General features: G+C 66.8%; 52 protein-coding genes and 1 pseudogene (1 of these 53 only partly in view). 25 read left to right on the plus strand and 28 right to left on the minus strand.

What is annotated here, in order from left to right; all coding sequences use genetic code 11:
• From D0901_RS15700 to D0901_RS15715, 4 genes are all read right to left on the minus strand, one after another.
• Positions 1-257: transposase (locus D0901_RS15700; RefSeq protein WP_162500887.1), on the minus strand; the 257-nt coding region annotated here is incomplete at its 3' end.
• A 245-nt stretch (positions 258-502) separates the two neighbouring features.
• The gene (locus D0901_RS15705; RefSeq protein ID WP_233440447.1) at positions 503-2,734 is read right to left on the minus strand and encodes a S8 family peptidase; all 2,232 of its coding nucleotides are present in this window, start codon (positions 2,732-2,734) and stop codon (positions 503-505) included.
• Between the two features lie 296 nt (positions 2,735-3,030).
• Entirely contained in the window at positions 3,031-4,017 is a 987-nt protein-coding gene (locus tag D0901_RS15710) for an AAA family ATPase (protein WP_129141256.1), read from the minus strand.
• Positions 4,018-4,159: 142 nt separating this feature from the next.
• Positions 4,160-5,023: a YicC/YloC family endoribonuclease gene (locus D0901_RS15715; RefSeq protein WP_129141257.1), complete on the minus strand. Its 864-nt coding sequence runs from the start codon at positions 5,021-5,023 to the stop codon at positions 4,160-4,162.
• 248 nt (positions 5,024-5,271) lie between these two features.
• Between D0901_RS15715 and rph the strand changes: the two genes are divergently transcribed.
• Positions 5,272-6,009: a ribonuclease PH gene (gene rph / locus D0901_RS15720; protein WP_129141258.1), complete on the plus strand. Its 738-nt coding sequence runs from the start codon at positions 5,272-5,274 to the stop codon at positions 6,007-6,009.
• Positions 6,010-6,251: 242 nt separating this feature from the next.
• Here rph and D0901_RS15725 read toward each other — a convergent pair whose 3' ends face one another.
• The gene (locus tag D0901_RS15725; protein ID WP_129141259.1) at positions 6,252-7,019 is read right to left on the minus strand and encodes an exodeoxyribonuclease III; all 768 of its coding nucleotides are present in this window, start codon (positions 7,017-7,019) and stop codon (positions 6,252-6,254) included.
• Between the two features lie 100 nt (positions 7,020-7,119).
• On the opposite strand from D0901_RS15725, the gene pyrE reads away from it, so the two are divergent.
• The 4 genes from pyrE (at position 7,120) to rep (ending at position 11,231) form a co-directional block, all read left to right on the plus strand.
• Positions 7,120-7,803, plus strand: a complete 684-nt coding sequence (pyrE, locus tag D0901_RS15730; RefSeq protein ID WP_129141260.1) for an orotate phosphoribosyltransferase — start codon at positions 7,120-7,122, stop codon at positions 7,801-7,803.
• Positions 7,804-7,889: 86 nt separating this feature from the next.
• Entirely contained in the window at positions 7,890-8,444 is a 555-nt protein-coding gene (locus D0901_RS15735; RefSeq protein ID WP_129141261.1) for a YfaZ family outer membrane protein, read from the plus strand.
• 177 nt (positions 8,445-8,621) lie between these two features.
• Complete coding sequence (gene trmL / locus D0901_RS15740) at positions 8,622-9,185, plus strand: tRNA (uridine(34)/cytosine(34)/5-carboxymethylaminomethyluridine(34)-2'-O)-methyltransferase TrmL (RefSeq protein WP_129141262.1); 564 nt, start codon at positions 8,622-8,624, stop codon at positions 9,183-9,185.
• A gap of 3 nt (positions 9,186-9,188) precedes the next feature.
• Positions 9,189-11,231 carry a DNA helicase Rep gene (gene rep / locus D0901_RS15745; RefSeq protein ID WP_129141263.1) on the plus strand — a complete coding sequence of 681 codons (2,043 nt, stop codon included), beginning with the start codon at positions 9,189-9,191 and terminating at the stop codon, positions 11,229-11,231.
• Between the two features lie 74 nt (positions 11,232-11,305).
• On the opposite strand, the gene sseA is transcribed toward rep, so the two are convergent.
• The 5 genes from sseA to D0901_RS15770 form a co-directional block, all read right to left on the minus strand.
• Complete coding sequence (gene sseA / locus D0901_RS15750; protein WP_129141264.1) at positions 11,306-12,160, minus strand: 3-mercaptopyruvate sulfurtransferase; 855 nt, start codon at positions 12,158-12,160, stop codon at positions 11,306-11,308.
• A gap of 222 nt (positions 12,161-12,382) precedes the next feature.
• The gene (locus tag D0901_RS15755; RefSeq protein ID WP_129141265.1) at positions 12,383-13,171 is read right to left on the minus strand and encodes an HpcH/HpaI aldolase family protein; all 789 of its coding nucleotides are present in this window, start codon (positions 13,169-13,171) and stop codon (positions 12,383-12,385) included.
• Between the two features lie 14 nt (positions 13,172-13,185).
• Complete coding sequence (locus tag D0901_RS15760; protein WP_129141266.1) at positions 13,186-14,685, minus strand: tripartite tricarboxylate transporter permease; 1,500 nt, start codon at positions 14,683-14,685, stop codon at positions 13,186-13,188.
• 4 nt (positions 14,686-14,689) lie between these two features.
• On the minus strand, positions 14,690-15,166 hold the full coding sequence (locus D0901_RS15765; RefSeq protein ID WP_129141267.1) for a tripartite tricarboxylate transporter TctB family protein: 477 nt from the start codon (positions 15,164-15,166) through the stop codon (positions 14,690-14,692).
• 30 nt (positions 15,167-15,196) lie between these two features.
• Positions 15,197-16,201, minus strand: a complete 1,005-nt coding sequence (locus D0901_RS15770) for a tripartite tricarboxylate transporter substrate binding protein (protein ID WP_129141268.1) — start codon at positions 16,199-16,201, stop codon at positions 15,197-15,199.
• Positions 16,202-16,459: 258 nt separating this feature from the next.
• Here D0901_RS15770 and D0901_RS15775 point away from each other — a divergent pair, with 258 nt between their 5' ends.
• Positions 16,460-17,509: a LacI family DNA-binding transcriptional regulator gene (locus tag D0901_RS15775; protein ID WP_129141269.1), complete on the plus strand. Its 1,050-nt coding sequence runs from the start codon at positions 16,460-16,462 to the stop codon at positions 17,507-17,509.
• A gap of 76 nt (positions 17,510-17,585) precedes the next feature.
• On the opposite strand, the gene D0901_RS15780 is transcribed toward D0901_RS15775, so the two are convergent.
• From D0901_RS15780 to D0901_RS15790, 3 genes are all read right to left on the minus strand, one after another.
• Positions 17,586-19,052, minus strand: a complete 1,467-nt coding sequence (locus tag D0901_RS15780) for an NCS1 family nucleobase:cation symporter-1 (RefSeq protein WP_129141270.1) — start codon at positions 19,050-19,052, stop codon at positions 17,586-17,588.
• A gap of 37 nt (positions 19,053-19,089) precedes the next feature.
• Complete coding sequence (locus D0901_RS15785) at positions 19,090-20,454, minus strand: NCS1 family transporter (RefSeq protein WP_129141271.1); 1,365 nt, start codon at positions 20,452-20,454, stop codon at positions 19,090-19,092.
• 112 nt (positions 20,455-20,566) lie between these two features.
• The gene (locus tag D0901_RS15790; RefSeq protein WP_129141272.1) at positions 20,567-21,310 is read right to left on the minus strand and encodes an aspartate/glutamate racemase family protein; all 744 of its coding nucleotides are present in this window, start codon (positions 21,308-21,310) and stop codon (positions 20,567-20,569) included.
• Positions 21,311-21,988: 678 nt separating this feature from the next.
• Here D0901_RS15790 and puuE point away from each other — a divergent pair.
• From puuE to D0901_RS15820, 6 genes and pseudogenes are all read left to right on the plus strand, one after another.
• A complete protein-coding gene (gene puuE, locus D0901_RS15795; protein ID WP_129141273.1) occupies positions 21,989-22,924 on the plus strand; it encodes an allantoinase PuuE in 936 nt (311 codons plus the stop codon).
• A 43-nt stretch (positions 22,925-22,967) separates the two neighbouring features.
• Positions 22,968-23,789, plus strand: coding sequence for a bifunctional allantoicase/(S)-ureidoglycine aminohydrolase (locus tag D0901_RS15800; protein WP_129141274.1), 822 nt, complete (start codon positions 22,968-22,970; stop codon positions 23,787-23,789).
• 187 nt (positions 23,790-23,976) lie between these two features.
• Positions 23,977-24,465 carry an ureidoglycolate lyase gene (locus D0901_RS15805; protein WP_129141314.1) on the plus strand — a complete coding sequence of 163 codons (489 nt, stop codon included), beginning with the start codon at positions 23,977-23,979 and terminating at the stop codon, positions 24,463-24,465.
• A gap of 232 nt (positions 24,466-24,697) precedes the next feature.
• Positions 24,698-26,476, plus strand: a complete 1,779-nt coding sequence (gene gcl, locus D0901_RS15810; protein ID WP_129141275.1) for a glyoxylate carboligase — start codon at positions 24,698-24,700, stop codon at positions 26,474-26,476.
• 58 nt (positions 26,477-26,534) lie between these two features.
• Positions 26,535-27,311 (plus strand): hydroxypyruvate isomerase, encoded by a 777-nt coding sequence (gene hyi, locus D0901_RS15815; RefSeq protein ID WP_129141276.1) that lies wholly within the window; start codon positions 26,535-26,537, stop codon positions 27,309-27,311.
• 162 nt (positions 27,312-27,473) lie between these two features.
• Positions 27,474-28,373, plus strand: a pseudogene (locus D0901_RS15820) (2-hydroxy-3-oxopropionate reductase); the annotation flags it as partial.
• 168 nt (positions 28,374-28,541) lie between these two features.
• On the opposite strand, the gene D0901_RS15825 reads toward D0901_RS15820, so the two are convergent.
• From D0901_RS15825 to D0901_RS15840, 4 genes are all read right to left on the minus strand, one after another.
• The gene (locus tag D0901_RS15825) at positions 28,542-30,032 is read right to left on the minus strand and encodes a sodium:solute symporter family protein (protein ID WP_129141278.1); all 1,491 of its coding nucleotides are present in this window, start codon (positions 30,030-30,032) and stop codon (positions 28,542-28,544) included.
• A 140-nt stretch (positions 30,033-30,172) separates the two neighbouring features.
• Positions 30,173-30,565 carry a RidA family protein gene (locus D0901_RS15830; RefSeq protein WP_129141279.1) on the minus strand — a complete coding sequence of 131 codons (393 nt, stop codon included), beginning with the start codon at positions 30,563-30,565 and terminating at the stop codon, positions 30,173-30,175.
• The gene (locus D0901_RS15835; protein ID WP_129141280.1) at positions 30,562-32,055 is read right to left on the minus strand and encodes an N-acyl-D-amino-acid deacylase family protein; all 1,494 of its coding nucleotides are present in this window, start codon (positions 32,053-32,055) and stop codon (positions 30,562-30,564) included. Before D0901_RS15835 ends, D0901_RS15830 begins: the two co-directional genes overlap by 4 nt.
• 1 nt (position 32,056) lies before the next feature.
• Positions 32,057-32,920 carry a MurR/RpiR family transcriptional regulator gene (locus tag D0901_RS15840; RefSeq protein ID WP_129141281.1) on the minus strand — a complete coding sequence of 288 codons (864 nt, stop codon included), beginning with the start codon at positions 32,918-32,920 and terminating at the stop codon, positions 32,057-32,059.
• Between the two features lie 173 nt (positions 32,921-33,093).
• Between D0901_RS15840 and D0901_RS15845 the strand changes: the two genes are divergently transcribed.
• Both D0901_RS15845 and D0901_RS15850 read left to right on the plus strand, forming a co-directional pair.
• The gene (locus D0901_RS15845; protein ID WP_129141282.1) at positions 33,094-34,314 is read left to right on the plus strand and encodes an amino acid deaminase; all 1,221 of its coding nucleotides are present in this window, start codon (positions 33,094-33,096) and stop codon (positions 34,312-34,314) included.
• A gap of 106 nt (positions 34,315-34,420) precedes the next feature.
• The gene (locus tag D0901_RS15850) at positions 34,421-36,556 is read left to right on the plus strand and encodes a TonB-dependent receptor family protein (protein ID WP_129141283.1); all 2,136 of its coding nucleotides are present in this window, start codon (positions 34,421-34,423) and stop codon (positions 36,554-36,556) included.
• A 25-nt stretch (positions 36,557-36,581) separates the two neighbouring features.
• Here the strand turns inward: D0901_RS15850 and D0901_RS15855 are convergent, their stop codons facing one another.
• From D0901_RS15855 to D0901_RS15880, 6 genes are all read right to left on the minus strand, one after another.
• Positions 36,582-37,199, minus strand: a complete 618-nt coding sequence (locus D0901_RS15855) for a DUF1007 family protein (protein ID WP_162500888.1) — start codon at positions 37,197-37,199, stop codon at positions 36,582-36,584.
• Entirely contained in the window at positions 37,189-37,968 is a 780-nt protein-coding gene (locus tag D0901_RS15860) for a hypothetical protein (RefSeq protein WP_129141285.1), read from the minus strand. Before D0901_RS15860 ends, D0901_RS15855 begins: the two co-directional genes overlap by 11 nt.
• Positions 37,969-38,035: 67 nt before the next feature.
• Positions 38,036-38,632: a HupE/UreJ family protein gene (locus tag D0901_RS15865; RefSeq protein ID WP_129141286.1), complete on the minus strand. Its 597-nt coding sequence runs from the start codon at positions 38,630-38,632 to the stop codon at positions 38,036-38,038.
• 160 nt (positions 38,633-38,792) lie between these two features.
• Positions 38,793-39,815 carry a nickel/cobalt transporter gene (locus tag D0901_RS15870; protein WP_129141287.1) on the minus strand — a complete coding sequence of 341 codons (1,023 nt, stop codon included), beginning with the start codon at positions 39,813-39,815 and terminating at the stop codon, positions 38,793-38,795.
• Positions 39,803-40,495, minus strand: coding sequence for a DUF1007 family protein (locus D0901_RS15875; protein WP_233440448.1), 693 nt, complete (start codon positions 40,493-40,495; stop codon positions 39,803-39,805). The genes D0901_RS15870 and D0901_RS15875 overlap by 13 nt, the downstream gene beginning before the upstream one ends.
• A gap of 172 nt (positions 40,496-40,667) precedes the next feature.
• Positions 40,668-41,345, minus strand: a complete 678-nt coding sequence (locus D0901_RS15880; protein WP_233440449.1) for a DUF1826 domain-containing protein — start codon at positions 41,343-41,345, stop codon at positions 40,668-40,670.
• Between the two features lie 134 nt (positions 41,346-41,479).
• Here D0901_RS15880 and D0901_RS15885 point away from each other — a divergent pair, with 134 nt between their 5' ends.
• From D0901_RS15885 to folE2, 3 genes are all read left to right on the plus strand, one after another.
• Positions 41,480-41,905: a TraR/DksA family transcriptional regulator gene (locus D0901_RS15885; RefSeq protein WP_129141289.1), complete on the plus strand. Its 426-nt coding sequence runs from the start codon at positions 41,480-41,482 to the stop codon at positions 41,903-41,905.
• Positions 41,905-43,137 carry a zinc metallochaperone GTPase ZigA gene (gene zigA, locus D0901_RS15890; RefSeq protein ID WP_129141290.1) on the plus strand — a complete coding sequence of 411 codons (1,233 nt, stop codon included), beginning with the start codon at positions 41,905-41,907 and terminating at the stop codon, positions 43,135-43,137. Before D0901_RS15885 ends, zigA begins: the two co-directional genes overlap by 1 nt.
• 76 nt (positions 43,138-43,213) lie before the next feature.
• Positions 43,214-44,116 carry a GTP cyclohydrolase FolE2 gene (gene folE2, locus D0901_RS15895; protein ID WP_129141291.1) on the plus strand — a complete coding sequence of 301 codons (903 nt, stop codon included), beginning with the start codon at positions 43,214-43,216 and terminating at the stop codon, positions 44,114-44,116.
• A 52-nt stretch (positions 44,117-44,168) separates the two neighbouring features.
• On the opposite strand, the gene D0901_RS15900 is transcribed toward folE2, so the two are convergent.
• Both D0901_RS15900 and D0901_RS15905 read right to left on the minus strand, forming a co-directional pair.
• Positions 44,169-45,005 carry an iron chelate uptake ABC transporter family permease subunit gene (locus D0901_RS15900; RefSeq protein ID WP_129141292.1) on the minus strand — a complete coding sequence of 279 codons (837 nt, stop codon included), beginning with the start codon at positions 45,003-45,005 and terminating at the stop codon, positions 44,169-44,171.
• A complete protein-coding gene (locus D0901_RS15905; protein ID WP_129141293.1) occupies positions 45,005-45,712 on the minus strand; it encodes a metal ABC transporter ATP-binding protein in 708 nt (235 codons plus the stop codon). The genes D0901_RS15900 and D0901_RS15905 overlap by 1 nt, the downstream gene beginning before the upstream one ends.
• Before the next feature lie 127 nt (positions 45,713-45,839).
• Here D0901_RS15905 and D0901_RS15910 point away from each other — a divergent pair, with 127 nt between their 5' ends.
• Entirely contained in the window at positions 45,840-46,811 is a 972-nt protein-coding gene (locus tag D0901_RS15910) for a zinc ABC transporter substrate-binding protein (RefSeq protein ID WP_233440450.1), read from the plus strand.
• 75 nt (positions 46,812-46,886) lie between these two features.
• Here D0901_RS15910 and serA read toward each other — a convergent pair whose 3' ends face one another.
• On the minus strand, positions 46,887-48,137 hold the full coding sequence (serA, locus tag D0901_RS15915) for a phosphoglycerate dehydrogenase (RefSeq protein WP_129141294.1): 1,251 nt from the start codon (positions 48,135-48,137) through the stop codon (positions 46,887-46,889).
• A gap of 355 nt (positions 48,138-48,492) precedes the next feature.
• Here serA and xseB point away from each other — a divergent pair, with 355 nt between their 5' ends.
• The 7 genes from xseB (at position 48,493) to D0901_RS15950 (ending at position 54,580) form a co-directional block, all read left to right on the plus strand.
• The gene (gene xseB, locus D0901_RS15920) at positions 48,493-48,786 is read left to right on the plus strand and encodes an exodeoxyribonuclease VII small subunit (RefSeq protein ID WP_129141295.1); all 294 of its coding nucleotides are present in this window, start codon (positions 48,493-48,495) and stop codon (positions 48,784-48,786) included.
• Positions 48,776-49,666, plus strand: coding sequence for a farnesyl diphosphate synthase (locus tag D0901_RS15925; protein WP_129141296.1), 891 nt, complete (start codon positions 48,776-48,778; stop codon positions 49,664-49,666). The genes xseB and D0901_RS15925 overlap by 11 nt, the downstream gene beginning before the upstream one ends.
• A gap of 9 nt (positions 49,667-49,675) precedes the next feature.
• Complete coding sequence (gene dxs / locus D0901_RS15930) at positions 49,676-51,601, plus strand: 1-deoxy-D-xylulose-5-phosphate synthase (RefSeq protein ID WP_129141297.1); 1,926 nt, start codon at positions 49,676-49,678, stop codon at positions 51,599-51,601.
• A gap of 30 nt (positions 51,602-51,631) precedes the next feature.
• Entirely contained in the window at positions 51,632-52,405 is a 774-nt protein-coding gene (djlA, locus tag D0901_RS15935) for a co-chaperone DjlA (protein ID WP_129141298.1), read from the plus strand.
• 186 nt (positions 52,406-52,591) lie between these two features.
• A complete protein-coding gene (locus D0901_RS15940) occupies positions 52,592-52,897 on the plus strand; it encodes a hypothetical protein (RefSeq protein ID WP_129141299.1) in 306 nt (101 codons plus the stop codon).
• A 246-nt stretch (positions 52,898-53,143) separates the two neighbouring features.
• A complete protein-coding gene (locus tag D0901_RS15945; RefSeq protein WP_129141300.1) occupies positions 53,144-53,884 on the plus strand; it encodes a siderophore-interacting protein in 741 nt (246 codons plus the stop codon).
• 69 nt (positions 53,885-53,953) lie between these two features.
• The gene (locus D0901_RS15950) at positions 53,954-54,580 is read left to right on the plus strand and encodes a glutathione S-transferase family protein (protein WP_129141301.1); all 627 of its coding nucleotides are present in this window, start codon (positions 53,954-53,956) and stop codon (positions 54,578-54,580) included.
• 3 nt (positions 54,581-54,583) lie between these two features.
• Here the strand turns inward: D0901_RS15950 and D0901_RS15955 are convergent, their stop codons facing one another.
• Positions 54,584-56,458: an ABC transporter ATP-binding protein gene (locus D0901_RS15955; RefSeq protein ID WP_129141302.1), complete on the minus strand. Its 1,875-nt coding sequence runs from the start codon at positions 56,456-56,458 to the stop codon at positions 54,584-54,586.
• 50 nt (positions 56,459-56,508) lie between these two features.
• On the minus strand, positions 56,509-56,847 hold the 3' portion of the coding sequence (locus D0901_RS15960; RefSeq protein ID WP_129141303.1) for an NADPH-dependent FMN reductase. The gene runs 258 nt beyond the window's last position; the window shows 339 of its 597 coding nt (coding positions 259-597); the start codon falls outside the window, past its right edge — the gene reads right to left on this strand; the stop codon is at positions 56,509-56,511.

The raw sequence follows: 56,847 nt of genomic DNA on the forward strand, positions 1-56,847 counted from the left end.
CGTTCCCAGACACCCCGTTCCCAGACACCCGCTTCCTGCCAGTCGCGCAGGCGCCGCCAACAGGTCACGCCGGAACCGCAGCCCATCTCTTGAGGCAACATCTCCCAAGGGATACCCGAGCGCAGGACGAACAGGATGCCTGTCAGGGCTGCACGATTGGAAACGGGAGGTCGGCCGCCACGCGGCTTGGGCTGAGGCGGAGGCAGTAGCGGCTCGACGATAGACCAGAGTTCATCGGATACGATCTTCTTAGCCATGCCCAAAATCTAGGAATGGCTAGAGCCGCTTTCAAGGTTTTGAAAGGCGCACTTAGGAGTTAGGCAGCCTGGAGCCAGAACATCGAACAGGTGCTCAACAAGAACCTGGCCTGAAGATTTCATGATCACCGACTGGCTTCTGAATAGTGGGGGCGGTGCCACTCAGTGCCAAATTGGTCGTTTTTTGGTCGATTTTCACGAGTCAAGAAGCTAGGTGTTTGTGGTCGGTTAGTTGAGCGGGGCATTTAGGTCTCTACTGTAACGTTGGCTTCAATCAAGCTCTCAACCTCTGAGTAGATATCTACCTCGCTATCTGGCACATCAATGCTAACGATCAGGCTAAAGCGCACGCGGTTTTGCCAGCGCTCCTCCCCCGCACGGTATTTCCACCAGCCGCCCACGGGGTACACCGCCAGTGTGTGCATATCGGCTAGATCCGCCGCTGAACCTGTCCAGGTGTCTGAATGCAATGAACCTCTGGTTCTAATCTGGTAACCTAATAGCCAGCCACTCCCATCCCCTTCGACACCTTGATAGCCCTCGGTAGCGTCGTTGGCTACACGATTGATGGCCGCACGAAAATTTTCCAATGACTGGCTGGGACGAATGACATTAAAACGTAGTCCGTGGGATTGGTAGCTGTAGCGCTGGCGGTAGCCTCTGCGGCCAGGGTTAGGCTCAATAAAGTACGAGAGCGTCACGCGCAATTTGATATCCAGCTCTGGTGGCAATTTGCGCAATTCTTCAATAGGCCAAGGCAACTGATAAAGCTGCATCTCGTTCAGCTTGGGATCGCTAGAAGCCTTGTCCGCCGATTTAATGAAGGGCTGAAGGGAATCCTGAATGATCAGTGTCAGAGCATGATTGGCGCTATATCTGGCTCGAGCCAGACTCGGCACTCCGTATCCCACGCATCTCAGCATCGTCTTGGCAGCATTCGAGGGCGATTGGGTCTTTCGCAACAACCCAAAGCGTTGCCACATCCTGGGTGTCCATTCCGCTGAATGAGCAACCAATCCGCGTATCGTTTCAGGCCAATAATCAGGGTATTCCGTCGTTAGCATCGCAGATTGCCTGGATATCAGGGCGCAGGCGGCACTGGTATCCTTGGCTGTCTCAAATAACTGACCGCTGGCTCTCCCCGAAGTCGTTAATAGTGATACAACATCAACATCTGATACTTCCGTGCCGTCAGGCGACAGCAATCGATTACCGCCCTCAGCTACTACATCCGGTTTATAAGGTGCTTGCTTTTTCCAGCCCCAATTCACCGATGATCGGCTTGCAGGAGCAACATCTCCGGGGTGGGCAAAGGGTGCCCAGTTTGCAAAGTCTGGATCGTCATTGATTGTTTTTTCTGTGCAGGCACCAACGGTCAAGGCGTTCCAAGCTTGTGCCGGATCTTCGATGTCTGCGAGATGTACCTGATCCCAGTAATCCACCGTCGCGTGTAATGCTTGGTTGTTACCAGCAGAAATTACAAACAGCCTCTGTAGGTCGTCTTCCAGACCGAAGGCAAACTGATCAATTTCGGCAGACCAGGATGAAGGCTGCCCACTGATAGAGTCAGCAGGCGAGGTAACCGCCAGAGAATAAACGCGGGAAAATTCGGGGTTATTGATTTCAAGCTTTGCTGCGGTGCCTACGGTAATAGCCCCGTACAGTTCAGGATCGTTCTGGCCAGCTGGTGGCAGTATGCGACCAGACTCAATTCGGTAAGGGAGCCAAATCTCGTGGATAGCGAGTAACGACTTATCGAGCTCTCCCAATGCTGCCAGCCCCGCTTGCCTGGAGCCATGATCGTTATACGGCGCAAGGGGGGAGGTAGGCTGGTAGTCATCATAGAGAGGCCAGCTGGGTTCCCACGCTTGTGCCAACTGCTGCGTTGTCATCTGGCTTAACAGTGGATGGTAGTAATTGACCCCTGTATCCAGCACCGTGATGACCGTGGTGGTGTTTTCATCTACCCGGATTCTTTCGGCTAACTCATTGGCCCACTCGTGCTGCTCTTTGGCGGGTATGGCGATAAATGCATTCGGGGTCTGCTTCGCGCGGCGCAGCTCTTCAAGGTTGGCAATAAGCTCAGGGGCTGACTCAAGTTGCTCAGCGGACGCTTTGATGAGAATAACGAAACTATCGAAGAAGCTAAGTGAGGTGTTGCTTAGCTCAGCATTGAGTCGTTCGGCAAGCTGCTCGGCCACTTCTTTAGCGGATAGATCTTTCGCCCGCTTTTTTAGCCAAAGTTCCCACCATACGGGCTGATCTGCTGGTTCCGGGAAAAGCTCTTGAGCATCTGTCCAGAAGGAACGCAGGTCTGCCAGCTTGATTTCAGCGATGCTGTCGATAAGGGCTTGATTGGCAGGCTTTCCTTTCGCTCTTTCCTTATTGAGGTACTCGTGAACCTTTTTTGGAAAGCGTCTCTCTTGGCATCGGGAATAAATACCGTTGCTATTTCCCTTCCATCCACTTTGCGACATGATCGAAGCTCAAAAGCACGATTATCAAGCTTGTCGAGAGGAAGCTCGGCATCCGCAAACCCCACAATTTCAACGTAAATGCCCGTTTCGTCAGTAATGGGAATCGGTGGCTCAGAGTGGTGAGCCTGGTGCTCGGCAAGTGCATCGATGTACTGTTGCCTTAAAGCGATACCGTGTTTATGACGATCTCTGAGAGGAACTCCGGAACCTCTGGCTTGATTACGGGACTGAAAATCTTCATTGCGGCCGATACCGCTTAAAAGTAGATGCGGTTTCTGATCCGCCATGAAGTCCCCTTAATGCTTTCCATTTTGTCGCCGCTGCACGGCCTTGATTATCATTTCAGTGGTGATATTGGCATCATGGTGCAGGACCGCTTCTTTGGCAGCATCCTCACAGGCTCGGGTGACGTCCGCCGAGCTTAGTCCGCAGGCAGCCTGAGTGATTTCATCCCAGCTCAGGCGCCCGGTCTCAAATGCTGAGAGACGATTTTCAATCAGCTGCTTGATTTGTGTCTGACCAGGTTTTTCGAACTGGATAATGTCGTCAAAGCGCCGGTAGAGTGCTTTATCCAACAGTTCTGGATGATTGGTTGCCGCCAAAAGGATGCTTTCAGAGGAGTCCTGTTCGACAAACATGAGAAACGAGTTCAGCACGCGGCGTATTTCACCAACGTCATTTGTAGCACCCCGCTGGGTGCCGATCGCGTCAAATTCATCGAACAGATATACCGCTCGCGTTTGCTTGATGTGATCGAAAATCAGCCGAAGCTTGGCGGCGGTCTCGCCCATGAAGCGGGTGATCAAGTTATCCAACACGATGGTGTACAGCGGAAGCTTCAGCTCTGAAGCCAATACAGCTGCCGATAAGGTTTTGCCCGTGCCCGGAGAGCCGGTGAATAACAGTTTGCGTCTTGGGGAAAGGCCAAACTGGGCCAAGCGGCTTTTTTGCCGTTGTTCCAGTAACACCTTATCCAACCGTTCACTCACCTCACTCGACAACACCAACTCATTTTTGCGAGCGGTGGAGTGCGTCAGCTCCAAAAGCCCTTTCAAGTCACCTTTGGGATGCTGGGCGAGGGGGGTTGGCTTAGAAGATGCAACGGTAAGGCTGTTGGATGCCTTCTGTGAGCGCTCAATGGCTTCTTTGAGCTCGTTTGCCAGCTTATGGTGGCCTTTGCGAGCCTCTTTGGCCGCGACTTGCAAAGCAATAGAGTAGAACCGCTGATCATCATGATCAGCGTGGCTCTTCAACAATGCTTTGATTTGCTCTGCCGTCGCCATATGTTACCGGATGCCTTTGTAAAAAAGTGACCTGCCTTGGCAGGGCTTGCTTTTTTCATGAATAGAGTATAGCGCGTTCACTGAGGTGCTTCACAAGCACCTGCTATGAGATTCTGCCACCAGGACGGTAAGCGGCTGGATGCTACTCGATATTCTGAATCTGCTCGCGCATCTGCTCGATCAGCACCTTCAGCTCCACCGCGCAGCGGGTGCTTTCGGCGACCACCGCCTTGGAGGAGAGGGTGTTGGCCTCGCGGTTGAGCTCCTGCATCAGAAAGTCCAGCCGCCGGCCGACCGGCCCCTTCTGCTTGAGCTGGCGCTCGACCTCGGCGACGTGGGTGTCGAGGCGGTCGAGCTCTTCGTCGACATCGGCCTTCTGGGCCAGCAGGGCGACCTCGGTCTCGATGCGCTGCGGGTCGAGCTCGGCCTTGAAGGTTTCCAGGCGTTCCAGCAACTGGTTGCGCTGGCGTTCGAGGATCTCCGGCATCAGGCCGCGAACCTCGGCGACCTGCACGCGCACGCCGTCGAGACGGCTCTGGATCAGCTCGGCGAGGCGCTGCCCTTCGCGCGCGCGTCCGGCGATCAGGTCGTCGAGCGCGGCATTGAACAGGGCCAGTGCCTCCTGCTTGACCCGCTCCAGATCGACGCCGCTGGCTTCCAGCACCCCGGGGTGATCGAGCAGGGCGAGGGCGTCGGGCATCGGCGACTCGGGGAGTTCGGCACGCACTTCGTGCAGGGCGCGGGCGAGCTCGGCGAGCCGGTCGCGGTTGACGCTCAGGCTTTCGCCGCCGGTGGCCGGGTCGAAGCGCAGGCTGCACTCCACCTTGCCGCGCGCCAGGCGTTCGCGCAGCGCCTCGCGGAACGTCGGCTCCAGGTCGCGCAGGGCGTCCGGGAGGCGGAAATGCGGTTCCAGGTAGCGCTGGTTCACCGAGCGCAGTTCCAGTTGCAGGCTTCCCCACTCGGCGGCGAGGGTCTGCCGAGAGAAGGCGGTCATGCTGTACGCCATGCGTGCTCCTTTGACAGGGTCGTCGTTCGTCACCCTGGCCTGCGCGGAAGGCCTCGTCGATCGGGGCTCCGCCCGATTCCACCGGTATGTCCGGTACCGCGCCTGGGTGTCGAGGGCCGCGGGGGCGTCCCCGGCGGCGGATTTGACCCAGTGTAACGGATTCGCCAGCGTCGAGCGTGTAGAATGAGCCTCCCGCGCGGCGGCCATGTCGCCGTGCCCCGATTTCCGTGAACACGACGAGAGGTGTTATGCACTCGGCTTCCATCCGTCCCAGCGGGCGCCAGCCCGAGCAGACGCGCGAGATTCAGCTGACCCGTGACTACACGCGGCACGCCGAGGGCTCGGTGCTGGTGGCGTTCGGCGATACCAAGGTGCTGTGCAACGCCAGCGTCGAGGCCGGCGTGCCCCGCTGGCTGCGCGGCAAGGGCCAGGGCTGGGTCACCGCCGAATACGGCATGCTGCCGCGCGCCACCCATACCCGTGGTGCCCGCGAGGCGGCGCGCGGCAAGCAGGGCGGGCGCACCCTGGAGATCCAGCGGCTGATCGGCCGGGCGTTGCGCGCGGCGGTGAATCTCAAGAAGCTCGGCGAGTTCACCATCACCGTCGACTGCGACGTGATCCAGGCCGACGGCGGCACGCGCACGGCGTCGATCACCGGCGGCTGCGTGGCGCTGGTCGATGCCATTCGTCACCTGCAGCGCGAGAAGCTGATCAAGAGCGATCCCTTCCAGCAGCTGGTCAGCTCGGTGTCGGTGGGCGTGTTCAAGGGCACGCCGGTGGTCGATCTGGACTACCCGGAGGACAGCGGCGCGGACACCGACATGAACGTGGTGATGACCGAAAGCGGCGGGCTGATCGAGGTACAGGGCACCGCCGAGGCGGCGGCGTTCTCGCGGACCGAGCTCGATGCCATGCTCGATCTGGCGCAGCAGGCCGGCAACGAGTTGTTCGCCCGCCAGCGCGAGGCGCTGGATATTCGCGACTGAGCGAGGCCGGCTGGAGACACAGCAGAGACGACGACGCCGGCCCTGGGCCGGCGTCATTCGTTGGGAAGCACTGTATCAATGCCTGTGCTGATCAATCGCGGCGTTGCGCGGTGCTCGTGCGCGAGCCCGGTCGAAACTCGCCTAACGACCTGTTATGTCTCGTTCTCTGCGCTCCGTGCGCCTTGCGCTTGATCATGCTCGGCTATTCCTCCAGTGCATCCCACGGCGACGAAAGACCGGGTTTACAGCGTCAGGTCGTACTCGACGATCAGCGGGGCGAACTCGGAGAAGGTCGCGTCGCGATCGATCCAGGCGTCGACCACGTGGCGGCGGAAGTTGGGGCCCACCACCTGATAGTCGATGCGCCAGCCTTCCTGGCGAGCGCGTGGCACGTCCTGGTCGAGCTTGGGCCACCAGGTGTATTCGCCGGCGTCGCGGTTGACCTCGCGGAAGGTGTCGATGAAGCCGGTGGGCCCGAACACCTGATCCATCCAGGCGCGCTCTTCCGGCTTGAAGCCCGGCGTGGTCTGGTTGTCGGCCCAGTTGGCCAGGTCGACGGTCTTGTGGGCGATGTGCCAGGTGCCGCAGATGATGTACTCGCGGCGCTTGCGGGCCATCTTGGACAGGTATTCCTGGTACTGGGCCATGAACGACTGCTTGGCGGCGTAGTCACTGCCGTCGGGCATCAGGAAGGTGGCGATGCTGAAGCGGTCGTAGTCGGCCTGCAGGAAGCGCGCCTCGTTGTCGCACTGCTCGAAGCCCAGGCCATACATGATCGCCTTGGGGATCTTGCGGCAGTACAGCCCGACGCCGGAGAAACCGTCCTGCTCGGCATCGAGGAAATAGCTTTCGTACCCTTCGGGGTAGAGGATGCTGTCGTCGAGTTCGAAACTCTTGGTCTGAATGTTCTGCACGCAGACGACGTCGGCATCCTGACCGGCCAGCCAGTCGAGAAAACCTCGCTCGACCGCGGCACGGATTCCGTTGACGTTGATGCTGGCGATTTTCATACATGGTCCCTTTTTCGTCGCGCGTGTATGATACCTGAGCTTTCGACGTTTGGGTAAATGACCCGAGCCAATCATTCCGATAAAGGGGAGCCGTTTCACCGTGGCCGCCGAGTTGCAAGACTACCAGCGTGACTTCATCGCCTTCGCCATCGAGCAGGGCGTGCTCAAGTTCGGCGAATTCACGCTCAAGTCCGGCCGCGTCAGCCCCTATTTCTTCAATGCCGGCCTGTTCCGGACCGGCGCCGCCCTGGCGCGGCTGGGGCGTTTCTACGCCCGCGCCATCGCCGACAGCGGCCTCGCCGCCGATGTGCTGTTCGGCCCCGCCTACAAGGGCATCCCGCTGGGCGCCACCACCGCCGTGGCACTGGCCGACCATCACGGCCTCGACCTGCCGTTCGCCTTCAACCGCAAGGAGGCCAAGGCCCACGGTGAGGGGGGGCGGATCGTCGGCGCCGAGCTCGCCGGTCGCGTGCTGATCATCGACGACGTGATCACCGCCGGCACCGCGATCGGCGAGGTGATGCAGCTGATCGACGCTGCCGGGGCGAGCCCGGCCGGCGTGGTCATCGCCCTGGACCGCCAGGAGCGCGGGCAGGCCGAGGGTGAAACGAAGCCCCGCAGCGCCATTCAGGAAGTCGAGGCCCGTTACGGCATGCCGGTGATCAGCATCGTCACCCTCGACGACGTGCTCGCCTATCTCGAGATCCACGCCGGTGCCGCCCTTCAGCCCCATGCCGAGGCGATTCGCGCCTATCGCGACCGCTACGGTGTCGACGCCGATTGAGCGATCCAATGGAAACGGCGTTTGATAACTGACGATACTATGCCATAGTGAAGGCCTTGTCAGGCCATTTTACGAGGCGCTTCGTCATGAAATCGTTATTCGCCCTACCTTTCGCCGCCACCGCCTGCCTGCTGGCCAGCCAACAGGCCCTGGCCCTGAGCGTCGCTGCCAACGCCGGCTCCGATTCCGTCGGCGTCGAGGCCAGCCAGACGATCTTTCCCACCCTGCGTGCCGGCGTCGGTTATCTGTCCACCGACGACAGCGGCGACGACACCGATATCTATTCCGGCTCGCTGATGTTCACGCCCTTCGTGCCGGGCGTCGATGTCGCGGTCGGTGGCCGCTACCAGTATCAGGACACGCCCTACGGCGATGGCGGCGGCCTGGGGCTGGGCGGTTCGGTGTTCGTGCCCACGCCGATCCCGTTGACCTCGATCGGCGGTTACGGCTTCTACACGCCCGAAGGGCTGAGCCACGGCGATCTCGAGAAGAGCGTCGAATACGGTGCCCAGGCACGCGTCAACCTGGTTTCGCACACCTACCTCTACGGCGGTTACCGCTACATTCGCAGCGATTTCACCGACCGGGACGACCACACCCTGGACAGCGGACCGGTGGTCGGGTTGAGTGTCGGCTTCTGAGGGCGCCCGGCTGCGCCGGGAGCTGTAAGCCATAAGCCTTGAGCGGGAAGAAAGGTCAAAAGCCGCATCCGTGGCTTCGAGCGCTGGGTTCGGAGCGCTGTAAAGAGTATCGGCGTCCCTTTCGGGGCGCCGTTTGCGTATCATGGGCGCGGTCGCCGCCATCTTCAGTGTCCCCGCATGCTCGATATCGTTCTCTTCGAACCCGAGATTCCGCCCAACACCGGCAACCTGATCCGGCTGTGCGCCAACACCGGCTTTCGGCTGCATCTGATCGAGCCGCTGGGCTTCACGCTCGACGACAAGCGCCTGCGGCGCGCCGGGCTGGATTATCACGAGTGGGCCCGGGTGCGCGTGCACGCCGACTGGCCGGCATTTCTGCGCGACGTGGCGCCCGAGCGGGTGTTCGCCGTTTCCACGCGCGGGCGCACCGGCTACCATGAGCCGGCCTATCGGCAAGGCGATGCCCTGGTGTTCGGCCCGGAGACTCGCGGTCTGCCGCAGGGGATGCTGGATGCCCTGCCGCCGGGGCAGCGACTGCGCCTGCCGATGCTGCCCGACAGCCGCAGCCTGAATCTTTCCAATGCCTGCGCCATCGTCGTCTACGAGGCCTGGCGTCAGCTCGATTTCGCTGGGTCCGGCCTTCCGGGGGCCGGCCTTCCGGGGGCCGAGGAGCCCGCGACGTCCGCCGGGGTTTCCCGTTCCGTCAACGAGTCCATGGCCGGCGATGCCGGTGACGAGTGATTCATGTCGATCCAACAACGTCTCGCCAAGCTCAACCCGCGCCAGCAGGACGCGGTGCGCTACATCGACGGCCCTTGCCTGGTGCTGGCCGGGGCCGGCTCCGGCAAGACCAGCGTGATCACCACCAAGATCGCCTACCTGGTCCAGGAGTGCGGCATGAGCGCGCGCAAGATCGCCGCGGTGACCTTCACCAACAAGGCGGCCCGCGAGATGAAGGAGCGCGTCGGCCAGTTGCTGAAGGGGCGCGAGGGCCACGGCCTGACGGTGTCGACCTTCCACACCCTGGGGCTCAACATCATTCGCGGCGAGCTCAAGACGCTGGGCTACAAGCCGGGCTTCTCGCTGTTCGATCCCGAGGACGCCAAGGCGCTGCTGCGCGATCTGATGCAGAAGGATGCCCAGATCGACGCCGAGCAGATCAACCGCGTGCAGCATCAGATCTCCACCTGGAAGAACGACCTGGTGCTGCCCGGTCAGGCGCTCTCGCACGCCGCCGATGACGACGAGCAGTACGCCGCGCGGCTCTACGAGGCCTACAACCGTCATCTCAAGGCCTACAATGCGGTCGACTTCGACGACCTGATCCTGCTGCCGGTGGCGCTGCTGCAGAGCGACGCCGAGGCTCTGGCACGCTGGCGGCGCAAGATCCACTACATGCTGGTGGACGAGTACCAGGACACCAACGTCAGCCAGTACCAGCTGGTGCGCCTGCTGATGGCCGAGCGCGCCACCTTCACCGTGGTCGGCGACGACGACCAGTCGATCTATGCCTGGCGCGGGGCGCGCCCCGAGAACCTGGTGACCCTGGGCGAGGACTTCACGCGGTTGCGGGTGATCAAGCTCGAGCAGAACTACCGCTCCACCGGGATCATCCTGCGCGCTGCCAACACGCTGATTGCCAACAACCCCCACGTCTACGAGAAGAGCCTGTGGTCGGACAAGGGCGTCGGCATGCCGATCCGCATCGTCGTCAACCGCCACGAGGAGGCCGAGGCCGAGCGGGTGGCCAGCGAGATCCTCACCCGGCGCATCAAGGAGCGTGCCGAATGGCGCGACTTCGCGGTGCTCTACCGCGGCAACTTCCAGGCCCGGCTGCTCGAACTCAAGCTGCAGCACTACCAGGTGCCCTACAAGCTCTCCGGCGGCACCTCCTTCTTCTCGCGCAACGAGATCAAGGACGCCATGGCCTACCTGCGGCTGTTGATCAACCCGGCCGACGACAACGCCTTCCTGCGCATCGTCAACGTGCCGCGTCGCGAGATCGGCCCCGGCACGCTGGAGAAGCTCGCCAACTACGCCAACGAGCGCGACGGTTCGCTGTTCGCCGCCTGTCACGAGATGGGCCTGGAGCAGGTGCTGCCGACCCGCGCGGTCGAGCGGCTGGGGCGTTTCACCCACTTCATCGACGGTGTGCGCCGGCGCATGGACCAGGGCGACGCCATCAGCGCGCTGCGCGAGATGTTCCGCGACATGGACTACGAGGCCTGGCTGCATCAGAACGCCAGCGCGCCGACCGTCGCCGAGCGGCGCATGGCCAATGTCTGGACGCTGATCGACCAGCTCGAGAAATCGATGGCGCGGGACGCCGAGGAGGGAGCCAGCGAGGAGACCGACGACGTCGAGGCGGCGATCTCGCGGCTGGTGCTGCGCGACATCCTCGAGCAGCAGGCCGAGGAGGACGACTCCGACCGCGTCCAGTTGCTCACCCTGCACGCCGCCAAGGGCCTGGAGTTCCCCCACGTCTACGTGATGGGCCTCGAGGAGGAACTGCTGCCCCACCGCAACGCCATCGAGGCCGGCACCATCGAGGAGGAGCGGCGCCTGGCCTACGTCGGCATCACCCGCGCCCGCCAGACCCTGACGTTGACGCTGGCTCGCCAGCGCAAGGCCTACGGCGAGCTGATGGACTGCACGCCGAGCCGCTTTCTCGACGAACTGCCCGAGGCCGACCTGGAATGGGAAGGCCGTGCCGACAAGGAAGACCCCGACCGCAAGCAGGCCCGCGGCAAGGACGCCATCGCCGGACTGCGTTCGCTGCTGGGGTGAGCGGCCGGGCGTGATCATGCCGTGCAGTCTTCAGGGACGCCGACGCCAGCTCCGGTGGACCGTTGTTGATCGCCTCAGCGGTCTTTGACCACGGCGAGTTCGGGGCGCGATTCCTGACCCCACTCCGCCCAGGACCCGTCGTAGACCGCCATCGGCCCCAGTCCGGCCAGTTCGGCGCCCAGCGCCAGCACCGAGGCGGTCACGCCGGAGCCGCAGGAGCCGACCAGCGGCGTCCCCGGCTCGATACCCGCCTCGCGGAAACGCTCCCGCAGGATATCGGGCGAACGATAGAAGCCATTGTCCAGCAGCCGGTCGAAGGGAAGATTCAAGGCGCCCGGCATATGGCCGGCTCGCAACCCCGGGCGCGGTTCGGGCTGTTCGCCGCTGAAGCGTGCCGCCGAGCGGGCATCCACCACGTGTGCCGTGCGCTTCTCGAGATGCGCGCCAACTGCGTCGGCGTCGGCGAGGCGCTCGGGGTTCAGGCGTGCCTCGAAATCGCCCGGGGTGGCGGCGGACGGCGGACCGCTGTCGAGCGCGAGTCCGGCGGCCTTCCAGGCCGGCAGTCCGCCATCGAGGACCGCGACGTCTTGATGGCCCATGACCTTGAACATCCACCAGGCCCGCGGTGCGGCGAAGATGCCCTGGCCGTCGTAGACCACCACGCGGCTGTCGGCATTGACGCCGAGTGCTCGCACGGCGGCGCCGAATGCCGACGGGGCGGGCAGCATGTGCGGCAGCGACGACGAGGGATCCTTGATTTCTCCATCGAAATCGAAACGTCTGGCGCCGGGGATGTGGCCGTCGCGATATTCGGCCTCCGGATCCCGAGAGGCGGTCGGTAGATACCAACTGGCGTCCAGGATCACGATCTCCGGCAGATCGAGGTTGTCGCGGAGCCAGTCGACGGTGACGAGATCAGACATTGCCATTTTGCGATTCCTTGGTGTGAAGACGTTGCGCCGCCAGTTTCTTCCGCCATCCGAAGAAAGACGGCAGTACCAGTGACAACAGTGCAACGAGCAGGATAAGACCGGAAATGGCGCGTGTCAGAAATGGCTGGGTGGGCCCCCGGCCGCGAGCAGGCCCGGGGCAGGCATGCCATCGCCGGGCCGCGTGCGTGTCGAGGTTGAGTGGATCGGCCGGGTAGCGATCTAGACGGCGTCGAAGTCCGCCGTGCGTGCCCGCCAGGCTTCGGCCTCGGCGCGCAGCGTGCTGGCGAACAGGGCGATGTCGTTGGGGCCGGCGACGAAGCGGTAGCCGCTGTCGCTGAGCGTGGCGACATCGCGACCGGGACCGGTGATGGTGCCCATCCAGCGGCCGCCGGCGACGATGCGCCGCTCCAGGTCGCCGATCAGTTCGCGAACCTCGGCATCCTCGAGACGCTCCAGCTTGCCCAGCGAGCCGGCCAGGTCGTTGGGGCCGATGAACAGCATGTCGAGGCCGTCGACGGCGGCGATCGCTTCCACGTCACGGGCGGCGTCGACGTGTTCGATCTGGCCGATCAGCAACAGCTCGTCGTTGGCGTGACGGGCATAGTCGTCGATTGCCCCGTAGCCCGAGGCGCGGACGATCGGTGCCGCGTAGCCGCGATTGCCCTGCGGCGGATAGCGGCAGGCGGCGACGAATGCCCGGGCCTGATCGGCGTCGTTGATCATCGGCACCATGATCGAGCGCACCCCCATGTCGAGGATCTTCTTCAGGTAGGCCGGGTCGTTGGCGGGGATGCGCAGGACCACCTCGCCGCCGGCCGCCTCGATGGCGCGTACCAGGTGCGCGGTGTGCTCGAGGCTGGAGACACCGTGCTCGTTGTCGACCAGCACGGTCTTCCAGCCGGCGCCGACGGCGGCCTCGGCGAGCTCCGGGCTGGCGCTTTCCAGCCATAGTGCGCTGACGGTGCGACCCTCGCGCAGGGCGGCCTTGGTCGGGTTGTGTCGTTTCATGAGCGGGATTCCTTTTATGAAGCGGGCGAGCGGCGGCGCAGCGCGTCGCGGGCGGCGCGCCAGAGCAGCAGGGCCCAGACGAGCAGGGTCAGGGTGCCGAGTGCCGCCGCCCAGGGGCGTTCGAAGAAGGCCAGCAGGTCGCCCTGGGCCTTGAGCATCGAGGTCATGAAGTTGTCCTCGACGATGCCGCCCAGCACGATGCCGAGAATCGCCGGCGCCAGCGGAAAGCCGTTGGCTTCCATCGCGTAGCCCAGCGCGCCCAGCGCCAGCACGATCCAGATGGCGATCGCGGAGTTGGTGATGGCGTAGGCACCCACCAGCGAGAACAGCAGCACGATCGGCATCAGCACGCGGCGCGGAATGCGCAGCAGCCAGCTGGCGACGAGAATCACCAGTAGCCCGGCGGGGATCATGATCAGGTTGGTCAGCGCGAAGGCCCCGTAGAGGGTGTGCACCAGTTCCGGCGAGTCGGTGAAGATGCGCGGGCCGGGCGTCAGGCCGTTGAGCAGCAGGATGCCGATGGCGATGGCGGTGACGCTGTCGCCGGGGATGCCGAAGACCAGCGCCGGCGTCCAGGCGCCGCCGATCGCCGCGTTGTTGGCACTGCCGCCGTCGACGATGCCCTCCACGTGGCCCTGTCCGTAACGCTCGGGCTGTCGCGAGAAGCGCCGCGACACGGCATAGCAGATCCAGGCGGCGATGTCCGCGCCGGCCCCGGGCAGGGCGCCGATCAGGGTACCCAGCACACTCGAACGGGCCACGTTGCGCTTGTAGCGGCGCAGCGTGGCCAGTGCCTCGCGCAGGGCCGCCGGCAAGGGCTCCTGGTCGGCGGTGACGCGGGTGCCGGTCTCGCCCGAGCGGGCGCTGCGCAGGATTTCGCTGAGCGCGAACAGGCCGATGATGGCCGGGATGAAACTGATGCCGTCGTAGAGCTCGAAGTTGCCGAAGGTGAAACGCGGGTAGCCCACCGCGACATCGATGCCGATCGAGGCGATGAACAGGCCCAGGAACAGGCTGGCGAAGCTCTTCGCCACGTCGGCATTGCTGGTCATGACGGCACAGCTCAGGCCCAGGCAGGCCAGCCAGAAGGTCTCGTAGCTGGAGAACTGCATGGCCACCCGGGCCAGTTGCGGGGCGATCAGCGCCAGCATGGCGACGCCCACCAGTCCGCCGATGGCCGCCGCGAACAGCGATACGCACAGGGTCGAGCGGGCCCGCCCGGCGCGCGACAGGCGGTGGGCGTCCTCGACATAGGCCGCCGAGGCCGGCGTGCCCGGGATGCGCATCAGGGCCCCGGGGATGTCGCCGGCGAAGATCGCCGTCGAGGTCGTGGCGACGATCGCGCTGATCGCCATCAGCGGATCCATGAAGTAGGTGAAGGGCACCAGCAGCGCCACCGCCATGGTCGCGGTCAGGCCGGGCATGGCGCCGACGACGGTGCCATACAGGGTGCAGGCGGCGATCACCGCCAGGTGTTCGGGGGTGAACAGGTTGGCAAGCGTCTCGACGAGCATGATGTCACCAGGCCACGGGAGTCAGCACGCCCCACGGCAGCGGGACGTGCAGCAGCGAATAGAACAGCGCGTGTACCGCCACCACCAGGGGCACCGCCAGCAGCAGGCAACGCCCCCAGGGCAGGCCGAAGATCCGCGCCGCGGCGACGACCAGCAACAGCGAGGCGACATGGAAGCCGAGCGGTTCGAGCAGCAGGGCGTAGCCGAGCACGACACCGAGCAGGCTCGCCATGCGGGCGTTGGCGCGCCGCCGCGAGGTGCCTGTCGTCGACTCGCTGCGGGACGTGTCCCGCGAGGCGGGGCGACGCGCCCCCAGCGCGATGATGGCGCCGCAGCCGATCAGGCCGATGGCGGCGATCGACGGGAACAGGCCGGGCCCGTAGGCGAGCCCGGCCATGCTCGGGAAGCCGGAGGCGCGCCACAGGACCAGCGCGCCGAAGAGGATCAGCAGGCAGCCCGCCAGGCGGTCATGCTGTGCCATGGGCGTCTCCGTGTTGTCCGGGGGCAGGCGTCACTGGGCCAGGCCGATGGACTGGATGACGTCGCCCAGCTTGTCGTCGGCCTCGGCCAGGGTCTGTCGGGTCTGCTGGCGATCCTCGAAGACCACCGGCGCGCCACGGCTCTGCTTGAACTCGGCCCAGGCGTCGCTGTGCACGGCCTGATCGACAGCCTGTTCGTAGGCGCAGGCGATCTCGTCGGGCAGCCCCTTGGGGCCGCTGATGGTGACGAAGGCGCCCAGTGTCCAGCCGCTGTCGAGGGCCTCGCCGGTCGCCGGCACGTCGGGCAGCTGTTCCATCGGCGTGTCGCTCATGTAACCCAGCGCCTTGATCTCGCCCTGCTCGACCAGCGGCAGTGCCTCGGAGAGCGCCGGCGTGGCGACATCGACGCCGCCGGCCATCAGTTCCTTGAGCGCCGGGCCGGCGCCCTTGCTGGGAATCCAGCGGATGGCATCCGGGGCCAGCCCCTCGGCCTTGAGCATGCCGGCCAGCGCCAGGTGCCAGATGCCGCCCTGGGCGGTACCCGACGCGGTCAGCTCGCCGGGGTTGTCCCTAGCGGCGTCGAGCAGGTCGTCGAGCGACGCATAGGGCGAGTCCTTGGCGACCAGGACGCCGGCCGAGGTACGGTCGATCAGCGCGATGGGCGTGATGTCCCGGTAGGTCAGCGGCGTCAGGCCGATCCAGTGCATGGTGTCGATCTCGACCGTGGCGGCGCCGATGGTGTAGCCGTCGGGCTTGCCGCGGGCGAGCATGGTGTGCCCGACGACGCCGTTGCCGCCGGTGCGGTTGACCACGTTGAAGGGCACGCCCATCTCGTCTTCCAGCAGGCTGGCCAGGCGCCGGGCGTTGGCGTCGGTGCCGCCGCCGGTGCCCCAGGGGACGATGACGGTCACGGCGCGGTCGGGTTGCCAGCCACACTGGTCGGACGTGTCGGCCACCGCCGTCGATGACATCGCCGCCGCGGCGATGCCGAAGGCCAGTGTAGTGGCGGTCGATAGGGTCGAGCGTACCTGTTTCATGATGGGCTCCCGCGAGTGTCGCCTGGCAAACCTCCGATGGCCGGTTTGCGTTCCCGACCACCGCCTCATGCGTCGTTTTACGTAATTCAATCGATTGAACCAATGCGACCTTGGTCGGTATTCTCGGGGGCTGAAAGCCTCCGAGTGGTGGCATACCATCGCCGAAGCCCCGCGCGAGGATCGCGCGCAGCGTAGCGACCTTCACGCCGACAGGCTTCGACAACGGCCCCTGGGGTGCCGCCGGAACAGGACTCTTGCATGACGCGTCGACCGACTCTCAAGACCATCGCCGACCGGGTGGGCGTGACCGTCTCCGCGGCATCGCTGGCGCTGCGCGACGATCCGCGCATCTCCACGGCGACGCGTTCCCGGATCCAGGAGGCCGCTGAGGCAGTGGGTTACGTCTACAATCGGCATGCGGCGGGGTTGCGGCGTGGTGACAGCGGCACCGTGGCGGTGTGCCTCAACGACCTGAGCAATCCCTTCTTCACCGAGTTCCTCGGCCACATGGAGACCCGCTTCCGCGAGGCGGGGCGCATGATGCTGTTCTGTCACGCCCACGAGACGCCCTCGATCCAGGCCCGCTTCATCCGCCAGATGGCCGAGCACGGCGCAGCAGGGCTGATCCTGGTGCCGGTGGCGGGCACGTCGCGCGAGGATCTCGACGGCCCCCGGGTGCGCCACCTGCAAGATTTTCCACTGGTGCTGATCTCGCGCGACGTCGCCGACACGGCGTTCGACCGGGTGATCAACGACGACGAACACGGCGTGCGGCTGTTGTTCGACCACCTGCATGCCCTGGGCCACCGCCGCTTCGCCTGGCTGGGCGGGGGTGGCGATACCTCCACGGCCCATGATCGCGAGCGCTCCTTTCGCCGCGAGATGGATGCCGCTGGGCTGCCGGTCGATGAGACGACGATCCATCACGGCCCGACATCGCTGGCCTTCGGCGATCGCATGCTCGACGAACTGATGGCGCTGCCGACACCGCCCACGGCCATCGTCTGCTTTTCCGACGTGATCGCCTTCGGGGTGCTGGCGGCCTGCTACCGCCGGGGGCTGCGTCCGGGCATCGACCTCTCGGTGACCGGTTTCGACGACATGGGTGCCGCCGCCTATTCGGCACCGGCCCTGACCAGTGTCCGCGTGCGCACCGACCTGATCGGCAATCGCGCCAGCGAGCTGCTGCTGGCGCGCATCGCCGGGGACCGCCAGCCGGCGGTGCGGGAAATGATGCCGCCCGAGCTGGTGGTCCGCGAGACCACCGGCCCGCCGCCCGAGGACAGCGAGCGCCCGTCACGAGGGTGAAACGAGCGGCTGGACAAAAAACAACGCGAGACCGCTATCGGCCTCGCGTCGTCTTGGGTGGGAGAGCAGCGCCTGGTCAGTTCGCGCTCGTCGCGCGGGCGGCGGCGACGCCGGGGTCGCGCATCATCAGCACGCCGTAGCTGAGCGCGCCGAGCCCGGCGCCGAGCAGCCAGGCGAAGCCGCCTAGTGCCTGCAGGGCCGGCACGAAGACCGAGGCCAGCGAGAACGTGGCGCCGATCGCGAAGGCGGCCAGGCCGCGTGGGTTCCAGCCGTTACGGTAGAAGTACGGTCCGTTCGGATCGGTCGAGAACAGTGCCTGGACGTCCAGCCGGCGCCGGCGAATCACGTAGAAGTCGATGACGATGATGCCGAAGAAGGGCGCGATCACCGCACCGATGGCGTTGACGAAGCCACTGATGCCGATCTGGCTGATCACGGCCACCCACAGCGCGCCGATCACCAGGGCGATCAGGGCGGTGATCAGGCCGCCGAGCCGGAAGCTGATGCGTTCCGGGAAGAGGTTGGCCAGGTCGTAGGCCGGCGGGATGAAGTTGGCGACCAGGTTGATGCCCACCGTGGCGGCGAAGAAGGTCAGCGCGGCGATCAGCGTCAGCGGCAGGCTGTCGACCCGGGCGACGATGTCGGACGGGTTGGTCAGGGCATCGCCGAACAGGGCCAGGGTTCCGGCGGTGATGATCAGTGCGATGAACGAGAAGAACGCCACGTTCAAGGGCAGGCCGAGCAGGTTGCCCAGGCGCATGGCGCGTTCGTCCTTCACGAAGCGCGCGAAGTCGCCGAAGTTGATCACCACGGCGGCGAAGTAGGCAATCATCGTGCCGACGATGGTCAGGAAGGCGCCGATCGCGCTGCCCGAGGTGGTGTCGTCGGCGGAGAAGATGCTGCCCACGGCCGGCAGCAGCGTGTCGCCCGCCTGATACCAGATGATGCCCATGAGCGCGACCATCACCACATAGACCAGCGGGCCGGCCCAGTTGAGAAACTTCTTGATGCGCTCGATGCCGGCCCAGAACATCGCCAGCTGGAAGAACCAGACGATCAGGAAGGAGATCCAGGCCACACCCGACAGGCCGAGGATGGGCGTGCCTTCCTCGATGCCCAGGCTGGCGGTGATCAGCAGGGTCACTGCGGTGGAGGCGAAGTAGGTCTGGACCCCGTACCAGAAGATGCCGATCACCGCGCGCAGCATCGCCGGCAGGTTGGCGCCGTGGACCCCCATGCTGGCACGCACGATCACGGGAAACGGCAGGCCGTAGGTCACGCTGGGACGGCCGGTGAGGTTGACCAGGCCCATGACGATCAGCCCGGCGACAATGATGGCCGCCATGACCGCCCAGCCGTTCAGGCCGTAACCGATGAACAGCGAGGCGGCCAGGGTATAGCCGAACAGGCTCTGGATGTCGTTGGACCAGACGTTGAAGATCTCGAAGGCGCCCCAGCGGCGCTCGCGGCGCGGCACCGGGGCCAGGTCGGCATTGTAGAGACGCGGCGAGGGCGCCTGGATGCGTAGGTCGTTGTCGTTCATGGGAACGCCCCTTGTTGTCGTTGTCGGTGATGACCGCTCAGGAGAGGAAGCGCCGGCAAGCGGGCCAGTGACGCATCAGTAGATAGTAGCTGAGCCCCGCTGGAATCAGGCTGGCGTACCACGACACCGCCGAGACGCTGAACGCGACCAGCACACCGAGCACCGTGGCGATCAGCGCCGCGGGGTTGGTGCCGCGGTACGGGCCCTGCTCGTCGTAGAGGGCGTCGAGATCCAGGGTGCGCTTGCGGATCAGGAAGTAGTCCACCGCCATGATCGCGAAGATCGGGCCCAGGAAGGCCGAATAGGTCTGGACGAAGATCTGCAGGCCGGTGGCGGAGTCGTCCTTGACCAGTTCCCAGGGGAAGGTGGCGAAGGCCAGCAGGCCGACGATCACCGCCGCGACGCGGTACTTCAGCTTGAACACGTCCATCAGCACATAGGTCGGCGGCACCACGTTGTTGAGCACGTTGGTGGTGACCTGGGCGAAGGCGATGAAAAGCAGCGTGGTGACCAGCAGCGGGGTGTTGTCCACGGCATTGGCGAACACGTCGATGGGGTCGGCGACGCCGGTGGCGCCGGAGACCATCAGTCCGATCAGCCCCATGAACAGCGTGCAGGGCAGGATCGACATGGCGTAGAGCGTGGTCAGAAAGCCCGGGCCGGCGCCGTGCTTGAGCTCGCGGGAGTAGTCGCTGGCGTTGAGGATCATGGTGCTGTAGATGCCCAGGAAGAGCATCGTCGCGCCCCAGAACGGCAGGCCCCAGGTGCCGTCGATGTCGATCAGTTGCGCGCCGATCACGTCGCCATACTTGTTGATCACGCTGATGAACATGTACAGCAGCGAGGCCAGGATGAAGCCGCTGCCGATGTTCTCCAGCCACTTGATGCCCTGGAAGCCGAACACCGACAGGGCGATCTGCAACAACTGGAAGGCGATGAAGTAGAACACCAGGTTGTCGAAGCCGAGCAGTGTCGACGACACGGCGTTCAGCGCCCCGGCGCCGATCCAGCTCTGGAAGCCGAACCAGACCACCGCCGGGACCGCGCGCACCAGGCCGGGCAGGCGCGTGCCGGTGAAGCCGAAGGCGCTGCGCGCCTGGACCATGAAGGGGATGCCGTACTTGTAGCCGGCGGCGCCGTTGATGGTCAGCGCCACGCCGATCACGAAGCAGCCGATGGCGATCGCCAGCGATGCCTGCAGCAGATTGAGGGTACCGACGATGCTCGAGCCCATGGCGAAGGTGCCGATCGACACGCAGCCGCCGAACCAGGCCAGCAGGTAGGAGAGCCGCCCCATGATGCGGGTCTTCTGGGGGGCCAGCGATTCATCGCCGGCGGCCTTGGTCGAGCCCTCGACGAGCGCGTCGGACGCGGCGCCGGGCTGGGAGGAGGAAGTGGACATTGTTGTGCCTCGCGGAGTTACCGGTTTGTTGTTGGCGCGCGTGGCGCCTTTGTGAACGTGGCGTACCGGGCAGGTCGTTAGCGGTTGTCGTGATTATCGTGCGGTGGGTGCCTCACTCGAAACGGGTGTCGGACAGCTCCGAGAACCGACCGGTGAAGGGCTTGGGCCGCGGAAAGGCCAGGTCGCCGTGCTTGCTGGTCTGAAGGCCCAGGCCGACCAGCGCCTCGGCCAGCTTGACCGCGGCGGTGACGCCCTCGATCACCGGCAGGCCCACGGCATCGCTGATTCGCGCCGTCAGGTCGGCCATGCCGCCACAGCCCAGCACGATGGCGCCGATGCCGTCCTCGTCGCGGGCGCGGCGACACTCGGTGACGATCCGCTGATAGGCGGCATCGCCGTCTTCTTCCAGGTCGAGCACCGGGATCTCCGCGGCGCGCACCCGCCGGCAGTGGCCGGCGAAGCCATAGCTGGCCAGCAGATGCTCGGCGATGATCCCGGTGCGCCCCAGGGTGGTGACGATCGAGAAACGGGTGCTGATCAGGGTCGCCATGTGAAAGGCGGCCTCGGCGATGCCGATCACCGGCGCTCGGGTCAGCTCACGGGCGGCCATCAATCCGGGATCCCCGAAGCAGGCGACGATATAGGCGTCGGCGCCCTCGGCCTCGCCGCGGCGGACCTCCTCGGTGACACCCACGGCGCTGATCGCCTCGTCGAAGTGGCTTTCGATCGACACCGGGCCGCTGGCGGGATTCACCGCGCTGATGCGGGTGCCGGGCGCGGCGATACGCTCGGCGGCCTCGCCGATCTTGGCCGTCATGGCGGCGGTGGTGTTGGGGTTGATGACGCGGATGTGCATGGGAGCCTCGCTGGGTGCTCGTGAATCGTCTTGTTCACGATGCTTGTTGTCTTTGTACACAAAATAGTCTTGCCAGTCTGCGAGGGCAAGCGTCAAGCACGTTTCCCGAACAATTAATCGCAACCCCTTGTCAGGTAATCATTTTATGAAGCCGGCCGCGCGTCGGGCGGGTGTCTCGGGGGCCGCGGAAGGGTTGTCGGTATCGCATATGCTGGCGTTTTTGAGCACAATATATGTATACATTGCCTGTGCTCAATAGGCCGGACCAGCGGTGATATCAACGTCCTACCATGCGGATGTGGCGTCGAATGCCGCTCGATAACGGCTTGTCAGACATGGGCTTCTGGATGAGGCTCAACGGCGGAGGGCGTCAGGACAACGAAAGTCGCCTTGATTTATTGTATACAAAGGTCAAGGCTTCGGGATGAAGGTTCCGCTTGCCTGTGCGGCGCTTGCGCGCCGGGCCGGCGGTCGACGACAACCCCCAGTGGCGAGCTGATCGCGCAGGACCCGAACGATGCGCGGCGGTGATCGCTTCGGCCTGGGTGGCAGTGGGCGGGGCTTGCACTCCGGGTGCATACAGCCTAGCTTTTTATTGTATACATTTATGGCGTGCCAAGCTGGCGGGCCTGTGCTCGCCGACCTGGCGGACGCGACCAACAACAAGGATACCGGCAGATGATCACCCGACGCGATCCCGACTACCCCCGCGACCTGATCGGTTATGGCCGCAACCCGCCCCAGGCCGACTGGCCGGGCAAGGCGCGCATCGCCGTGCAGTTCGTGCTCAACTACGAGGAGGGGGGCGAGAACTGCGTGTTGCACGGCGACACCCACTCCGAGAAGTTTCTCTCCGAGATCGTCGGCGCCGAGGCGTATCCCGAGCGCCACCTGAGCATGGAGTCGATCTACGAGTACGGTTCGCGGGCCGGGGTATGGCGGGTGCTGCGCGAGTTCGAACGCCGCGGCCTGCCGCTCACGGTGTTCGGCGTGGCCATGGCGCTCGAGCGCAATCCCGAGGTCGCCCAGGCCTTCAAGGAGCTGGGCCACGAGATCGCCTGTCACGGCTGGCGCTGGCTGCACTACCAAGGCATGCCGGAGGCGATCGAGCGCGAGCACATGCAGCGGGCCATCGAGATCTTCCAGACACTCTACGGCGAGAAGCCGCTGGGCTGGTACACCGGCCGCGACAGCCCCAACACCCGGCGGCTGGTGCTCGACGAGGGCTCGTTCCTCTACGACAGCGACTACTATGGCGACGATCTGCCGTTCTGGACCCGCGAGGCGGACAGCCGGGGCGAGCTCCACGACCACCTCATCGTGCCCTACACCCTCGACAGCAACGACATGCGCTTCGCCACGCCGCAGGGCTTCAATACCGCCGATCACTTCTTCGGTTACCTGCGCGACGCCTTCGACGTGCTCTATGCCGAAGGCGAGGAAACGCCCAAGATGCTCTCCGTGGGCCTGCACTGCCGGCTGATCGGCCGCCCCGGCCGCTTCCGCGCCCTGCAGCGCTTCCTCGATCACATCGAGGCTCACGACCGGGTGTGGGTCACGCGGCGCGTCGACATCGCCCGCCACTGGGCCGAGCGGCACCCGGCCGGCCACTGAGCCCGGTCGCCGGTTCGCCAACGTTCATCAGCAAGGTACATTCATGGCCAATACCTACTACGCCCCCAGGGGCGGGCTACCGCCACAGACCCAGTTGCTCTCGGATCGTGCGGTGTTCACCGAAGCCTATGCGGTGATCCCCAAGGGCGTGATGCGCGACATCGTCACCAGCTTCCTGCCGTTCTGGGAGAAGACCCGGCTGTGGGTGCTGTCGCGCCCGCTGTCCGGCTTCGCCGAGACCTTCTCCCAGTACATCATGGAGGTCGGACCCGGCGGCGGCAGCGACCGGCCGGAAATCGACCCCGGCGCCGAGGGCGTGCTGTTCGTGGTCGAGGGCGAGCTGGCCCTGACCCTGGCCGGCGAGCGGCATACCCTGGGGCCGGGTGGCTATGCCTTCATCCCCCCGGGCTGTGACTGGCAGGTGCGCAACACGGCGGACGGGACGCTGCGCTTCCACTGGATCCGCAAGGCGTACGAGTTCGTCGAGGGGCTCGGGGTGCCCGAGCCGTTCGTCACCAACGAGAACGACATCGAACCGACGCCGATGCCGGATACCCAGGGCGTCTGGGCGACGACCCGCTTCGTCGACCCGGCGGACCTGCGCCATGACATGCACGTGACCATCGTCACCTTCCAGCCCGGCGGGGTGATCCCCTTCGACGAGACCCACGTCATGGAGCACGGTCTGTACGTGCTCGAGGGCAAGGCCGTCTATCACCTCAACCAGGACTGGGTCGAGGTCGAGGCCGGCGATTTCATGTGGTTGCGTGCCTTCTGCCCGCAGGCCTGCTATGCCGGCGGGCCGGGGCCGTTCCGTTATCTGCTGTACAAGGACGTCAACCGTCACCCGAAACTGCGTCCGTAAAAACTGTCTGCGCTCGGTCATGCGGCGTTGAAGATCGGCTGGAGCGCCAGCCCGGTCAAAATGCTCATTTACGGCTTGTAAACTGGATCGCCAGCCCGGTTCGCTTTCTCGCCGATCTTCGCCTTGCCTGACCTTCGCTCGTCGAGTTTTTCCGAGACGCAGAATTGATTTGTGAGGGCGTATGAACATATTGGAACTCAAGGCCGAGCCGCTGACCCCCGAGGCGTTCGCGCCGTTCGGCGACGTCATCGATACGCGCATCAGCGACTCCTTTCCGATCAACGCCGGGCGTACCCGGCGCTATCACGATCTGGCGCGGGTCGAGACCCTCGGCGAGGAGGCGCGGACACTGGTCAGCATCTTCGTCAGCCAGCCGGTCGAGGTACCGCTGACCATCGACTTCCTCGAGCGCCATCCGCTGGGCAGCCAGGCCTTCATGCCGCTGCACGAGGAGCGCTTTTTGATCGTCGTGGCGCCGCCGGGCGACGAGATCGACCCTGCCGAGGTGCGGGCCTTCGTCACCGACGGGCGCCAGGGCGTCAACTACCGGGCCGGCACCTGGCACGCCATCCAGTCGGTACTCGACCGCGAGGGCGAATTCCTGGTCGTCGATCGCGGTGGCAAGGGCGAAAACTGCGACGAACACCCCCTCGCCGCGCGGATTCGCCTGGCTTGATTGCTATTTCATAATATTGGAAATTATTTCTGAATAATGGGCCGGGCGCTGTGCGTCGGGCCCTTTTTTCATGTGGATTACCATATTTCATGCAATATCCAGGCGACATTTTCTGGTCTGCGTTCGCTAATTCCATTTAATGGAAAATGTTTCCAATAAATATTGACAGCCGTTGCGGTGCTGCCTAACTTGGAGTCAACAACAATGATCACGTCTCCCAGGAGGACCGCTCGTGACCAGGATGACCGCCGCAGAAGCCGCCGTTCACGTGCTCCGGAAGGAAGGCATCGACGTTGCCTTCGGCCTGCCCGGCGCCGCCATCAATCCCTTCTATGCCGCCATGCGCCAGGTCGGCGGCATCGATCATGTGCTCGCCCGTCACGTCGAGGGTGCCTCGCACATGGCCGAGGGTTACACCCGCGCCCGGGCCGGTAACATCGGGGTGTGCATCGGCACCTCCGGTCCGGCCGGGACCGACATGATCACCGGGCTCTACTCGGCCTCGGGGGATTCCATTCCGATGTTGTGCATCACCGGCCAGGCGCCGCGCGCCAGGTTGCACAAGGAGGATTTCCAGGCGGTGGACATCCAGGCGATCGCCGGTCCGGTGACCAAGTGGGCGGTCACCGTGCTCGAACCGGCCCAGGTGCCGCGCGCCTTCCAGCAGGCCTTCCAGTTGATGCGCAGCTCGCGCCCCGGCCCGGTGCTGATCGATCTGCCGCTCGACGTGCAGATGAGCGAGATCGAATTCGATCCCGATACCTACGAGCCGCTGCCGGTCTACAAGCCGAGCGCCTCGCGGGCCCAGATCGAGAAGGCGATCGGCATGCTCAACGCCGCCGAACGGCCGTTGCTGGTCGCCGGTGGCGGGGTGATCAACGCCGATGCCGCCGACAAGCTGGTCGAGTTCGCCGAGCTCACCGGGGTGCCGGTGATTCCCACCCTGATGGGCTGGGGCACGATCCCCGACGATCACCCGCTGATGGCTGGCATGGCCGGGCTGCAGACCTCGCATCGCTACGGCAATGCCACGCTGCTTGCCGCGGACTTCGTGATGGGCATCGGCAACCGCTGGGCCAACCGCCATACCGGCGACGTGGCCAGCTACACCGAGGGGCGGACCTTCGTTCACGTCGACATCGAACCGACCCAGCTCGGCCGGGTGTTCGGGCCCGACTACGGCATCGTCTCCGACGCCGGGGCCGCTCTGGAGCTGTTCATCGAGGTGGCCCGCGACCTCGAGGCGGCCGGCCGGCTCAAGGATCGCAGCGCCTGGGCCGAGGAATGTCGCGAGCGCAAGCGCACGATGTTGCGCAAGACCCACTTCGACGACGTGCCGATCAAGCCGCAGCGCGTCTACGAGGAGATGAATCGCGCCTTCGGCAGGAACACCCGCTATGTCAGTACCATCGGGCTGTCGCAGATCGCCGGTGCGCAGTTCCTGCACGTCTACCGGCCGCGTCACTGGATCAACTGTGGCCAGGCCGGGCCGCTGGGCTGGACGATCCCCGCGGCGCTGGGGGTGTGTCGCGCCGATCCGGATGCCGAGGTCGTGGCGCTGTCGGGCGACTACGATTTCCAGTTCATGATCGAGGAGCTGGCGGTGGGGGCGCAGTTCAACCTGCCCTACATCCACGTGCTGGTGAACAACTCCTACCTGGGACTGATCCGCCAGGCGCAGCGCAACTTCGACATGGATTACTGCGTGCAGCTGTCGTTCGAGAACATCAACTGCCCGGAGATCAACGGCTACGGCGTCGACCACGTGTCGGTCGTCGAGGGGCTGGGCTGCAAGGCACTGCGCGTCACCCGCCCGGACGACATCGCCCCGGCCTTCGCGCGGGCCCGTGAGCTGATGCACGAGCATCGCGTGCCGGTGGTGGTCGAGGTGATCCTCGAGCGGGTCACCAACATCGCCATGAGCGGCAAGGACCTGAGCGGCGTCACCGAGTTCGAGGCGCTGGCCGAGACCGCCGAGGATGCGCCGACGTCGATCGCGTCGCGGATGTGATAGAGGCCTGTCACCGTATCAGCCACAAGACACACTGTACGATCCAGAGGAATCCGAGATGCCCAGATTCGCCGCCAACCTCAGCATGCTGTTCACCGAGGAGGAGTTTCTCGACCGCTTCGAGGCCGCCGCGGACGCCGGCTTCAAGGGCGTCGAGTACCTCTTTCCCTACGACTACCCGGCCGCCGACATCAAGCAGCGGCTCGACGATCATGGCCTGACCCAGGTGCTGTTCAACCTGCCGGCCGGTGACTGGGCCGCCGGCGAGCGCGGCATCGCCTGCCACCCGGATCGCATCGAGGAGTTCCGCGCCGGCGTCGACCGGGCGATCGAGTACGCCAAGGTGCTGGGCAACACCCAGGTCAACTGCCTGGCGGGCATCCGGCCCGAGGGCGTCAGCGACGCCGACGCCCGCCGCACCCTGGTGGAGAACCTGCGCTTCGCCGCCGGCAAGCTCGCGGATGCCGGCATCCGGCTGATCGCCGAGCCGATCAATACCCGCGACATCCCGGGCTTCTTCCTCAACCGCACCGAGCAGGCGCTGGCGATCTTCGACGAGGTGGGTAGCCGAAACCTCAAGCTGCAGTACGACATCTACCACATGCAGATCATGGAAGGGGATCTGGCGCCGACCATCGAGAAACATCTCGATCGCATCGCCCATGTGCAATTGGCCGACAACCCGGGCCGCCACGAGCCGGGTACCGGCGAGATCAACTATCCGTTCCTGTTCGCCCACCTCGACCGGCTGGGTTACGACGGCTGGATCGGTTGCGAGTACAAGCCGGCGACCACCACCCGCGAGGGGCTGGGCTGGCTGGACGCCGTACGCTGAAACGCTACTGCGCTCGGCATCTCGATCGCCGGCGGTGCTCGGAGTCCTCATGTACTGGAGTACATTCCGGCTCCTCCGCGCCGGCGGCGACCGACCTGCCATCGCTCGTAACGCGCTTCATGCCAGGAAAGATCAAGAGACGTTGCGACTCATCATGCTAGTAACAGGAGAAGGAACATGAGCAAGATCGGTTTTATCGGCCTGGGCATCATGGGTCGTCCCATGGCGGGTCATCTGCTCGACGCCGGCCACGAGCTGGTCACCGTCAAGCGCGACAAGCCGCTGCCCAGCGAACTCGCCGACAAGGGCATGCAGGAACTGGCCGACCCCAAGGCGGTCGCCGAGGCCTCCGAGGTGATCATCACCATCGTGCCGGACACCCCCGACGTCGAAGAAGTGCTGTCCGGCGAGGGCGGGGTGATCGAGGGTCTCAAGCCGGGCACGCTGGTCATCGACATGAGCTCGATCGCCCCGCTGGCGACCCAGGACTTCGCCAAGCGTATCGAGGCGGCCGGCGGCGAATACGTCGATGCCCCGGTCTCCGGCGGCGAGGGTGGCGCGATCAACGCCGCGCTGACGATCATGGTCGGCGCCACCCAGGAAGGCTTCACTCGCGCCAACCCGCTGCTCGAACTCATGGGCAAGACCATCACCCACATCGGTGGCCACGGCGCCGGCCAGACCTGCAAGGTGGCCAACCAGATCGTTGTCGCGCTGACCATCGAAGCGGTCTCCGAGGGGCTGCTGTTCGCCTCGAAGGCCGGGGCCGACGTCGCCAAGGTGCGCGAGTCGCTGCTCGGCGGCCTGGCCCAGTCGAAGATCCTCGACGTCCACGGCGAGCGCATGATCAAGCGCACCTTCGACCCGGGCTTCAAGATCAAGCTGCACCAGAAGGACCTCAACCTGGCGCTGGAAGGGGCGCGCAGCCTGAACCTGGCGCTGCCCGGCACCGCCAACGCCCAGCAGCTGTTCCAGGCCTGCGCCGCCCATGACGGCGCCGACTGGGACCACGCCGGCATGGTCCGCGCCCTCGAGGCACTGGCCAACCACGAGATCGAGTGACCCTCGCGCGGGCCGCACGGCCCGCGCCCCTTTCATGCGGCAGGCTCCCGCCGCCGGGGCGTGACGCGATCCGCTCGGGTGGGCTTTCTGCCCGTGCGCCGGGTCCCGAGACAGGGCGGTTCGGCGCCTTTCCTGCGGCGAGACCGGCGACACTATTTATGGGTGCGCTCACTGTGCCGAGGGAGCCGCCGACACCGCCGCCGCGGGGGCGTTCTCCATGCGCTCGCGTTCGTGGTCGAGCTTGGCCAGCGCCTCGGCCTCGCTGACGCGCGAGGCGGGCGTGAGCAGGCTCACCACCACGCCGGCGAACGTCGCCACCAGCACGGCGGGGATGCTGGGATTACCCCAGAAGGCGCTCCAGTCAGCATGGGCGATCACCGCCAGCGAGGTCACCGAGGCACCGATCAGCGTGGCCACTGCGCCCTGCCAGTTGTAGCGCGGCCAGAAGCGACCCAGAATCCCGCACACGAACATCCCGGCGAGCACCGTCGAGATCATCTTGGTGATGTAACTGATGACGTTGTCGGAGCTCAGCGCCAAGACCAGCGCCAGGCCGATGGTGGCGACCAGCGCGATACGCGAGTAGAGCACCACGTGGCGTGCCGAGGGGGTGTGGCCGGTGGCCAGCACGTAGAGGTCGCGCATCAGCGTCGAGACCCCGGCGATGGCGTCCGAACTGGCGCTCGACATGGTCGCCGAGAGCCCGGCGACCAGCAGCAGCAGGCCCAGGCCCAGCGGCAGCACCTCGGTGGCCAGGAACGGGAAGGCGTAGTTGCTGTTGTCGAGATCGGGGTTGAGCACATGAGTGGCCATGCCGATGATCGCCGGCACGATCGAGAAGGCCAGGTAGAGCGCGCCGGTGATGAAGAAGGAGCGGCGCACCGAGCCCACCGACTTGCCCGAATAGATGCGCTGGCGGAACGACGGTGTGGCCAGCACGCCGACGGCGATAACCGTGGCCAGTGACAGCGCCGGCAGGCCGCCGATCTTGGCGATGCCCAGGAAGCTGCTCGCTGCCGGTTCGACGCCCGCGCTCAGGCCGTCGAAGCCGCCGACGTCGATCAGCGCCATGCCGGCCATCAGGAAGAAGCCCACGAACAGCACGATGGCCTGAATGGTATCGGTCCAGACCACCGCCATGTAGCCGCCGATCACGCAGTAGACGCCGAAGCCCAGCGCCACGATCACCTTGGCCAGGCTGGGGTCGATGTCGGCCATCCAGGCCAGATAGAGTCCGCCACCGAGGATATGCGCGCCCAGCCAGCCGATGCAGGCGACATAGATCAACAGCGCGACGATGTTGCGTACCAGTCGGCTGGCGCCGACGTAGTAGGACAGCTCCTCGCTCATGGTCATGAAGCGGAATTTACGCACCGGCGCGAAACATATCGCCAGCAACAGCACGCCGATTGCGCCGCCGATGCCGTAGAGCGCGCCGGCCCAGCCGTTGGTGTAGCCGAAGCCCACCGCGCCCATGCTCGAGCCGGTGCCGACCATGGTCGCCACGGTGGTCCCCACGGTCAGGAACAGCGGCACGCTGCGCCCGCCGAGCAGGAAGTCGTCGCCGGTGCCGCGGCTCTTGCGGGACACCCACCAGCCGAAGCCGATCATCGCCACGATGTAGGCGAAGAAGGTGCCGAGAAAGATATGACTGTTCATACGTGCCTCTTATACTTGTTGGCTCGGTCGTTGCCGCGACCGAGGCAGTGATGGGAAACGCGACCTATTGCTGTGGCTGCGGCGCCGGGGCCTTGCCGGGCTCCGGCGCCCTTTTCGTCATTGGCAGGTCGCTCGCGTGATCAGGCGCGGTCGGCGCGGTAGCACTTGACGTCGACCTCGACCTTGCAGTCGACCACCAGGTCCTGGACGCTGCAGATCCGCGCCGGCGGATGCTCGCCGAACACCTCCTTGAACACCTTGTTGAACGAACTGAAGTAGCGGGCGTCGGTGAGCACGGCGGTGACGTGCACCACGTCCTCCACGCCGTAGCCGGCCTCACGCATGATCGTCAGGCAGTTGTCGAAGGCCAGACGCGACTGCTCGACGATGCTGCCCTCGACGACCTCGCCGTCGCGCATCGGGGTCTGCCCCGAGACGAACAGCCAGCCGCCGGCCTCGGTGGCGCGGGCGAAGGGCAGCTTCTGCCCGCCGGTGCCGACGCCGCCTTCGACGCCGTAACGCTGAATACTCATGAATGCATCTCCGTGGTGGGGGTGGAAATCGGGGTCGCCGAAAGACGCGTGCGACGTCGCAGCAGGCGCCCGCCGCGGGCGTCGGTGGCCTGGCCGTCGCGGTAGCCGATCGCGCCGTTGACCATCACCAGCGCGATACCGCGGGCGGCGGCGATTGGCCGGGCATAGTCGGCGACATCCTCGAGGGTGGCGAGATCGAACAGCGTCAGGTCGGCGTAGGCGCCCTCGCGGATCACGCCGCGATCGACCAGGCCGAACTGCGCCGCCGACAGGCCGGTCATCTTGCGCACCGCCTCGGTGAGCGGCAGCAATTCCAGGTCGCGGCTGTAGTGCGCCAGAACTCTGGGAAAGGCGCCCCACAGCCGCGGATGCGGATGCGGGTCGTTGGGCAGGCCGTCGGAGCCGATCATCGCCAGCGGGTGGGCGAGCACCCGGCGCATGTCGTCCTCGCTCATGTTGTGGTAGACCGCGCCGGCCGGTTGCATGCGGCGCGCGGCGTCGAGCAGCGAGACGCCCCACGCCTCGGCGATGTCGCTCAGCCAGCGCTGGGCCTGGTCGGGATGCGGGTCCGACCAGGTGATGAAGATCGCGATCTCGTCGGTGACCTGGCCGAGGTCCAGCGTCGACGAGCCGGCGGTATAGGGGTAGCAGTCGCAGTGCACGCGCTGGTCGCGGGCAGCCGTCTCGAGCTTGCCGAGTGCCCGCGGCGCGCCGCCCCAGTTGCCGGCGCCGGCGCACTTGAGATGCGAGATCACCAGGGGCGCACGGCCGTGGCGGGCGGTGGCGAAGGCCTCGTCCATCGCCTCGGGAAGGCCGGCGAACTCGTCGCGCAGATGGGTGGTATAGACGCCGCCGGCGGCACCCACCTCGGCGACCAGCGCCTCGATCTCGGCGGCGGGGGCGTGGAAGGCGTTGCGGTAGGCGAGCCCGGTGCTCAGCCCCAGCGCGCCGGCGTCGAGCGCCTCGCGCAACGCCTCGCGCATGGCCGCGATCTCGGCCGGGCCGGCGGGGCGGGCGAAGTCGTCCATCACCTGGCTGCGCAGGCTGGTGTGGCCGATCAGCGCGGCGACGTTGACCGCCGGCCGCGCGGCATCCACCGCCTCGGCGTAGGCCTCGAACGTCGGGTAGCGAAAGTCCTCGGCGCGGCCCAGCAGGTTCATCGGGTCGGGGACCTCGCCGGCGAGCGTCACCGGACTGGCGCTGATGCCGCAGTTGCCGACCACCACCGTTGTGACCCCCTGGGAGAGCTTGGGCAGCATCGCCGGGGCGCGGATCACGTTGGTGTCGTCGTGGGTGTGGACGTCGATGAAGCCGGGCGTCAGGCACAGGCCCTCGGCGTCGATAACGCTGTCGGCGCGGGCCGCGTCGAGCGTGCCTGTCTCATCCACGGCGGCGATGCGCTCGCCGCGGATCGCCACGTCGGCGGTGAAAGCGGCACCGCCGGTGCCGTCGATCACGGTGGCGCGGCGGAACAGGATGTCGTAGTGCATGTCAGTCTCCCAGCGGCTGGCGGTCGCCGCCGCCGCGATGGGCGTCGAGGGTGATCTTGAGCCGACGCAGCTTGTCGCGGGAGCGGTCCTGGTGGCGCAGTGCTAGTTCCAGCGCCAGCACGTCGATGGCGGCGAGCATGGCGTAACGCGACGCCGAGGGGTGATAGATGAAGTCGGTCTCGCGGGCGGCCACCGGCAGCACCACGTCGGCGGCCTCGGCGAGCGGCGAGCCGTGGGCGGTGATCGCCACCACGCGGGCGCCATACTGGCGGGCGATGCGCGCGGCATCGACGGTCTCCGGGGTGTGGCCGCTCACCGACAGGGCGACCACCACGTCGTCGGGTTCCAGCGTCGAGGCCACCATGCGTGGCAGCAGCGAGTGCGGGTAGGCGCTGATCGCGTAGCCCAGCCGCACCAGGCGGAACTGCAGCTCCTGGGCGAGCATGGTCGAACCGCCGCCGGCGCCGAAGGCGAGGATCTGGCGGGCGTCGTCGAGCAGGCGTACCGCGCCGGCGACATCGGCCTGCTCCATCAGCTCGCGGTTGACCGCCAGGGTCTGGGCGGCGATGTCGTAGACGGCGGCCAGGCCGTTGGCCTCGCCGGCGTCCTGGATGAAGCGCCGGCCGGCGGCCAGCGACCGGGCCAGCCGCAGCTTGAGATCGCGGACGTTGCCGCAGCCCACGGCGCGGGCGAAGCGCGTCACGCTGGCGTCGCTGACGTTGGCGCGCTCGGCGATGGCGCCGATGCTGGCTTCACTGACGAAATCGATGTCGGCGAAGATCAGCTCGGCGACCTTCTTCTCGGCGTCGCGCAGGCCGGCGAAATCGCTGGTGATGCGCGACAGGATGTCGATGTCCTGGGTCACCACTGTCTCCTGGGGTGAGCGGGTGGCTTGTCTATCGATCAGGCTATGTTATTTTCTAACAGTAAATCAATATTCGTGAAAGTTGCTTTCATGGGCCGCCAGGGAGCACCGGCCCGCGAACGCGTCGATCGCGTCATGAACGAACAGGGCACAAGGCCCGGGAGGAAGGACACGTGAGCACCCCGACGACGGCGGCGGGCGACAAGGGCACTCCCGAGACGGGCGGATCGCTGCTGGCGGGCGTCAGTCTGCCGGCAGCGGCGATCTTCGAGGCGCCGCTGGCGCACAACCTGGCGTGGATGCAGCGCTTCGCCGACGCCCATGGCGCCCGTCTCGCGCCGCACGGCAAGACCACCATGGCTCCGGCGCTGTTCCGGCGGCAGCTCGCCGCCGGCGCCTGGGGCATCACCCTGGCCACCGCGGTGCAGTGCCGGGCGGCCTTCGATGCCGGGGTCGAGCGGCTGCTGCTCGCCAACCAGCTGGTCGGCGAGCCCAACATGGCGATCGTCGCCGAGCTGATCGATGCCGGTGCCGAGTTCCATTGCGTGGTCGACGGGGCGGACAACGTCGCCGCGCTGGGGCGCTATTTCGCCGCCCGCGGGCAGACGCTCAACGTGCTGATCGAACTGGGCGTGCCGGGCGGGCGCTGCGGCTGTCGCGATGCCGACCAGGTTGCAGCGCTGGTGGCGGCGATCGCCGAGCAGCCGGCCCTGGCGCTGGCCGGCATCGAGGGCTACGAGGGCATGATCGCCGGTGGCGACGAGGTGGCCGCGGTGCGCGCCTATGGCGAACGGCTGGTGGAGGCCGTCAGGGCGCTGCGGGCCAGCGGGGAGCTCCAGCGCGAGGCGCCGATCGTCACCGCCTCCGGGTCGAAGTGGTTCGACCTGATCGCCGAGGCGTTCGACCGTGCGGAATTGCGCGAGCACTACACGCCGGTGCTGCGCCCGGGCTGCTACGTGGTCCACGATCACCGCCTCTACGCCGGCGCCATGGCCGCGGTAAAGGCGCGTCATCCCCGGCTCGAGGGCGAGCTCCAGCCGGCGCTGGAAGTGTTCGCCCACGTCCAGTCGCTGCCCGAACCGGGGCTGGCGATCGTCGCCCTGGGCAAGCGTGACATCGGCTTCGAACCGGACCTGCCGTTGCCGCTGCGGCTGTATCCGCTGGCCTCGACGCCGTCGGCGGCCGAGATGCCACGGGACGTGAGTGCCTGGCGCACCACGCACATCATGGATCAGCACGTCTTCCTGGCGATTCCCGACGATGCCGAGGTGGCGGTCGGCGACGTGATCGCCTTCGGCACCTCGCATCCCTGCCTGACCTTCGACAAGTGGCGGCGGGTGCTGCTGGTCGATGACGCCCTCGAGGTGCGCGAGGTGATGGAAACCCGATTCTGAGCGTCGGCGGCACGGCGGGCTGGAGACGGCGACGCTGGCACGCTAGGCTGTGCCGCGATCGCGCCGGGAGGGCGCTGTCTTGACTCGCCGTTTACAGGGAACCGTCATGTCTCATCGTCTCTTCATCCGCGTGCTCGGCCTGGGCGCCTGCGGCCTGGTCAGCGTACCGTTGACGGCCGCCGGAGCGCCGGCCGCCGGAACGCCGGCCGCCGGAACGCCGGCCGCCAATACCACGGCCGACACGGACGTCATCACCGTCACCGCGCCGCGCCTGGCGCGGGAGCTCTACGCCACCCCCGCCGCCGTGTCGGTGGTCGATCGCCAGACGATCGCCCAAGGCCAGCAGCGCGTGCGCCTCGACGAGTCGCTGGCCGGCGTGCCCGGGCTCTACCTGCAGAACCGCTACAACTTCGCCCAGGGCGAGCGACTGTCGATTCGCGGCTTCGGCGCGCGCACGCCGTGGGGCGTGCGCGGCGTCACCGTGATGGTCGACGGCATTCCCTACACCCTGCCGGACGGCCAGGCGCAGCTCGACGCCATCGATCTCGACAGCGCCGAGACCATCGAGGTGATCCGCGGCCCGGCGGCGGTGGCCTACGGCAACGCCGCCGGCGGGGCGCTCGACGTCACCACCGCCAGCGGCGAGAGCGATCCGGGCAGCGCGGTCCGCGTCGAGGCGGGCAGCGACGGCTATCGCAAGCTGTCGGTGCAGAACGGCGGTGTCGAGGGCCCCTGGTCGCACCACGTCAGCGCCTCGGCGATGGACTACGACGGCTATCGCGAGCACAGCGCCGCCCGCAAGTATCTGCTCAACGCCAAGCTGAGCCGCGAGCTGGGCGAGGACCGCAAGATCACCGCCATCCTCAACCTGCTCGACAGCCCCTTCGCCGAGGACCCCGGCGGCAAGACGCGGGAATCCGTCGAGGAGGATCGCTTCGCCGCCATGGATACGCGGGGTTACTACGACTACTCGCCGGTCGACATCGACTCGGGGCAGGAGGTCGACCAGCAGGTCATCGGCCTGCAGTACGAGGATCTGTCCGCCGGGGCGGGGGCGCTCACCCTCAAGGGGTTCTACCTGCATCGCGACTATCAGCAGCAACTGGCCTTCGCCGGTGGGCGTCGTGGCATCACGGACGTGCAGAACTACATCGCCTACGACCGCGACTACTACGGCGGCAGTGCCGAATATCGCCAGTCGCTGACGCTTGGCGGGCTGCCGTTGCGTTACATGACCGGGGTCGACGTGGCGCGCCAGGTGGACGACCGCCACAGCGACGACGTGCTGATCGACGGCGAGCACCTGCGCCGCTCCCAGGACGAGACCCAGCGGGCGACCTCCATGGGCGTCTTCGCCCAGGGCGACCTGGACCTGACCGAGCGCTGGACGCTGTCGCTGGGCACGCGCTACGACCGGGTGAACTTCGACATCGACGATCATCACCTCAGCGACGGCGACGACAGCGGCGATCGCACTCTCGATCAGTGGAGCGGCAGCGCCGGGCTGAGTTTCCAGTACCTGCCCGACCACCAGCTCTATCTGGCCACCGGTACCGCCTACGAGACGCCGACCTTCTCGGAGTTCGCCAACCCCGCCGGGGGTGGCTTCAACCCGGCCATCGAACCGCAGACGGCGTGGAATCGCGAAGTCGGGCTGCGCGGCACCTTCGACAACGGGCTGGACTACGACCTCGCGGTGTTCTCGACCCGGGTCAAGGACTCCCTGGTGGCCTACGAGAACGCCGCCGGCAAGAGCTACTACCGCAACGCCGGCGAGAGTACCCAGGCGGGCATCGAGACCCAGCTGGGCTGGCAGTTCACGCCGAGCTGGCGGCTCGACAGCGCCCTGACCCTGGCGCGCTACGAATTCGACGACTATCGCGTCGACGGACAGGACTACGACGGCAAGCGCATCCCCGGCCTGCCGGAGCGGACCTGGGTCAACCGGCTGTCGTGGCAGGGGCTCGACCGGCGCTTCGCGACCCTGGAGACCCAGTACATCGGCTCGATGGTCGCCGACGATGCCAACGAGGTGACCATCGACGACGTCTGGCTGGTCAACCTGCGCGCCGGCGACGGCTGGCGGCTGGGCGGCGACACCGTGCTCGAGGCCTACGCCGGAGTGCGCAATCTGTTCGATCGCGAGCACTATGCCAACGTGATCATCAACGCCAGCAATGCCCGCTACTTCGACCCGGCGCCGGGGCGCACGGTGTATGCCGGGTTGGGCGTCACCTTCTGACGAGGCGCGCCGGCGGGTGTCTCGTTCAGGCGGGACGACAGGCCAGCGTGATGGCCTTGGGCACCACCATGCCGCCGAAGTAGGCGTCTTGCTGGGCATCGTCGAGCCTGGCACGGCATCGCTCGGCCGACGGGCCGCGCAGCACGACCGGCTGATCGTCGGTCAACTCGGCATAGATGAAGAAGGTCGGGTCCTTGATCTCGATCTTCAGTGACCGAGGGGCCTGTGGCGCAGGCAGTTGCAGGCCGATCAGCAGGGTCACGGTCTCGCCGTCGACGCTGGCGCGAAAGTCGAAGGGTTTCAGCGGGGCGAGGCGTTCGCCGCCGGCCCATACATAGGTGAAGAAGTTCGACTCGGCGAGGTTGGCGAGCAGCGCCTTGCGCATCCTCGCCAGCTCGGCGCTGTCGAAGACGCCGTCGTGGTCGTCGTCGTAGTCGTCGAGCAGTTGCTGGCTGAAACCCGCATCGAAGCTCCAGGACTCGCCCAGCTGTGCCACCTTGCCCTGCTCGAACTGGATCAGCAGGCGTGTCTTCATGATGCTGTTGGGGTGAGCCAGGGCCGGTGTCGCGGCCAGCACGGCCAGCAGCAGGAGGATGCCGCGCCAGCCTCGGCGAGCGCGGGCGGGGGAAGTGTCATGGTGCATGGGGCGTGCCCTGTTCGGGGACAGTGGGTGGCGTCGGCGTGCCGAAGTCGGCGAAGGCGTCCCGGGCATCGGGCACCGCGATGCCTGAGGCGTTCGGCGCCGGCCCGGTCGATGCCGTCGGGTCGACGACCAGCCCTGCCGCGGTGTAGAGCAGGCCGATGGCGATCAGCCAGGCGCCGACGATCGGCGTGGCGATGGTGCTCCAGCGGCCTTGTCGGGGCTGCAGGGTGAGTGTCAGGCCCAGCAGCAGCCACAGCGCCGAGCCGATGCCGAGCCACCAGGCGGCCTGGGCGTGGAAGCCGGGGACGGTGAGCCGGGTGGCCACGCCGCCCAGGGCGCCGATGAACGCCGCCAGTACAAGTGCCGGCCAACGGCCGTGGCGCGTTCCGGCGATGAGCAGTAACCCCAGGGGCAGGCAGGCCAGCGGGAAGATGTAGAACTCATGGGCGGCGGCATGCGGGGCGAAGTGCAGCCAGTACAGGAGGGTTTCATGGGCACCGCCGCCGATCAGCGCCCCGGCCAACCACAAGAGCAGGGCGCCTCCGGCCAGGGGCCCGGGCAACCGGACGCACAGCAGCCCGAGGCCGATCACCGGCAGCAGCCGGGCGGGCAGCAACCCGGGGCCCAGCAGCCAGTCGATCGCCGGCGTGTCGCCCCAGCGCCAGGCGACACCGAGCAGCATCAGGCCCGACACCAGCAATGCCGGCCCCGCCCAGCGGGCGATGAGCGGGTGGTCGGGCAGGTGACGAACGTTCCGGGTCAGGGGCATGTCTGGCGAGGGCGGCGGTAATGTCTTTTCATGGACGTTGTCAGTGCGCGTGAGTTCACTAGCCGGGTCAAGACAGCAGGAAGTAGACGCCGCCGAGCATGATCGCTGCGCCGAGCGCCTGCATCAGTCGCCCGTGGAAGGGGCGGTCGAGCGCCAGGCCGACACCGATCCCGACCAGATGGATCAGCCCGGTGGCCAGCACGAAGCCGATGGCGAAGTCGGCCGGATCGGCGGCGGCCGGCAGCTCGGCGCCGTGGGCATGGCCGTGACAGATGGCGAACACCGAGACGAACAGCAGTGCCAGGCTCTCGGGAGGGTGCCAGCGCCCGACGATGGCTGCCCCCAGCAGCAAGATCGACAGGGCGATGCCGATTTCCACCCCCGGCAGGGGGACGCCGAGAATCCCCAGGACGCCGCCCACCACCATGACCAGGGGGAAGGTCACCGGCAGCGTCCAGACTGATCGACCGCCCATCTGCGCGCCCCACAGGCCGACGGCGAACATGGCCAGGAAGTGGTCGAGGCCGGTCAGCGGGTGGAGGAAACCGCTGGTGAAGCCGGCTGCACCGTTCTGGATGATGTGAGCGGAGGCGACCCGTGGGGCCAGACCGAGGGCGAGGATCGCGAGTGCGGTGACGAGGCGATTAGGTGATCGGTGGAACATGGTGACTTCCAGGGCTTGCGAATCGAGAGACGGTCGGCACGAGGATGTAATGTTATATAGTAACTTTATTGGTGTGCAACTGAGCCTTCACTGACAGCCATGTCAGGGTCCGTTGCGGGAAAAGGGGCACACGCCGAGGCGTGCGGGACTGAACGCCGCTTCAGCCCCGACCCAACGGCCCCGGCGCTGGGCTTGCCGGACGTTCCGCTGACGCCCCGCCGAGCAGGGGCGGCGTGTCGGTGGCGGTGCTGCGCCACTGAGCCAGCGTCAGCGTGAGCCCCAGGACCAGGATCACTGCGCCGCCGGCCAGGCCGATCCAGGCTTGCCAGGGGTGGTGCCCGGTCGGGCGGCGTAGACGACGAGCGACCCAGTCGCGGGCGACCACGCTCACCAGCGCCAGCGTGGCGACCGTCAGCGCCGTGCCACAGGCCATCGCCATGACCGCGACCACCCCCTTGCCGAACTGATCCAGCAGCGCCGCCGCGCCCAGCAGCAGCACCGCGCCGCTGCAGGGCCGGACGCCGATCGACAGCACCGTGAGCAGCGCCACCCGCCACTCGCCGGCGGTGTCGGGGGCGATATGGCGATCGTGACCGCAGCCGCAATGCGGACCATGGCCCGGTGCCGCGACAGCGGCATGACCGGCGGCCTCGCCCGGCCCGCCGGACGCGGTCATCGCGAGGCGTAATCGTTGCAGCGAGCGCCAGCACAACCACAATCCGACCAGCGTCACCATCAGGAAGCTGGCCAGCTCGGCGTGTGCGACGCTGCCCATCGCCTGGCGTGTCAACCAGCCGAAGCCGAACACCAGTACCGCGATGAGGGCGATGGCCATGAGTCCCTGGAGCAGCGCCGCCAGCACGGAAAGCCCCAGCGCGCGCCGCCAGGCGCCGCCCTGGGAGGCCAGATACGTGCTCAGCACGACCTTGCCGTGGCCCGGCCCCGCCGCGTGAAAGACCCCGTAGCCGAAGCTGACGCCCAGCAGTACGCGCCAGGCGGTGGCATCCGGGGCCTGGTCGAGTGCCGAGATGGCATCGACCAGCGCATGGTAGAGCTTGCCTTGCCAGAAGACGATGTGTACGACGATCTGTTGCCACCAGCCCCCGGCATAGCCGACGATCGCCAGCGCGGTCAGCACGACCGGGGGTATCCAGAGCACGGCCTTCGCGGTCAATCGGGGCATGCAATCTCCCCCGTTTCGGCGAAGAAGCGCCCCAGGTTCGGCTCGCCCTGTTGCGTCTTGTCGAGCATCGCCGCCTCCATCACCTTGTCCGGGTCGGGATCGGCCGCGACGATCCGTGTCGTGCAGCCTGGCGGTGCATCACGGAGCTGCAGGGCGTCGGGCAAGGGAGCGGTCCCCTCGGCATCGGCCTCGTGGAGCATCTCGATGTAATACGTCGGATCGAAGACCCGGTAACGCAGGGTGTGCCCGGCCAAGCCCTGGGGCTCGGCCAGCGGTAGCGTGAAACCGAACACCATGCGTTGATCGCGATACTCGGTATTGATGGCCGTCACGTCGCCCTGGGCGATGGGGCGGCCGTCCAGGGTGATGCGCGTCAGGTTCTGCTGGGTCGCCAGGTTGTCGCGAATCTCGATGGCCAGTGCGTCGAGGCGCTGGGCCAGGGGCGTGTCCCCCGGCGCGCTCGAGATCTCTTCCATCAGGACCTGACTGTAGAGTGGATCCATCCGCCAGCGCTGGCGCAGCGCCGTCAGGTCGCCTTGCGCGTCGAAGACCCCCTCGACGCGGATATCGACCCAACCATGGGGGTGTGCCCCGGCGGTCTGCGGAATGACAAGCCAGGCGGTCAATGCCAGCGACGCGCTCCCCAGGAAGCGGCCGATGCCGATAGCGGTAGGTGTCAAGACGATCCCGATCCCCATGGGTTGCGAACGGCGATGAACGACGCCTCGCGCGGTGGCGCGATGCCTGGCCGGATGATGGCATGAAAGTGCCCGACAATCATGCGTCGCGAGCGACGGGGGGACCGCCCGATGCTCCCGGGCGCGGCTGGTCAGTGCGCCGCGGGAAGCGCCATCACGCCGGGTCGATGCTCAGCATCAGGCGCTTCTGGCCGGGGGCGAGGGCGGGGCTGCGGTGGACCAGCCCGCGCTGTTCGTTGCCGACCCAGCCGCTCCCCTTGAGCAGTGCTAGATCGCCGGCCCGTAGCCGCTCGATGGCCGCGGCATCGGCGACGACGTCCGGTTTGTCGGGGCGTGGGGCGCCCAGTCCGGCCCGCTCGACGGCGTGGTCGGGCAGCCATTCGCTACCCGGGCCCGAGTAGGTGGTGACCAGCCGCACCGGCAGGTTGTCGCAGTGGAAGCGGGGGCACATCGCCGCGTCCAGCAGACGCAGGCGCACTCCCACCGTGTCGGTGGCGAAGAGACAGCCCATCGCCGTGGCCAGGGTCGTGACGTCCTCGACCAGTGCCTCGGCGAGCCTCGGGGCGGGCAGCCGGTCGAACAGCTCCTGGCGCAAGGCGTCTTCGCCGGGGTCGCCCCACCAGGCGATCTGCCAGGCGTGCGCCGTACGGCACTGGGCGTCGATGCCGGCTTGCAGCGTCGTCGACAGTGCCCGCTGCATCACGGCGATGGTGATGCCGTCCTCGAAGATTCTCGGCAGCACGTCGCTTTCCTGATCGATGGCCCAGTGTTCGGCCCCTGACCCGGCGAGATGGGTGGGTCGTTGAGTGCGGGCGTGAGCGGTCATCGGCATGCGAGGTCTCCATGGGTTGCTTAAATGTTATGTTATAACGTATCTTTCATGGCGCTTGAAGTGGCGCCTGGTACGGATCGCGTCCCTCGCGTCATTCCCTGAGGTGATTCGCCATTGGCCGTGGGAGCCCTGGAATGCCGACTGACGATGCAACACGCCTGCTGATGATGCCCGATGACGATTACATGAACGACGAGCAACTGGGTTTCTTCCGCCGCCGCCTGCTCGCCGAGAAAGCCGGTATCGAGAGTCACCTGCGGGAGGTTCGTGAGGTCATGGCCGGCCATGGTCGCGACAGCGACGAACTCGACCAGGCGGCCTTCGAGGAAGAACTGCGCCTGCAGTTGCGCCAGGCCGACCGCGAGACGCGCCTGCTGGCCAATATCGTCGCCGCCCTGAAGCGGATCGAGGCTGGCGACTACGGCTACTGCCAGGAAACCGGCGAGCCCATCGGCCTGCCACGGTTGCTGCTGCGCCCCACCGCGACGCTGTGCCTGGAGGCCAAGGCGCGCCAGGAGCAGCGGGAACATCACTATCGCAAGGCAAGAGGAGAAGGCTGATGGAATCGCGACGGAATGCCCTGCCGGTGACCGTGCTGTCCGGCTTCCTGGGGGCCGGCAAGACCACCTTGCTCAACCACATCCTGGCCAATCGCGAAGGTCGCCGCGTGGCGGTGATCGTCAACGACATGAGCGACATCAACATCGATGCGTCGCTGGTGCGCGGTCTGCCGGGCGAGGACCTCACGGCCGGCGGCGAGGTGGCGCTCAACCGTGCCGAGGAGCGCCTGGTCGAGATGAGCAATGGTTGCATCTGCTGCACCCTGCGCGAGGACCTGCTGGTCGAGGTCAACCGGCTCGCCGGCGAAGGGCGCTTCGACCATCTGGTGATCGAGTTAACGGGCATCTCCGAGCCGCTGCCCGTCGCCGAGACCTTCACCTTTACCGACGATGACGGCCGGAGTCTCTCCCAGGTGGCGCGGCTGGATACGCTGGTCACGGTGGTCGATGGCGCCAATTTCCTGACCCAGTATCACGACGCCCGGTCATTGGCCGAGGCGGGCGAGAGCCTGGGTGAGGACGACGAGCGCAACGTCGCCGACCTGCTGGTCGACCAGATCGAGTTCTGCGATGTGCTGCTGGTCAGCAAGACCGACCTGATCGACGCGCAACGGCTGGACGAACTGCTGGCGGTGCTGCGATCGCTCAACCCGGAGGCCGAGCTGATTCCCATGGCACATGGCCGGGTGGGGCTGGACAAGGTGCTGGATACCGGGCGGTTCAGCTTCGAACGCGCCCAGCAGGCACCGGGCTGGTTGAAGGAGCTGCGCGGCGAGCATGTGCCGGAGACCGAGGAGTACGGGATTTCCAGCTTCGCCTACCATGCGCGACGTCCGTTTCATCCCCGAAAATTCCACGACTTGCTGCATGGCGACTGGTTCGGCGGCAAGCTGCTGCGTTCCAAGGGCTTCTTCTGGCTGGCCACGCGTCCACAGTTCGCCGGGCAGTGGAGCCAGGCCGGCGGCATCGCCCACCACGGTTTCGCCGGCCTGTTCTGGAAGGCCGTGCCCGACACGCATTGGCCGGTCGATCCGGACTATCGGGCCGCCATCCTGGCCAAGTGGCAGGAACCCTTCGGCGACATGCGCCAGGAACTCGTCTTCATCGGCCAGGACCTGGACGAAGCGCGGATTCGCCAGGCCCTCGACGATTGCCTGCTGACCGACGACGAGCTGGCGGCCGGCAACGCCTACTGGCAGACCCTGGACGATCCCTTCCCCGCCTGGGGGTGAGCGGCGACTCGCCGCGTCGCCGGCAGCGATGCCGAGCCATGGCCCCTCCGACACCGATCAAGGAGATCCCTGAATCATGAGTCGAAGTCATCTGGTCGATGTGGCCGGGGGTGTGTCCGCCGTTGCGGGCGCCCTCGCCTGGGTCGGCATGGAACGAATCGCCCTGCCGTTGCGGGTGGCGGATGGCCCCGTCAACGGGCGCGCCTCGGTGGGCGTCAACCTGATCGACCCCGCGGCGCGTGGCATCCACATGTCGCGGCTCTACCTGGCACTGGCCGAGCTGGCCGACCAGGAACTGACGCTGTCGCGGGCGCAGTCGGTACTGGCGTCCTGCCTGGACAGCCATCAGGCGCTTTCCGACGCGGCCTTTCTCGAGCTCGCCGGCGACGCGCTGCTCGAGCGCCCGGCGCTGGTCAGCCCGCTCGCCGGCTGGAAGGCCTACCCGTTCGCCTTGCGTTGCCGGCAAGACGCGCAGGGCGTGCGATTCCTCCTCGACCTGACGGTGGGCTACTCGTCGACCTGCCCCTGCTCGGCCGCGCTGGCACGCCAGTCGATTCAGGAGGCCTTCGACGCGGACTTCACCGATACGCCGCTGACCCGGGACGCCGTCAGGGCCTGGCTGGGCAGCGAGGAGGGCATCGTGGCGACGCCGCACAGCCAGCGCAGCCAGGCCCACCTGTCGGTGCGTCTGGCCGACGGCATCGACGCGCTGCCCCTGCCGGCGCTCGTCGAGTGTGTCGAAGGAGCGCTGGGTACCGCCCTGCAGACGGCGGTGAAGCGCGTCGACGAGCAGGCCTTCGCCCTGGCCAATGGCCGTAACCTGATGTTCTGTGAAGACGCGGCACGCCGTGTGCATGGTGCCCTGGAAGGGCATGATGCCGTGCAGGGCTTCCAGGTGCGTATCGTGCACGCCGAGAGCCTGCACGCCCACGATGCGGTGGCACGCAGCGCGTGGAACTGGGGCCCCGACGAGGCGTGAAGGCGACGCCGCGTGAAGGCGACGCCGCGGCCGGCATGCACACGGCGGGGCATCATCGATAGCGTTCAGCGCTCGGAGGGGAATGCCGGGCGCGTCGGGTCGCTTGCCTCGACCAGGCGGCCAGGCCGAACACGGCGAACAGGGTCGACGCCAGGCTGACGATGGTCGGGCCGGTCGGCGTATCGAGCCAGAACGACACTTGCAGGCCGCCCACGGTCGAGGTGGCCCCGAGCAAGCCGGCCAGCATCACCATGGTCTCCGGTGTGCGGCTGAAGGGGCGTGCGGTGGCGGCTGGAATGATCAGCAGAGCGGCGATCAGCAGCACGCCCACGACCTTCAGAGCCACGGCGACCACCAGCGCCAGCGACAGGGTCAGTACCCACCGCTCGCGCTCCGGGTCGATCCCGTCGGCACGCGCCAGATCGGCGTCGAGGGTGGCGATGAGCAGACGTGACCAGCGCCAGCCCATCAACCCCAGGACGAGCGCGACCCCCGTCCAGATCACCGCGAGGTCGCTCTTGCCGACGCCGAGAATGTCGCCGAAGAGATAGGCCGTCAGATCGATGCGCACCCCGGACACGAAGGACACCGCCACCAGGCCGAAGGCGAGGGCCGAATGCGCCATCACCCCCAGCAGGGTGTCCATGGCATACCCCTTGCCGTTCAACAGCGAGACGAGCGCCGCCATGAGCAGGCAGGCGACCAGGACGCCGGCGAATATCGAGGTCGACAACAGCAGGGACAGCGCCACGCCAAGGATGGCGGCGTGCGCGGTGGCGTCGCCGAAGAAGGCCATGCGCCGCCATACCACGAAGCAGCCCAGGGGGGCCGCGGCCAGGGCCACCCCGAGTCCGGCCAGGGCGGCGCGTATCAGAAAATCGTCGAACATCACGAGGAAGACTCCGGTAGCGTCGAAGTGGTGTCGGCAAGGGGGCGTGGCTCGGGGCCGAACAGGGCCCGATAGGCGGGCGAGGCGGCGACGTGGGCCGGGGTGCCCTGGCAATGGATGGAACGGTTCAGGCACACGACCCGGTCGGAGGCCGCGAGGGCGGCCTGCAGCTCGTGACTGACCATCAGCAGACCGCAGTCGAGCGTCTGGCGTATCGGCTCGAGACGCCGATAGAAGTCGGCGATGCCGCGATGATCGAGGCCCTGTGTCGCCTCGTCGAGCAGCAGCAGATCCGGTGATTTCAGCAAGGCGCGCGCCAGCAGCACCCGCTGCAGCTGACCGCCCGACAGCTCACTCATCTGGGAGCGTTCCAGGCCCTCGGCGCCGGCCTGGGCCAGCGTCTCGCCGATCCGTGGCGAGGCGCGCTGTCCGGGGAGCTGCAGGAACCGGGACACTGTCATCGGCAAGGTCGCATCCAGCGACAGGCGCTGCGGGACATAGCCGATGCGCAGCCCGGGCGGCTTGTGAATGCGCCCCCGGGAGGGCGTCAGGGAACCCAGGATGCTCTTCAGCAAGGTCGATTTTCCCGAACCGTTGGGGCCGATGACGGCAACGATCTCGCCGCGCTCGAGAGTTAGGTCGATCGCTTCCAGAACGCGGTGACCGCCGAGACGGATGTCGCAGTGTTCGAGGGTCAATAGGGCCATGGGGACTTCCAGGGATGGGCCATGTGCAGAGGCCTTCAAGAGGCAAGCGGGTTGACATGAATAGCAATGTTATAACATAACAAAAACGGGATTCAATTCGCCATCAGGCTCTATTTCGGAGGACTTCGTGAGACGACGCGCTCGTTATTGTCTAATCCCGCTGATGCTGACACCGGCTTTCGCCGCTGCCGAGGTGCCCTCGGTCGCGGTGGATATCCCGCCGGTCTACTCGCTGGCCGATCGCGTGATGGGGGAGCTCGGCTCCCCGGAACTGCTGATCCAGCAAGGTGCATCGCCCCATCGCTATTCCATGCGGCCCTCGGAGGCATCCGCGCTCGAGCAGGCGGATCTCGTCTTCTGGATCGGCGAGGACCTGACCCCCTGGCTGGCCCGTTCGATGGACACGCTGGGCGCCGATGCCGAGGGGGTGGCGCTGCTGGACGAGCCCGGCACGCTACGGCTGGCGTATCGCGAGGGAGCGACCTTCGCGCCCCCTGGGCATGATGCTCACGACCACGACCACGACCACGACCACGACCACGACCACGGCAGCGGTGGTCACGACCATGCCCATACCGGCCTCAACCCCCATGCCTGGCTCGACCCGGTGAACGCCGAGGTCTGGCTCGACGCCATCGCCGCGGCACTCGCCGAGGCCGACCCCGAGCACGCGGCCACCTATCGCCGAAATGCGCGTCTCGGCAAGAGCGATCTCGAAACGCTGACCCGCGAGCTGGAAGATCGTCTCGCGGACGACCGCGATACCCGCTTCGTGGTGTTCCACGATGCCTATCAGTATTTCGAGAATCGCTTCGGACTCTCGGCGGTCGGCGCGATCGAGCTGGGTGACGCCTCGGATCCCAGCCCGGCGAGGCTCGATGCGTTACGCCGGCGGGTCAACGAACTGCACGTCGACTGCGTGTTCAGCGAGCCGCAATTCAATCCGGCCCTGGTGGAAAACGTCTTTGCGGGCACCGGGGTCAATACCTCCGTGGTGATCGATCCGCTGGGAACCGACCTGCCGCTCGGGGAGCGGCTCTACCCGCAACTGCTGGGCCAACTGGCGGATGGGGTGAGGCGCTGCGCGACGCGGGGTTGAGCCCCCTGGGGGCCGCATGACACGCCTGCCGACAAGGCGGCCCCGCCCGGGGCCGCCTTGTCGCGTGAGACGCACTCAGTCCTGGTAGTTGGTCTCGGAGTAGAGCACGCGGGTGCGCAGGGTATGCTCGACCTGCTTGAGCGCCTCGAGCGCCTTGGCGCCGTAGGCCTTGTCGACGTCGATCACCACGTAGCCGACCTTCTCGTTGGTCTGCAGGTACTGGCCGGCGATGTTGATGCCTTCCTCGGAGAGCACGCGGTTGATCTCCGACATCACCCCCGGCACGTTGTCGTGGATATGCAGCAGACGGTGCTTGTCCGGGTGCGCCGGCAGCGCCACCTCGGGGAAGTTGACCGAGGTGATGGTGGTGCCGTTGTCGGAGTAGGTGATCAGCTTCTCGGAGACCTCGACGCCGATGTTCTCCTGCGCCTCGAGGGTGGAGCCGCCGATGTGCGGGGTGAGGATCACGTTCTCCAGGCCGCGCAGCGGCGAGACGAACTCCTCGTCGTTGCTCTTGGGCTCGACCGGGAAGACGTCCACCGCCGCACCGAGCAGCTTGCCTTCCTTGAGCGAGGCGGCAAGATCCTCGATGACCACGGTGGACCCGCGCGAGGCGTTGATGAAGATACTGCCCTGCTTCATCAGCGCGAACTGGTTCTTGCCGATCATCCAGCGCGTCGACGGCACATCGGGGACGTGCAGGGTGACCACGTCGGCCCGGGCCAGCAGCTCTTCCAGGCTGCCGACCTGGCGGGCGTTGCCCATGCCCAGCTTGGTGACGACGTCGTAGTAGATGACATCCAGGCCCACCGACTCGGCGAGTACCGAGAGCTGGGCGCCGATGCTGCCGTAGCCGATGATGCCCAGCGTCTTGCCGCGCGCCTCGTGGGCATTCTTGGCCGACTTCAGCCAGCCACCCTGGTGGGCCCGGGCGCTCTTCTCGGGGATCCCGCGCAGCAGCATGATCGTCTCGGCCAGCACCAGCTCGGCGACCGAGCGGGTGTTGGAGTAGGGCGCGTTGAAGACCGGGATACCGCGACTCAGTGCGGCGTTGAGATCGACCTGGTTGGTGCCGATGCAGAAGCAACCCACCGCGGTGAGCTTCTCGGCGGCGGCGAACACGCGCTCGTTGAGCTGGGTGCGGGAACGAATGCCGATGAAGTGGACGTCACGGATCTTCTCGATCAGCGACTCCTCGTCGAGCGAGGTGGAGAGGCGCTCGATGTTGGTGTAACCGGCGTTCAGGAAGTTGTCCACCGCGGACTGGTGAATGCCCTCAAGCAGCAGGATCTTGATCTTGCTCTTGTCCAGGGACGTCTTGGCCATTGTCGATTCAACCCTTTCGTCGACTGACGACGCGCTCGGCGTCTGGAATGTGGATCTGTTGGCGGCGTTTCGAGCGGCGACGGCCCGTGGCAGACGCGGGGAGAGGTGAGGGCCGAGCCGGGCTGTGGGACAGCGCAACAGGGCGCACATCTTAGCACAGCGCCGTCACGGGACGATGAAAATGCCGCGGCTCGGCCATGAGTGAAATCGAAGCGTCGTTTTGTCAGGGCGGCGGGGAGATCGCCGTGCCGGGCAGACGCACCCCGGGGATGAGCGTGTATACTGTGCGCCCAGACCCCTGACACTGGCGGGCCGCGCTGCCGAAGGCGGCCCGTGTCGATGAGCGAGACGCGTCATGGCAGACAAGGAATCCGTAGCGCCGGGCGATGGCGCGCCGACAGGCGAGGACTTCGCGACCACGCTGGAACGCCTGGAACGGCTGGTCGGCCAGCTGGAGTCCGGCGAGCTGTCGCTCGAGGCCTCGCTGGCGGCCTTCGAGCAGGGCGTACGGCTGACCCGCGATGCCCAGCGTCGCCTCGACGCCGCCGAGCTCAAGGTGAGCGCACTGGTCGAACGTCCCGACGGCACCCTCGACGAGACGCCGTTCGCGATGCCCAACCCGCCGGCGGAGAGCGGTAATGATCGATGAAACCATGGAATGGCCCCTGCGTCTGAGTGCCGATCAGGCGCACATCAATGCGCAACTGGATGACCTGTTCGCCCGCCACGATGCCCCGGCCGAGCGTCTCGACGCGGCCATGCGCTACGCCGTGGTGGGCAACGGCAAGCGGCTGCGCGCCGTGCTGGTGTATGCCGCCGGCCGCGCCCTGGGCGGCGATGACGAGGATCTCGACCCGGCGGCGGTGGCGATCGAGCTGATCCATGCCTATTCGCTGGTCCACGACGACCTGCCGGCCATGGACGACGACGACCTGCGCCGCGGCCAGCCCACCGTGCACAAGGCCTTCGACGAGGCGACCGCGATCCTCGCCGGCGATGCCCTGCAGACCCTGGCCTTCGAGACCCTGGCCGAGGCGGCGCCGCCCCGACTGGCGGCGATGATCCGGATTCTCGCCCAGGCCGCCGGTCGCGACGGCATGGCCGGCGGGCAGGCGCTGGATCTGTACGCGGTCGGCGAGTCGCTCGACGTCGCGGCGCTGGCCGAGATCCATCGCTACAAGACCGGCGCGCTGATCCGCGCGGCGGTGCTGCTGGGCGGGCTGACCGCAGTGGCCGAGAGCGACCCGCGGCTGCTGGCGCTGGACCGCTACGCCACGGCGATCGGTCTGGCCTTCCAGATCCACGACGACGTGCTCGACGTCATCGGCGACACTCACACACTGGGCAAGGCCGCCGGCGCCGATGCCGCCCGCGACAAGCCCACCTATCCCGCCCTGCTGGGTCTCGACGGTGCCCAGGACCGGGCCCGGGCGCTGCTCGACGAGGCCCTCGAGGCGCTCGCCCCGCTGGGCGAAGCCGCCGCGCCGCTGGCCGGTCTGGCCCGCTACATGATCGAGCGCGAGTACTAAAGAGCCCTTATGAAGCTGTTCGACGAGATTCCTGCCGAGCGTCCGCTGACGCCGCTGCTCGATACCATCGATGTGCCGGCGGACCTGCGCGCCCTGAATGCCACGCAACTCGATCAACTGGCCGATGAACTGCGCGCCTACCTGCTCTACAGCGTGGGTTGCACCGGCGGCCACTTCGGCGCCGGCCTGGGCGTGGTCGAGCTGACCCTGGCGCTGCACCATGTCTTCGAGACGCCCCACGACCGGCTGGTGTGGGATGTCGGTCACCAGGCCTATCCGCACAAGATCCTCACCGGCCGTCGCGAGCGGATGCACACCATCCGTCAGCTGCACGGGCTGGCGGCGTTCCCCAAGCGCGACGAATCGGACTACGACACCTTCGGCGTCGGTCATTCCAGCACCTCGATCAGCGCCGCGCTGGGCATGGCGCTGGCCGCCCGCACCAAGGACGAGAAGCGCCGCGTGTGCGCGGTGATCGGCGACGGCGCGCTGTCGGCGGGCATGGCCTTCGAGGCGCTGGCGCACGCCGGGCACGTCGACGCCAACCTGCTGGTGGTGCTCAACGACAACGAGATGTCGATCTCCGAGAACGTCGGCGGCATGGCCAGCTATCTGGCCAAGGTCTTCGCCAGCAACACCTACCTCAACGTCCGCGAGGGCGGCAAGAAGGTGCTCTCGCGCCTGCCCGGCGCCCTGGAACTGGCGCGGCGCACCGAGGAGCACATGAAGGGCATGGTCAGCCCGGCGACGCTGTTCGAGGAGATGGGCTTCAACTACATCGGCCCCATCGACGGTCACGACCTCAGCGGCCTGGTGCACACGCTGCGCAACCTGCGCGATCTCGACGGTCCGCAGTTCCTGCACATCAAGACCCGCAAGGGCAAGGGCTTCCGCCCGGCGGAGGCCGACCCGATCGGCTATCACGCCATCACCAAGCTGGAGAAGGAGCCCGCGCCGCCGCCCCGGGTCGAGACCCAGGCGCCCGAGAGCCAGGGGGCCGAACTTCCGGCCGCCAAGCCGCGCAAGTACTGCAACGTGTTCGGCGACTGGCTGTGCGACATGGCCGCCGCCGATACCCGGCTGATCGGCATCACCCCGGCGATGCGCGAGGGCTCCGACCTGGTGCGCTTCTCGAAGGAGTACCCCGAGCGCTACTACGACGTGGCGATCGCCGAGCAGCACGCGGTGACGCTCGCCGCCGGCATGGCCTGCGAGGCCATGAAGCCGGTGGTGGCGATCTACTCGACCTTTCTGCAGCGCGGCTACGATCAGTTGATCCACGACGTCGCGGTACAGAACCTCGACGTCACCTTCGCCATCGACCGCGCCGGGCTGGTCGGCGAGGACGGCCCGACCCACCACGGGGCGCTGGATCTCTCCTACCTGCGCTGCGTGCCGGGGCTGGTGATCCTCACGCCGGCCGACGAGGCCGAGTGCCGGGCGATGCTCAGCGCCGCCTATCACCACCCGGGGCCGGCCGCGGTCCGCTACCCGCGCGGCAAGGGGCCCGGCACGCCGATCCCCGAGGATCTCGCGCCGCTGGCGATCGGTCGCGCCGAGCGGCGTCGCGACGGCGGCAGCGGCATCGCCCTGCTCGCCTTCGGCAGCCTCAACGGCCCCGCCGGGGAGGTCGCCGAGCGCCTCGACGCCACGCATCTCAACATGCGCACGGTCAAGCCGCTGGACCGCGACGCGGTGCTCGCCGCCGCCCGCGATCACGCCTTGCTGGTCACCCTCGAGGAGAGCGTGGTCGCCGGCGGTGCCGGCAGTGGCGTCAACGAGCTGCTGGCCGCTGCGGGCGTGTCGGTCGCGGTGCTCAACCTGGGCATCCCCGACCGTTTCATCGAGCACGGCAAGCCCGCCGAGCTGCTCGCCGATTGCGGGCTCGACGTCGATGGCATCGAGGCCGCGATCCGCCAGCGCCTGGCGGACTGACCCTACACGACTCCTGACGACGAGGACGGCATGCTTACAGCGATACTGATCGGCGCGGTACTCGGCTACTGGATCGGCGGGCTCGTCGGTCTGCTGGTCGGGGCGATCGCCGCGGGCTGGCTCGCCCGGCGTCTGGTCGGCGGCCTGGGCATCGCCCGGGTGGCGCAGTTGCAGAACCAGTTTCTCGACTCGACCTTCGCGGTGATGGGCTGTCTGTGCAAGGCGGATGGCCACGTCAGCGCCGACGAGGAGCGTGTCGCCGAACGCCTCTACGACCGCCTGCACCTGAGCGGCGCCCTGCGCGAGCAGGCGCGGGCCGCCTTCGAGCGCGGCAAGGCCGACGACTTCGACCTCGACGCCGAGCTGACCACGGTGCGTCGCCTGACCCGCGGCCAGCGGGCGCTGCTGCAGGTCTTCCTGCAGGTTCAGCTGTCGGCGATCGTCGCCGACGGTCGGATCGACCCGGCCGAGCACGAGATGCTGCTGCGCGTGGCACGCGGCCTGGGTTGCAGCGAGGCCGAGATCGCCCAGATCGAGGCGATGCTGCGTGGCGGTGCGGGGCAGCAGCCGGGCGGCGCGCCCTCGGAGCAGGCGCTCGAGGATGCCTATCGGGTGCTCGGCGTCGAGCGTGACGCCAGCGATGCCGAGATCAAGCGCGCCTATCGCCGGCTGATGAGCCAGAACCATCCGGACAAGCTGGCCGGCAAGGGCCTGCCCGAGAGCATGCGCGAGATGGCCGAAGCCCGCACCCGCGAGATCACCCACGCCTACGATCAGATCAAGCAGGCGCGCGGCAGCGCCTGATTCCGCCTCTTTCGATACGCCTCTTACCATTGATTTCGCCCGCCGGCGTGGTTCGTCGCGTGGGTGGGTGTATATGATAGCTTTAGACTATTTATCCGGGTTCCTTGATAGTTAGACTTTAGTTCAAATAACATTAGCATGTTAATAAAATGCCTCCTAAGAAATGACGCCAAGGAGGTATTGATCATGAAACGCCAACTCACCCTCATCGCTCTCGTCGCCGCCGCTGTCCTGCCGGTCGCGGCCCAGGCCAGTGTCGCTTCCCGCGAGGCCATGAACGTCAACCACGAGCCGCTGGCTCCGATGTCCGCCGAGCACGCTGCGTCCTCGCAGGCCGATGCCCTGGTCATCGACGTCAGTGGCGTCAGCGATGCCATGGCCCAGACCCAGCGCACCATCGCCCGGAATACCGCACACAAGACGAGCCTGCCGCAGCAGGCGCATCTGCCCAGTGAAGATCAGCCGCGGCTGGGCCACGGCAGCGACTGGTAAGCGGTATGTGACCCGCGCCTCGAATGACGATCGCGCGTCGTGTCCCGAGAGCTCCGGTATTCGCACCGGAGCTTTTTCGTGGGCGGCCCATGGCGGCGGAGTCTGACCGGGGCTGTCGACCGTTCGCCGCAATGGTTGACAAAGTCAACTATGTCGCCAATGATCGTCGACACGCCGGTCGACCCCGGGCCGCTTGCTGCGGCTCGCGCCTCCGTCACTCGTTTCGCAATTTCCCCAGGAGACGGCATGAAACGCTCCCCGCCCCGTTCCTTCACCGTGCTCGGCAAACGCTACGTCACTCCCAACATGCTGCGCATCACCCTGGGTGGTGACGGCTTGCGCACCTTTCCGCCCGACCAGGCCGGCGGCTACGTCAAGCTGCACTGCCCCGCCGCCGATGGGCAGACCGCGGTACGGACCTATACCGTTAGTGCCCAGCGCGACGACGCCCTCGACATCGACTTCGTGGTGCACGACCACGGTGGGCCGGCCTCGCGCTGGGCGCTCGACGCCGAGCCGGGCGATGTCATCGACGTCGGCGGCCCGGGGCCCAGAAAGCGCGTTGCCGCCGGTGCCGACTGGTACCTGCTGGTCGGCGACATGACCGCACTACCGGCGATCGCCGACAACCTCGCGGCCCTGCCCGCCGACGCCCGAGGCCAGGCGGTGATCGAAGTGACGACCGCCGATGACATCCAGTCGCTCGTCAAGCCGGCCGGGGTCGACATCGCGTGGGTGATCGAGCCCCATCCGGGCGCGAACAGCGACCGGCTGCTCGACGCGGTACGCGACCTGCCCTGGCTGCCCGGACGCCCGGCAGTGTGGGCGGCCTGCGAGTTCTCGGGCATGCGCAGGCTGCGTGCCTATTTCAGGAACGAATGCGGCCTGCAGCGCGGCGAGTTCTACATCTCCAGCTACTGGAAGGCGGGTGCCAGCGAGGACGGCCATCGTCTCGAGAAGCGGGCCGATGCCGAGCGCGATGCCTGAGCGGCATGCAGGCACGGAACCGGCCGTCGCGCTAGACTGATCCCCCGACGTCACCGCGAGGATAGCCGCATGCTCACCCTGCACTGCTTTGCCAACAGCCGCTCGCTGCGGGCGGCCTGGACGCTCGAGGAACTGGGCCTCGACTATCGCTGCCGGCACGTGGATCTGGCGGCGGGGGCCGGGCAGCGCGAGGACCATCTCGCCCTGCATCCCGATGGCAAGGTGCCAGTCCTGGTCGACGACGACCTGACCCTGTTCGAATCGCTGGCGATCTGCCGGTATCTCGCCGACCGTTACGGGGCGGGGCGCCTGCTGCCCGAGGACACGGCCGGCCGGGCACAGGTCGATCAATGGCTGAGCTTTACCATCAGCGAGCTGGAACAGCCGCTGTGGACGCTGGGCAAGCATCGCTTCGCCCTGCCCGAGGCGCGGCGGGTGCCGGCGATCCTGCCCACCGCCGAATGGGAGTTCCAGCGCGCACTCGGGGCGTTGGCACGGCGTTTCGACGGCTCGGACTGGCTGGTCCGGGGGGCCTTTTCGCTGGCCGACATCTTCGTCGGCCACACCTTGAGCTGGGCGCAGGCTTTCCAGCAGCCGCTGCCGGCGGCGCTCGATGCCTATCGCGAGCGCTGCATGGCGCGACCGGCCCTGGTCGCCGCCCGGGCGCGCGAGGCCGAACTCACCCCGGCCGAGTGAGGGTCAGGCGCGGTTGATGTCGGGGCGTGCCGCGGCGGTGTCGCGACTGTCGCCGGGTGCCAGGAACCCCCCCGACTGGCGCCGCCAGAGCCGGGCGTAGAGGCCATCGCGGGCGAGCAGCTCGTCGTGGCGCCCCTGCTCGACGATCGCCCCGCGGTCCATGACGATCAGTCGGTCCATGGCGGCGATGGTCGACAGCCGGTGGGCGATGGCGATCACCGTCTTGCCGGCCATCAGCGTCTCGAGGTTCTCCTGGATCGCCGCCTCGACGTCGGAATCCAGCGCCGACGTCGCCTCGTCGAGAATCAGGATCGGCGCGTCCTTGAGCATCACCCGGGCGATGGCGATACGCTGGCGCTGGCCGCCGGAGAGCTTGACCCCGCGCTCGCCGACGTGGGCGTCGAGCCCGCTGCGCCCCTGGCTGTCGCGCAGGCCGTCGAGGAAGGGCGTGACGTGGGCCTGGCGGGCCGCCTCGAGCACGCTCGCCTCGTCGGCGTCCGGGCGGCCGTAGAGCAGGTTGTCGCGCACCGAGCGGTGCAGCAGCGCGGTGTCCTGGGTGACCATGCCGATGGCCGCGCGCAGGCTTTCCTGGGTCACCCCGGCGATGTCCTGATCGTCGATCAGGATGCGGCCGCCCTCCAGGTCGTGAAAGCGCAGCAGCAGGTTGACCAGCGTCGACTTGCCGGCGCCCGAGGGCCCGATCAGGCCGATACGCTCGCCGGGGCGAATGTCGAGCGAGAGATCCTCGATCACTCCGCCACCCTTGCCGTAGTGAAAGCGCACATGCTCGAAGCGCAGCCCGCCGCGCACGACCTGCAGGGCCCGGGCGTCGGGGGCGTCCTCGAGGGCGTGGGGCAGGGCCAGCGTGGTGATGCCGTCCTGCACCGTGCCGACGCTCTCGAACAGTGCCGAGACCTCCCACATGATCCACTGCGACATCCCCCACAGCCGCAGTACCAGGCCGAGGGCGACCGCCACCGCGCCGACGCTCACCGCCGCCTCCCGCCACAGCACGATCGCCAGGGCCGCCACCGAGAACAGCAGCAGCGCATTGAGCACGTAGAGCGCGCCGTAGAACAGCGTCACCAGACGCATCTGGCGGTGCACCGTGCCCAGGAAGCCTCGCATGCCCTCGCGGGCGTAGCTCGCCTCGCGCCGGGCGTGGGAGAACAGCTTGACGGTCTGGATGTTGGTGTAGCTGTCGACGAGGCGCCCGGTCATCCGCGAACGGGCGTCGGCCTGATCCTCGGCGACGTGTCCCAGGCGTGGCACGAACACGCGCAGCAGCACCAGGTAGCCGACCAGCCAGGCCGCCAGCGGCAGGGCCAGGCGCCAGTCGGTGGTGGCGACCAGCAACAAGGTGCCGAGAAAGTAGACGATCACGTAGTTGAGCACGTCGAACAGCTTGATCACGCACTCGCGGACCGCTAGTGAACTCTGCATCAGCTTGGTGGCGATGCGCCCGGCGAACTCCTCCTGATAGAAGCCCAGCGACTGCTCGAGCAGGTAGCGGTGGCCCTGCCAGCGGATGCGCATCGGGTAGTTGCCCATCAGCGTCTGCTGGTTGAGCAGTGAATGGGCGAAGACCATCGCCGGCAGGACGACCAGGACGAGTAGCGCCATGCCCGCGAGCTTGGCGCCCTGATCGGCGAGAAACGTCGCCCGGTCCTGGGCCGAGAGCCAGTCGACGATGTTGCCGAGAAAGCGGAACAGCCATACCTCGCTGACCGCGATCAGCGCCATCAGCACCGCCGAGATCGCCAGGTAGGGCCAGGCGCCGCGGGTGTAGTGCAGGCAGAAGGCGACCAGGGTATCGGGCGGCCGCGCGGGCTTCTCGGCGGGAAAGGGATCGAGTCGGTTTTCGAACCAGCGGAACATGCGGCAACCTCGTCCTTGATGGGCTAGTGGTCGGTGGCCAGGCGGGCCGGTCAGACGCTCGTCGCGGTGTCCCGGCCGACGCTCTCGTAGGGCTCGGCACGACGCGCCGTGCGCAGTGCCCGGGCCCACCAGGCGAGGCGCTCGAGCAGCAGCGCCAGGCGGCGATCCTCGCGCAGTGGAGCGTAGAGGGCGCCACCGGGCCCGAAACGCTCCCAGGCGTGGGCGAAGCTTACCGTGTCACCCAGCGTCACCGCATGCAGCGAGGCGAAAACCAGGCGCAACTGCTCGACCGCCCGCAGCCCGCCGGAGGCGCCGCCATAGGCGACGAAGCCCACCGGCTTGGCCTGCCAGGCGTCGTGCACCGTGTCGAGCAGCGCCTTGAGCGCGGC

Origin of the sequence: Modicisalibacter coralii (genome assembly GCF_004117855.1) — a bacterium.
Classification (GTDB): Bacteria; Pseudomonadota; Gammaproteobacteria; order Pseudomonadales; family Halomonadaceae; genus Modicisalibacter; species Modicisalibacter coralii.

What these genes read in the sequence shown, in the direction of transcription:
- D0901_RS15705 (WP_233440447.1), bottom strand. Translation starts at nt 2,734, where the DNA reads ATGTCGCAAAGTGGATGGAAGGGAAATAGCAACGGTATTTATTCCCGA.
- D0901_RS15710 (WP_129141256.1), bottom strand. Translation starts at nt 4,017, where the DNA reads ATGGCGACGGCAGAGCAAATCAAAGCATTGTTGAAGAGCCACGCTGAT.
- D0901_RS15715 (WP_129141257.1), bottom strand. Translation starts at nt 5,023, where the DNA reads ATGGCGTACAGCATGACCGCCTTCTCTCGGCAGACCCTCGCCGCCGAG.
- rph (WP_129141258.1), top strand. Translation starts at nt 5,272, where the DNA reads ATGCACTCGGCTTCCATCCGTCCCAGCGGGCGCCAGCCCGAGCAGACG.
- D0901_RS15725 (WP_129141259.1), bottom strand. Translation starts at nt 7,019, where the DNA reads ATGAAAATCGCCAGCATCAACGTCAACGGAATCCGTGCCGCGGTCGAG.
- D0901_RS15735 (WP_129141261.1), top strand. Translation starts at nt 7,890, where the DNA reads ATGAAATCGTTATTCGCCCTACCTTTCGCCGCCACCGCCTGCCTGCTG.
- trmL (WP_129141262.1), top strand. Translation starts at nt 8,622, where the DNA reads ATGCTCGATATCGTTCTCTTCGAACCCGAGATTCCGCCCAACACCGGC.
- rep (WP_129141263.1), top strand. Translation starts at nt 9,189, where the DNA reads ATGTCGATCCAACAACGTCTCGCCAAGCTCAACCCGCGCCAGCAGGAC.
- sseA (WP_129141264.1), bottom strand. Translation starts at nt 12,160, where the DNA reads ATGGCAATGTCTGATCTCGTCACCGTCGACTGGCTCCGCGACAACCTC.
- D0901_RS15755 (WP_129141265.1), bottom strand. Translation starts at nt 13,171, where the DNA reads ATGAAACGACACAACCCGACCAAGGCCGCCCTGCGCGAGGGTCGCACC.
- D0901_RS15760 (WP_129141266.1), bottom strand. Translation starts at nt 14,685, where the DNA reads ATGCTCGTCGAGACGCTTGCCAACCTGTTCACCCCCGAACACCTGGCG.
- D0901_RS15765 (WP_129141267.1), bottom strand. Translation starts at nt 15,166, where the DNA reads ATGGCACAGCATGACCGCCTGGCGGGCTGCCTGCTGATCCTCTTCGGC.
- D0901_RS15770 (WP_129141268.1), bottom strand. Translation starts at nt 16,201, where the DNA reads ATGAAACAGGTACGCTCGACCCTATCGACCGCCACTACACTGGCCTTC.
- D0901_RS15775 (WP_129141269.1), top strand. Translation starts at nt 16,460, where the DNA reads ATGACGCGTCGACCGACTCTCAAGACCATCGCCGACCGGGTGGGCGTG.
- D0901_RS15780 (WP_129141270.1), bottom strand. Translation starts at nt 19,052, where the DNA reads ATGAACGACAACGACCTACGCATCCAGGCGCCCTCGCCGCGTCTCTAC.
- D0901_RS15785 (WP_129141271.1), bottom strand. Translation starts at nt 20,454, where the DNA reads ATGTCCACTTCCTCCTCCCAGCCCGGCGCCGCGTCCGACGCGCTCGTC.
- D0901_RS15790 (WP_129141272.1), bottom strand. Translation starts at nt 21,310, where the DNA reads ATGCACATCCGCGTCATCAACCCCAACACCACCGCCGCCATGACGGCC.
- puuE (WP_129141273.1), top strand. Translation starts at nt 21,989, where the DNA reads ATGATCACCCGACGCGATCCCGACTACCCCCGCGACCTGATCGGTTAT.
- D0901_RS15800 (WP_129141274.1), top strand. Translation starts at nt 22,968, where the DNA reads ATGGCCAATACCTACTACGCCCCCAGGGGCGGGCTACCGCCACAGACC.
- hyi (WP_129141276.1), top strand. Translation starts at nt 26,535, where the DNA reads ATGCCCAGATTCGCCGCCAACCTCAGCATGCTGTTCACCGAGGAGGAG.
- D0901_RS15825 (WP_129141278.1), bottom strand. Translation starts at nt 30,032, where the DNA reads ATGAACAGTCATATCTTTCTCGGCACCTTCTTCGCCTACATCGTGGCG.
- D0901_RS15830 (WP_129141279.1), bottom strand. Translation starts at nt 30,565, where the DNA reads ATGAGTATTCAGCGTTACGGCGTCGAAGGCGGCGTCGGCACCGGCGGG.
- D0901_RS15835 (WP_129141280.1), bottom strand. Translation starts at nt 32,055, where the DNA reads ATGCACTACGACATCCTGTTCCGCCGCGCCACCGTGATCGACGGCACC.
- D0901_RS15850 (WP_129141283.1), top strand. Translation starts at nt 34,421, where the DNA reads ATGTCTCATCGTCTCTTCATCCGCGTGCTCGGCCTGGGCGCCTGCGGC.
- D0901_RS15855 (WP_162500888.1), bottom strand. Translation starts at nt 37,199, where the DNA reads ATGCACCATGACACTTCCCCCGCCCGCGCTCGCCGAGGCTGGCGCGGC.
- D0901_RS15860 (WP_129141285.1), bottom strand. Translation starts at nt 37,968, where the DNA reads ATGCCCCTGACCCGGAACGTTCGTCACCTGCCCGACCACCCGCTCATC.
- D0901_RS15865 (WP_129141286.1), bottom strand. Translation starts at nt 38,632, where the DNA reads ATGTTCCACCGATCACCTAATCGCCTCGTCACCGCACTCGCGATCCTC.
- D0901_RS15870 (WP_129141287.1), bottom strand. Translation starts at nt 39,815, where the DNA reads ATGCCCCGATTGACCGCGAAGGCCGTGCTCTGGATACCCCCGGTCGTG.
- D0901_RS15880 (WP_233440449.1), bottom strand. Translation starts at nt 41,345, where the DNA reads ATGCCGATGACCGCTCACGCCCGCACTCAACGACCCACCCATCTCGCC.
- D0901_RS15885 (WP_129141289.1), top strand. Translation starts at nt 41,480, where the DNA reads ATGCCGACTGACGATGCAACACGCCTGCTGATGATGCCCGATGACGAT.
- zigA (WP_129141290.1), top strand. Translation starts at nt 41,905, where the DNA reads ATGGAATCGCGACGGAATGCCCTGCCGGTGACCGTGCTGTCCGGCTTC.
- folE2 (WP_129141291.1), top strand. Translation starts at nt 43,214, where the DNA reads ATGAGTCGAAGTCATCTGGTCGATGTGGCCGGGGGTGTGTCCGCCGTT.
- D0901_RS15900 (WP_129141292.1), bottom strand. Translation starts at nt 45,005, where the DNA reads ATGTTCGACGATTTTCTGATACGCGCCGCCCTGGCCGGACTCGGGGTG.
- D0901_RS15905 (WP_129141293.1), bottom strand. Translation starts at nt 45,712, where the DNA reads ATGGCCCTATTGACCCTCGAACACTGCGACATCCGTCTCGGCGGTCAC.
- serA (WP_129141294.1), bottom strand. Translation starts at nt 48,137, where the DNA reads ATGGCCAAGACGTCCCTGGACAAGAGCAAGATCAAGATCCTGCTGCTT.
- xseB (WP_129141295.1), top strand. Translation starts at nt 48,493, where the DNA reads ATGGCAGACAAGGAATCCGTAGCGCCGGGCGATGGCGCGCCGACAGGC.
- D0901_RS15925 (WP_129141296.1), top strand. Translation starts at nt 48,776, where the DNA reads ATGATCGATGAAACCATGGAATGGCCCCTGCGTCTGAGTGCCGATCAG.
- dxs (WP_129141297.1), top strand. Translation starts at nt 49,676, where the DNA reads ATGAAGCTGTTCGACGAGATTCCTGCCGAGCGTCCGCTGACGCCGCTG.
- djlA (WP_129141298.1), top strand. Translation starts at nt 51,632, where the DNA reads ATGCTTACAGCGATACTGATCGGCGCGGTACTCGGCTACTGGATCGGC.
- D0901_RS15940 (WP_129141299.1), top strand. Translation starts at nt 52,592, where the DNA reads ATGAAACGCCAACTCACCCTCATCGCTCTCGTCGCCGCCGCTGTCCTG.
- D0901_RS15945 (WP_129141300.1), top strand. Translation starts at nt 53,144, where the DNA reads ATGAAACGCTCCCCGCCCCGTTCCTTCACCGTGCTCGGCAAACGCTAC.
- D0901_RS15950 (WP_129141301.1), top strand. Translation starts at nt 53,954, where the DNA reads ATGCTCACCCTGCACTGCTTTGCCAACAGCCGCTCGCTGCGGGCGGCC.
- D0901_RS15955 (WP_129141302.1), bottom strand. Translation starts at nt 56,458, where the DNA reads ATGTTCCGCTGGTTCGAAAACCGACTCGATCCCTTTCCCGCCGAGAAG.